This is a genomic window from uncultured Thiohalocapsa sp., from assembly GCF_913063425.1.
GTDB lineage: Bacteria > Pseudomonadota > Gammaproteobacteria > Chromatiales > Chromatiaceae > Thiohalocapsa.
Window position 1 is genome coordinate 1 of the sequence record NZ_CAJXYK010000011.1, and the last position, 57,671, is coordinate 57,671.

Sequence of the window (57,671 nt, forward strand, 5' to 3'; positions counted from 1 at the left end):
GAGCGTTTCTGGCTCGACCCCGACCGGGCGCTGGAAGACGACGCCTTCGCCGAGCAGCGCGCCGCAAGCGATTGGCGCGCCACCATCTGCGACCGCTACGGCAATTGGCTCAATGCCCGCATTGGCGGCGACCGGCTGTCCGTCGGCGCCCCGGAACACACCGAATGGCGCTCGGCCCTGGAACAGGAACTGCGCATGCTGCGCGAGGAGTTGGACCGCCATGCATGAGACCGCCGCCCTGCTGCTGTTGCCACGGATGCGCGTGCAGAACGCCAACGCCGTGTCCGGCCCCTTGAGCTGGGGCTTTCCTGCCCCGTCCGCGTTCACCGGCTTCGTGCACGCCCTGGAGCGCCGACTGCGGGCCCAACAACTCGACATCGAGTTCGGCGGTGTCGGCATCGTCTGCCATCGCTTCGAGCCCCAGGCGCACAAGCCCGGTGGGTTTTACTCGCCCAACACCTTCGCCCTGACGCGCAACCCCCTGTTCGCTGGATGGAAGGGGTTCGTCGACAAGCCCGCCGCGCTGGTGGAAGAGGGCCGCGCGCACATGGACATCAGCCTGCTGGTCGAGATCCTGACCGAGCCCGTCGAGCTGCCCCAGGACGCACTGGACCAGATCCTGGGCACGGTCGGCGGCATGCGGCTGGCCGGCGGCTCCATCCTGTCCGTGGGGCGCTCAAAACGCCACCAGCCCGAGCTGATCGAGTGGCCGGAGTCCACTGCCGAGGCAAGTGCCGAGTTCCGCCGCATCCGCCCCCGCCTGCTGCCGGGCTTCACCCTGGTGCAGCGCGACGACCGGCTGCTGGAACACCTCCAAGACCTGCAAGCCAAGGCGCCGGACAGCACCAGCCTCGACGCGCTGCTCGACCTCTGTCGCCTGAACATCGAGCCCAACGGCCCGGACCCGGACCACCCCGAAGACACCCTTTGGGAGGTCCGCCGCAGGCCCGGCTGGTTGGTTCCGCTGCCCGCGGGCTATGCCGCCCTGTCGCCGACCTATGCGCCTGGAGAGGTGCGCAATGCCCGCGATGCCGAGACGCCGTTTCGCTTCGTCGAGAGCGTCTACACCCTGGGCCAATGGCTCAGTCCGCACCGCGTCCAGTCGCTGGACGACATCCTCTGGCACCACAGGGCCGATCCCGCGGTCGGCCTCTATCGCTGTACCAATCGCTTCAGCACCCAGCAAACCCAAGCACAAGGAAACGCATAATGACTAAGAACGAGCTCAAGACCGCCTCCGTCCTCGCCTTCGAGCGCAAACTCGACCCTTCCGATGGTCTCTTCCATGCCGGGGACTGGGCACAGCGCGGTGACTCCAAATCCTGGGCATCGGTAGCACTGCGCAGCAAGTCCGTGCGCGGCACCATCTCCAACCGCCTCAAGGACTCGGAACAGAAGAACACCGCCAAGCTGGATGCGGACATCCAGCAGCCGAATCTGCAGACCGTCGATGTCGCCGCGTTGCCGCCCGACGCCGACACCCTGCGCCTGCGCTTCACATTGCGCGTGCTCGGCGGCGCCGGCACACCGTCCGCCTGCAACAACGCCCTGTATCAAGCCAAACTGCAGCAGACCGTCCAGCAGTATCGGGACAGCCTCGGCTTCGGCGAGCTCGCCCGCCGCTACGCCCACAACCTGGCTAACGGTCGCTTCCTGTGGCGCAACCGTTTGGGCGCGGAACAGGTGGAGGTGCAGGTGCGCCATCTGGTTCAAGGCAAGGAGGCCGCCGCCTGGACCTTCAATGCCCAGGACTTCTCGCTGCGTGACTTCGAGGCCCCGGAGCATGCCGGTGCGGACCTGAAGGCGCTCGCGGCGGTCATCGCAGAAGGGCTGTCCGGCACCGCCCACGTCCTGCTGGAGGTCACCGCCTACGCGCGGGTGGGGGCCGGCCAGGAGGTCTATCCGTCGCAGGAACTGATCCTGGACCAGGGCAACCGCAAGGGCGGGAAGAGCAAGACGCTCTACGCCGTCGGCGATGTCGCCGCCATGCACAGCCAGAAGATCGGCAACGCCCTGCGCACCATCGACACCTGGTACCCGGACCCGGACCATGCCCAGCTCGGCCCCATCGCCGCGGAGCCCTACGGCTCGGTCACCTCCCAGGGAAAGGCGTACCGCCAGCCCAAGGAAAAGATGGACTTCTACAACCTGCTCGATGGCTGGGTGCTCAAGGACAAGGCCCCGGCACCCGAGCAGCAGCATTACCTGATGGCCAATCTCATCCGCGGCGGCGTGTTCGGCGAGAAGGACTGACGGCAATGGACCACTACCTGGACATTCGGCTACTGCCGGACCCGGAGTTTCCGCCGAGCATGCTCATGAACGCCCTTTTCGCGAAGCTCCACCGCGCGCTGGTCGACCTTGACAGCACGGCCATCGGGGTCAGCTTCCCGGACCATGCCTTGGAGCCCCTGTCCCTTGGCGAACGGCTGCGGCTGCATGGAGAGACGAGGGCGCTGACGGAGCTTATGAGCCGCGACTGGCTGCGTGGCATGCGCGACCATGCCGAGCTCCACGGCCCCGCCGAGATCCCCGGCGGGGCGCCACACCGCGCGGTGCGGCGCGTGCAAGCCAAGAGCAGCCCCGAGCGACTGCGACGGCGCCTGATCAAGCGCAAGGGTATCGACCAGGTCGCCGCAAGCGAAGCCATCCCCGATCAGGCCGCGGAGCGTCTCCACCTGCCCTTCGTCACGCTCCAGAGCCGCAGCTCCGGCCAAACATTCCGACTCTTCATCGAGCACGGCCCACCGCAACCAGAGCCAACCCCCGGCCCCTTCGGCTACTACGGCCTGGGCCGAGGGGCAACCGTCCCCTGGTTCTGAACCAAATTTCCAGCCCTCGACACAGAGGGCTTGGAATCAGGCACTTACGACATCCCCCAGAACTTGGGGTAGACTGCGTCTGCGCGCACTCCGTTCTTTAACATCAAGGAATTAGAGCGTTTCGCGTCTAGTTCACTGCCGCATAGGCAGCTCAGAAAATCCGGGCCGTCGGCCGCTTCGGCGCCGAAGAGTTCACTGCCGCATAGGCAGCTCAGAAACACACCGCCCTCGCCGCCCTCACGGACCTCCTGTTCACTGCCGCATAGGCAGCTCAGAAATGGTCGTACTGCTCGACGGTCACATCGGGCTCGTTCACTGCCGCATAGGCAGCTCAGAAAACGCTGCAGCACCCCCTGGTGCACAATCAGGCGTTCACTGCCGCATAGGCAGCTCAGAAAATTGATCCCCTCTGGGCCTTCGAGAGCTACACGTTCACTGCCGCATAGGCAGCTCAGAAAACCAGCAGGCCGACCTGCTGCCGGCTGAGGCCGTTCACTGCCGCATAGGCAGCTCAGAAAGGCCACATCGTCCTCCAGCGCGACCATGCCGCGTTCACTGCCGCATAGGCAGCTCAGAAAAGGACGCCCACCCCGCCCCCGCCGACAGCCTGGTTCACTGCCGCATAGGCAGCTCAGAAATATCGCGACCACGCGACCTGACCCCGTGACCGGTTCACTGCCGCATAGGCAGCTCAGAAAACGACGCTGGAGGCATCCAGGAATCGCGCCGAGTTCACTGCCGCATAGGCAGCTCAGAAATGTGCCCCGACTGCGCGCAGCGGGAGCCCGACGTTCACTGCCGCATAGGCAGCTCAGAAAACGACGCGCCCGATCTGCGCGGCGTTGGCGGCGTTCACTGCCGCATAGGCAGCTCAGAAATCGAGTTTCAGCTCGCCGAAGGCCGCGCCGACGTTCACTGCCGCATAGGCAGCTCAGAAATCGTCGACGGTGACCTCGACCTCGCCGGCCAGGTTCACTGCCGCATAGGCAGCTCAGAAACGGCCGCGGCGCGCAGGCTCGCGGCGGTATCGGTTCACTGCCGCATAGGCAGCTCAGAAACTGGAGGGCGGCGGGGCGAGCGAGTATGTGCAGGTTCACTGCCGCATAGGCAGCTCAGAAATGCCGCCGAGCTGGGCCGACCCGCTGCACATCGTTCACTGCCGCATAGGCAGCTCAGAAAAGGTACACCTGGACGTCCTCGATGATGCACGGGTTCACTGCCGCATAGGCAGCTCAGAAAGCTGAGCCCAGCACCACCCGCGCCGCCAGCGCGTTCACTGCCGCATAGGCAGCTCAGAAACTGCAACTTCGTGAGCTGCTTGAACACTTCGCCGTTCACTGCCGCATAGGCAGCTCAGAAAAGTTGCAGGCAGAGCTGAGGAAGGCCGAGGAAGTTCACTGCCGCATAGGCAGCTCAGAAATCTTTCGAGGCGACGGCCAACCAAACCTTTGAGTTCACTGCCGCATAGGCAGCTCAGAAAAGGCGCGACTACCAGACGCCACTGCACACCGTGTTCACTGCCGCATAGGCAGCTCAGAAATCTACGACGGCGCCGGCGAGGCCACGCAGCAGGTTCACTGCCGCATAGGCAGCTCAGAAATGGCCGCGACCCCCGTGGGCGGCAGCCTGTCGGTTCACTGCCGCATAGGCAGCTCAGAAACTGCTGCGGCAGCAGCTCTGTGCGCCGCCAATGTTCACTGCCGCATAGGCAGCTCAGAAATTTGACGGCGAGCCGGCGGCGGGGCATCGGGTGTTCACTGCCGCATAGGCAGCTCAGAAATCGGGCGCGCCTTTGCTGCCCGGCGAGCTTGGGTTCACTGCCGCATAGGCAGCTCAGAAAAGGCTGCCGCCGGTGCCGCGGTGCGTGCTGTCGTTCACTGCCGCATAGGCAGCTCAGAAAACAGCACACTGCGCGAGCTCCTGTGCCGACAAGTTCACTGCCGCATAGGCAGCTCAGAAATTGAGGGCGGCGGCGGTGTCCTTGCTCTGCGCGTTCACTGCCGCATAGGCAGCTCAGAAACCGTCGCGCTGCTCGATCTCGCGCGGGGTAACGTTCACTGCCGCATAGGCAGCTCAGAAATTCGGGCTGCCGCCGGACGCGGTGCCATGCTCGTTCACTGCCGCATAGGCAGCTCAGAAATGCCGAGCTGGCATATTGCTGCTGCACTCGAAGTTCACTGCCGCATAGGCAGCTCAGAAATGATAGCGCGCGATGACCGGCCCACCGAAGGTGTTCACTGCCGCATAGGCAGCTCAGAAATCCTGCCGGGCGATGGACTGCTGCACGCGGTCGTTCACTGCCGCATAGGCAGCTCAGAAATCCGGGCTCTCGGTCTCGCCGCGCAAATGCACGTTCACTGCCGCATAGGCAGCTCAGAAAGTCTAGCGGGATTTTGTTACGCTGTGCGGTATGTTCACTGCCGCATAGGCAGCTCAGAAAACCCGCGCAGCAGCAGGCGCCCGTCCGGCCCCGTTCACTGCCGCATAGGCAGCTCAGAAATGGGCGCTGTACGGCACGCATATCGCCGGGCTGTTCACTGCCGCATAGGCAGCTCAGAAATGGTCGCCAGCGAGCCAGTGAGCCAGCCCCAGGTTCACTGCCGCATAGGCAGCTCAGAAAAGCATCAACCCCAGGACCCGTGCCCGAGGACCGTTCACTGCCGCATAGGCAGCTCAGAAAAACTACAACGCCGTCCTCGACCGCTTCGATACGTTCACTGCCGCATAGGCAACTCAGAAATCGCACTGCGGCTGCTGATCACGGCGCGCGATGTTCACTGCCGCATAGGCAGCTCAGAAATTTCGACGCGAGCGCGACCCCTGGGGCGAGCCGTTCACTGCCGCATAGGCAGCTCAGAAAGCGGCAAGCAGCGCGGCGAGGCTGGCGCCGATGTTCAGTGCCGCATAGGCAGCTCAGAAAACCATTTGCTCGCGTGGATAAGCAGCGGGCCGGTTCACTGCCGCATAGGCAGCTCAGAAATCGACGCCGCCGGGCAGATGCAGCGGATGGCCGTTCACTGCCGCATAGGCAGCTCAGAAATATGCGAGCAGCACCTGGGCGACACTCACTGAGTTCACTGCCGCATAGGCAGCTCAGAAAAGGTAGCCCGCGCCGCCGCCCGGCGCCGTCGCGTTCACTGCCGCATAGGCAGCTCAGAAATCCAGCGCCGGCGCAGCCAGCGCGCGAGCAGGGTTCACTGCCGCATAGGCAGCTCAGAAACTGCTGCTGCGCGCCAGCGGCGCGATCACTGGGTTCACTGCCGCATAGGCAGCTCAGAAATCAGCCCAGTCGAGCAGACCCTGCGCCGTAATGTTCACTGCCGCATAGGCAGCTCAGAAAGAGCGGCGGCCGGCCGGACAGATCCGCGTACGGTTCACTGCCGCATAGGCAGCTCAGAAATGGCTCTGCGCTGGCGCGCAGTGCCGGGGCGGGTTCACTGCCGCATAGGCAGCTCAGAAACTCGCGGCCGGCCCGGTCGAGATCACGAGCGGCGTTCACTGCCGCATAGGCAGCTCAGAAATTGCGCTGGTGGACCCGGACGCGTATGAGGTGGTTCACTGCCGCATAGGCAGCTCAGAAAAGCTCCACGGCCTGCCGGAATCCCAGCCACACGTTCACTGCCGCATAGGCAGCTCAGAAATGGTGATCCTGGAGCCCGAGGAGCCGGTGGTCGTTCACTGCCGCATAGGCAGCTCAGAAATCGGTGCCGCCGGTGTCGACCCACCCGGCCGTGTTCACTGCCGCATAGGCAGCTCAGAAAAAGCTCGGCTGGCGGCTGTTCCGCAACAACGTGTTCACTGCCGCATAGGCAGCTCAGAAAGTCCCGCCCCTCGGTGCCCAGAGTGTGGGCATGTTCACTGCCGCATAGGCAGCTCAGAAAATCACCTCGTCGGCGTCGATGCGCCGGAGCGCGTTCACTGCCGCATAGGCAGCTCAGAAATGCAGCGTGCGGTGGACGCTGGAGCGCCCGATGTTCACTGCCGCATAGGCAGCTCAGAAATCGCGCGCGTGCCCGGGGCCGCGGAGGCCGACGCTCACTGCCGCATAGGCAGCTCAGAAATCGCGCAGCAGCAGCGCGGCAGCGAACTGCCCGTTTACTGCCGCATAGGCAGCTCAGAAATGGTTGCGGTCGGCCAGCTCGCGCAGGGCGTCGTTCACTGCCGCATAGGCAGCTCAGAAACGCACAACCCCATGGCACGGCGACCGCAGCGCGTTCACTGCCGCATAGGCAGCTCAGAAAACCACCACGCGCGCGGGCGGCTCGCCGTAGACGTTCACTGCCGCATAGGCAGCTCAGAAATAAGCGCCCGGCTCGGCATCCCCCGCGCCCAGGTTCACTGCCGCATAGGCAGCTCAGAAAACCGACTACGCCACCGCCGCCCAGGGCGCCACGTTCACTGCCGCATAGGCAGCTCAGGAATCGGCGCTGTCCGGCACGACGATGCACTGGCCGTTCACTGCCGCATAGGCAGCTCAGAAAACCGGCTGACACTGCACCGTGACGGCGCTGCCGTTCACTGCCGCATAGGCAGCTCAGAAAGCTCCGGCTCGAAGGGCTCGGCTCGGAAATCCGTTCACTGCCGCATAGGCAGCTCAGAAACGCCGGATCAGGGACGACGGCGCAGGCGCCCTGTTCACTGCCGCATAGGCAGCTCAGAAAGAGTGGGCGCAGCTGGCCGCGGCCCACGCGGAGTTCACTGCCGCATAGGCAGCTCAGAAACCCCGCTCCACCCCCCAGCCACCGTGCTCACCGTTCACTGCCGCATAGGCAGCTCAGAAAACTCGCGCATCAGCGCCGCATAGCCGCCGTGCGTTCACTGCCGCATAGGCAGCTCAGAAACAACCTGCCCGCCGCCATCGTCGAGGCCGTGCGTTCACTGCCGCATAGGCAGCTCAGAAATCGGAGATGGCCAACGCCCTGGCGGAGTTGATGTTCACTGCCGCATAGGCAGCTCAGAAACAGCCGTCGCGGTCGTCGTAGCCCCTCGCGCCGTTCACTGCCGCATAGGCAGCTCAGAAATCGCCGAAGCCGCCCGCGGCTACGGCGCCGACGTTCACTGCCGCATAGGCAGCTCAGAAAAGCCAGCGGCGGGTGCGCAGGCGGTTGCGGCGGTTCACTGCCGCATAGGCAGCTCAGAAATGCCGAGCTGGCATATTGCTGCTGCACTCGAAGTTCACTGCCGCATAGGCAGCTCAGAAAACCAGGTCCACGATGCCGACCAGGTGGCCCAGGTTCACTGCCGCATAGGCAGCTCAGAAATTCCGCGAGACAACCGCAGGCTTTCGCCACCAGTTCACTGCCGCATAGGCAGCTCAGAAATGCGCCAGCCGCTTTGCGGCGCGCCCCGCGGCGTTCACTGCCGCATAGGCAGCTCAGAAAAGCACTACCGGGCCTATGCCGCACGCGACACAGTTCACTGCCGCATAGGCAGCTCAGAAAGAGCAGACCGCGCGGCCCGCATGCAAGCCGAAGTTCACTGCCGCATAGGCAGCTCAGAAATGCGCGAGCGCCAGGAGCGCGCCAACCGTGCCGTTCACTGCCGCATAGGCAGCTCAGAAATGGTCGTTGCCGCCCGGGTCGGACAGCGTGATGTTCACTGCCGCATAGGCAGCTCAGAAAGTCCGGGCCGCCCTCGATGCGCACAGGCGAGCGTTCACTGCCGCATAGGCAGCTCAGAAAACCGACGTCCGTGAGGCCATCGGCAGCGGGCTGTTCACTGCCGCATAGGCAGCTCAGAAATCGGCCATTGCCGCCGGGTAGTTCTCGGTAGCGTTCACTGCCGCATAGGCAGCTCAGAAATTTGAGGCCCGATAAATGCCGCTCTACGAAGCGTTCACTGCCGCATAGGCAGCTCAGAAAGTGCAATACAGGCCGTTACGCAGCGTGTCATCGTTCACTGCCGCATAGGCCGCTCAGAAACGCAGGCCACCGTGATCGCCTGCGCGTTCTTCGTTCACTGCCGCATAGGCAGCTCAGAAATATCGATTCGCACGGCGCCAAGCTCTTGCTCGGTTCACTGCCGCATAGGCAGCTCAGAAAAAGTGGAAGCCATCGAGATTGGCGACGACTGGGTTCACTGCCGCATAGGCAGCTCAGAAAAAGAGATGCCCGACGACACCCCCGAGCTGACCGTTCACTGCCGCATAGGCAGCTCAGAAATCCTGTCCTCGTCGCTCTCTCTCGTATCTGTAGTTCACTGCCGCATAGGCAGCTCAGAAACGCCGGCGACCGCGCGCGGCTTCACCGCCGGTGTTCACTGCCGCATAGGCAGCTCAGAAACACGACCCTGTCCGCATCCGCGGCACCCGTTACGTTCACTGCCGCATAGGCAGCTCAGAAATTTTGGTTGCCCCGGGAATCCACCCGGGGCGAGTTCACTGCCGCATAGGCAGCTCAGAAATGCCGGTCCAGGGCGGCCTCGTAGGCGTCCGCGTTCACTGCCGCATAGGCAGCTCAGAAATGCGCGAGATACGCCGCCATCCGTGCGACGCAGTTCACTGCCGCATAGGCAGCTCAGAAACACGAATCCCTGTGACCAGGTGAAGACCTCGCGTTCACTGCCGCATAGGCAGCTCAGAAAAGGCCACAGGCGGCTCGATGGGCTCGCCGCAGGTTCACTGCCGCATAGGCAGCTCAGAAAATGATCCTGTACTGCACCGAAAACCAAGGCTTGTTCACTGCCGCATAGGCAGCTCAGAAAATGTGCAATCGCACGACGAGGTCGCCGACGTATGTTCACTGCCGCATAGGCAGCTCAGAAATGAGGGCGCTCAGGGGGCCGCTGGCGGGGACGGTTCACTGCCGCATAGGCAGCTCAGAAACTCGCCCAGGCGTACAGCCTCGAGGGCTCGCGGTTCACTGCCGCATAGGCAGCTCAGAAAATGGTGAGCCGCGCTAGCTGGTATCGACACCTGTTCACTGCCGCATAGGCAGCTCAGAAATGATCGACTACGCCAGCGCGCACGCGCTGGACGTTCACTGCCGCATAGGCAGCTCAGAAAAGGGCTCCGGCATCGGCAGCGGCGGCTACGGCGTTCACTGCCGCATAGGCAGCTCAGAAATATGCCGTGGGCCAGATGGGCCGCTTCGCCGCGTTCACTGCCGCATAGGCAGCTCAGAAAAAATCCGCGCCGGAGTCCGGAATCAGCGTCGAGTTCACTGCCGCATAGGCAGCTCAGAAAAAGCTGCGCGCGGCGGTCGAGGCGATGGAGCCGTTCACTGCCGCATAGGCAGCTCAGAAAACGACGTACACCGACAGCGGCGACGGCGTGCTGTTCACTGCCGCATAGGCAGCTCAGAAAAGCGTCGTGGTCGCCGATGCCCCGGTCCACAGGTTCACTGCCGCATAGGCAGCTCAGAAAAGGCCGAGCAGGTCCACCGGTGTCGCGCTCTGGTTCACTGCCGCATAGGCAGCTCAGAAATCATCGAGCACGACAGTCGGGGTGTAGTCGCCGTTCACTGCCGCATAGGCAGCTCAGAAAACAGGTGGTAGTACGGCGGCTCGCCCAACGTCGTTCACTGCCGCATAGGCAGCTCAGAAAGTCACGGTGCGCTATCGCCCCGCCGGCGGGGAGTTCACTGCCGCATAGGCAGCTCAGAAAAACCAATGAGCCCGACCGCCAAACACCTGGACGTTCACTGCCGCATAGGCAGCTCAGAAACAACGTCGGCCCGTGCTGGCGGCTGATCTGCCGTTCACTGCCGCATAGGCAGCTCAGAAAATGCTTAGGCCGCCGGCGCTTGCCCCGCTGCCGTTCACTGCCGCATAGGCAGCTCAGAAATACACGCCAGAGTACATGCGCGCGTGTCTCGTGTTCACTGCCGGATAGGCAGCTCAGAAATTGAGGTTGCCCCAGGCCCGCACCTGCTTCCGGTTCACTGCCGCATAGGCAGCTCAGAAACTCACCCTGGTGCTGGGCTGGATCGGCGCCCTGTTCACTGCCGCATAGGCAGCTCAGTAATGCCGAGCGTAGGGCGTGCCGTCCTCGGGCGCGTTCACTGCCGCATAGGCAGCTCAGAAAATCCCGCCCACCGGCGCCACCCTCACCCTGGCGTTCACTGCCGCATAGGCAGCTCAGAAATCCATCAGGCGCTCGATTTCCTCCACCGCCCAGTTCACTGCCGCATAGGCAGCTCAGAAAGCGCGCCACTCCTGCTCCTCGGACATGTATCCGTTCACTGCCGCATAGGCAGGTCAGAAATGTTCGCCCTCGCCGGTGAGCCGCGCCAGATCGTTCACTGCCGCATAGGCAGCTCAGAAAATGTTCGTGCTGGACTACATTCGCACCAGTCCGTTCACTGCCGCATAGGCAGCGGAGAAATACGCACGCGAGCGGTCGCGACGGTACTTGGGACACGCGATGCCGAATCCCTGGCCCTGCAGGACCGTGTGGCCGGCGAGGGTGGCGGCCCCGATTCGCGCTTGAGGTTGGTCAGTATGATATCTACCGTAGTATTTCCAGCACACAGAGTGTGACAGTGGACACTGCAAAGATCTTCCAATCCGGGCGTCGCCAAGCCGTGCGCCTCCCCAAAGCGTATCGATTCGGGGGTAAGGAGGTCGCTCTCAAGCGCCTCGGCTCGGCGGTTCTACTGCCGCCGGTCGACAACCCTTGGCAACTGATGGAAGGGGGGCTTGGACGAGCTCAAGGAGGGATTCGTCCTGGAGCGCGCGCAGCCTGAGCAGGCCGCGCGAGAGGAGCTGGGCGAGTGCGGTATCTGCCCGACACCAACACCTGCATCGACATCGTCAACCGGAAGCCGCCGGCGGTCATCGACCTGGGTCGGGCCCCGCGGTTACGCCGATTGATCGGCGGTTCCCGTGCCGGCCGGGACGCGCTGACAACGCAAAACGGGGCCCGAAGGCCCCGCGTGCAAGCATGATCGCGCATCCCTGCGCGGTCGTCCGTGGGCAACAGCGTCAGGTACTGCCGCGTGCGCCCATGAACTCGGGGTAGGCCTCAAGGCCGCATTCGCCGACGTCCACGCCTTCGTACTCCTCTTCCTCGCTGACGCGGATGCCCATGATCAGCTTGATGAGCAGCCAGACGATGAAGGAGGTGATGAAGACCCAGGCGAGGATCGTGACGAGACCGATGGCCTGGGCACCGAAGCCGGCGTCGGCGTTGGTGATGGGCACGGCCATCAGGCCCCACATGCCGACCACGCCGTGCACCGAGATGGCGCCCACCGGGTCGTCGATGCGCAGCTTGTCCAGGGTGACGATGGCGAAGACCACAATGACGCCGCCGACGCCGCCGATGAGCGTCGCCGCCAGCGGGGTCGGAGTGAGCGGCTCGGCGGTGATGGCCACAAGGCCGGCGAGGGCGCCGTTCAGGGCCATGGTCAGGTCGGCCTTGCCGAACAGCAGGCGGGCGGTGATGAGCGCGAACACCAGACCGCCGGAGGCCGACATGTTGGTGTTGACGAAGATGCCGGCGACGGCGTTGGCGTCGCTGATGTTCGACACCACCAGCTGCGAGCCGCCGTTGAAGCCGAACCAGCCGAGCCAGAGGATGAAGGTACCGAGGGTCGCGAGCGGCAGGTTGGCACCGGGGATGGCGTTGATGCTGCCGTCCTTGCCGTACTTGCCTTTGCGCGCGCCGAGCAGGATGACGCCGGCCAGGGCCGCCGATGCACCCGCAAGATGCACCACGCCGGAGCCGGCGAAGTCCTGGAAGTTGAGGCCGTCCAGGAAGCCGCCGCCCCACTTCCAGTAGCCCTGGACCGGGTAGATGAAGCCGGTCATGACCACGGCGAAGAGCAGGAAGGCCCAGAGCTTCATGCGCTCGGCCACGGCGCCGGAGACGATGGACATGGCGGTGGCCACGAACACCACCTGGAAGAAGAAGTCCGAGAGACCGGCGTAGTAGATGTCACCGTCGCTCGCGAGGACAGCGTCCACGGCGTTATCGGCGCTGGCATCCATGAACATGAACGACCAGGAGATCTCCGGGATCACGCCGTTGCCGCCGGCGGGATACATGATCCCGTAGCCGATCAGCATGTACATGATGCAGGAGATGGCGAACAGGGCGACGTTTTTGGTGAGGATTTCGGCGGTGTTCTTGGCGCGGACCAGGCCGGCCTCGAGCATGGCAAACCCGGCGGCCATCCACATGACCAGGGCGCCGGACATCAGAAAGTAGAAGGTGTCGAGTGCGTATGCGAGTTGAATGCTTGGCTCTTCCATCGGATTCGGTGCCTCCGTCGGGTCGCTCAGAGCGCGTCCGGACCGGTCTCGCCGGTACGGATGCGGATGACTTGCTCGAGGTTCGAGACGAAGATCTTGCCGTCACCGATCTTGCCGGTCTGCGCGGCGCCGGTGATGGCCTCGATCACCTGGTCCACCAGGGAGTCGTCCACCGCGATCTCGATCTTGGACTTGGGCAGGAAATCGACAACGTACTCGGCGCCGCGGTACAGCTCGGTGTGGCCCTTTTGGCGGCCAAAGCCCTTGACATCGATGACGGTGATGCCGGAAACACCGATGTCGCCGAGCGCCTCGCGGACGTCGTCCAGCTTGAACGGCTTGATGATGGCTGAAATCAGCTTCATGGATTGCGCTCCTTGAACGGGGAAGCGCCGGACGCGTGTTGGTCCGGCGCACGGGGGGTGACAGGATCGGGTGCGCGGCGGCCTCAGAATTCCTTCAGCCAGCCGACCCAGAATTTGGGGTCGTCGTCGTAAGTGTCACGGCCCACCTGCTCGTAGTTGAAGCTGAAGGTGCCGAAGTCACCGGCCTCCTTGCTGATGGAGACGCCGCCATGGCCGTAGTCAACCCCGCCGATGTCCTTCGTATCGAAGTCGTAATAGCCTCCGAACAGGCTGAGACCGAAGTCGTAGGGCAGCGGGACGTCCACGGAACCGTAGTAGTACAGGTCGCCTTCGGAGAACGGCCCGTCGTCGTCTGCCTCGCCCCAGGCGGTGTAGGCCAGACCCGCGGTAAACCACCTGTAGGTGCCGCTCGCACCGATCTCCCAGAAGTCTGCATCGCGGCCGTCCGGGTAGGCGTAGTAGATGGTGCTGAAGTCGAAGCTCAGGTCGTCGTTCACCGCAAACCCGTAGCCGGCGTAGAAGTCGAGCTCGTAGTTGGGGGAGTCGTCGTCGGCGCCGGCGGTGGTGCCCTGCACGATGTAGTTACCGTCTGCATCCGTCATCGGCATGCCGGTGTCGGGGTCCACAGGCACGATGCCCATGACCTCCTCGGAGCTGCCCTCGTCCCAATCGATGTTGGACGCCCAGGTGCCGGCGTAGAAGCCGCTCTCGTGGGCTACGTCGAGCCCGCCCTGGACGGCGGCCTGGTCGCCGGTCTGGGTGACGCCGCGCCACATGTAGTTGGACACCGCCCCGATGTTGGCGCTGAAGGACCAGGGGTCCTGCGCCAGGGCCGTGCTCATGGACGCCAGCGACACGACGGCCAGGGTGCCAGCGGCGGCATTGCGAATCATTAAAGTTGTCATGCTGTCTACCTCTATGGGGTGCGTGCGGGGCATCGGACTGTCGTCGGCCCCTTTTGTCATTCGCCGCGTGGGCGGATTCCGCGGTGAGTAGAAGCACTCGCTGTGCCAGAATCGCAATGTGCCTAAAAAAACACGGTTTGAGGCATTTTGTGGTGGCAGTGCAACATTTGGGCTGCACCATGGTAGTGCAAAGCGGCCGCGCAAGACCCGAAATCGCGCACGATAATCGGGCGTCGCGCCGGTGGGACGCGCTGGAATCTGAAGCCCTATAATCCCTTCCGACCGCCATCACAGCCCCCCGGAGGATGCCTCATGTTGGACCCGAAACAGCTCGACGACCTCGCCCGCCGCCTCGCCGACGGCATGCCGGAGGGCCTCAAGGTGTTGCGCGAAGACCTAAGCCGCGGCTTCCGCTCCACACTGGAGACGGGGCTCGGCCGGCTGGACCTGGTGACCCGGGAGGAATTCGACGTCCAGGCCGCCGTGCTGGCGCGCACCCGCGCCAAGCTCGACGCACTGGCCACGCGCGTGGCAGAGCTGGAGGCGACCGCGGCCCCGACGGGCTCGCAGCAGACGCAATCGAGCGCAGCCGACGCCGCGCAGGAGCCGCCGTCGGCCTGATCGGAAGCCAGGCGGCAGGGTCGGCGACGACGCCACAGTCCCCAGCCCGCGTCCTCCGCCCTCAGCGCTCAGGCCTTGATCCCGCGCCTCACCGCAGCCCCAGCGCGCCGCGGCGCGACCACCACTCAAGCCGAAACGGACAGCCTCAACCATGGGCCTCTGCGTCCTGCACAGCCGCGCCCGCGAGGGCATCCGCGCCCCTGAGGTCTTCGTCGAGGTGCACTCGGGGGGCGGGCTGCCGGCCATGTCCATCGTCGGCCTGCCGGAGATGGCCGTGAAGGAGAGCCGGGACCGGGTGCGCGGGGCCATCCTGAACGGCCGCTTCGACTTCCCCGCCGGGCGGGTCACCATCAACCTCGCCCCCGCGGACCTGCCGAAGGAGGGCGGGCGCTTCGACCTGCCCATCGCGGTGGGCATCATCGGCGCCTCAGGCCAGGTGCGCACCGAGCAGCTGCCGCGGCTGGAGCTGCTCGGCGAGCTGGCGCTGACGGGCGCGCTGCGGCCCGTCTCCGCGGTGCTGCCGGCGGCGCTCGCCGCCCGGGACGCCGGCCGCGCGCTGGTGCTGCCGCGGGCCAATGCCGACGAGGCGGCGCTGGTGGAGGGGCTGCAGATCCTGCCCGCCGAGCACCTGCTGGAGGTCTGCGCGCACCTGAACGGGGATGCCGTCATCACACCGCATGCGGCACCGATCGGGGGCGTGCCGCGGCCGACCTATCCGGACCTGGCTGACGTGCAGGGCCAGGAGCAGGCCAAGCGGGCGCTGGAGATCGCCGCCGCCGGCGGCCACAGCCTGCTCTTCATCGGCCCGCCCGGCACCGGCAAGTCCATGCTCGCGAACCGCCTGCCGGGCATCCTGCCGACGCTGGACGACGCCGAAGCGCTGGAGGTGGCGGCGATCCGCTCCGTCAGCGGTCAGGCGGAAGTGGACCCCGCCCGGTGGCGCGAGCGGCCCTTCCGCGCCCCGCACCACACCGCCTCCGGCGTGGCGCTGGTGGGCGGCGGCGGCACGCCACGGCCGGGTGAGATCTCGCTCGCGCACATGGGTGTGCTGTTCCTGGACGAGCTGCCGGAGTTCGACCGGCGCGTGCTGGAGGTGCTGCGCGAGCCGCTGGAGTCCGGGCGCATCCACATCTCCCGCGCCGCCCGGCATGCGGAGTTCCCGGCGCGCTTCCAGCTGGTGGCGGCCATGAACCCCTGCCCCTGCGGCTATCTGGGCGATCCCCAGGGCCGCTGCCGCTGCACCGCGGAGCAGGTTGCCCGCTATCGGGCGCGCATCTCCGGACCTCTGCTGGACCGCATCGACCTGCAGCTGGAAGTGCCGCGGCTGCCGGCGGAGCGCCTCACCGCCGGCGCCACGGGCGCCGCGCCGGACGCCGAGACCAGCGCCGCGGTGCGCGCCCGCGTGGAGCAGGCCCGGGCCCGGCAGCTGACACGCGCCGGCTGCACCAATGCGGTGCTGGAAGCCGGCGCCCTGGCGCAGCACTGCACCCTGGACGAGCAGGGCCGTCAGCTGGTGACCCAGGCCATGCGGCGGCTGTCGCTCTCCGGCCGCGCCTATCACCGCATCCTCAAAGTGGCGCGGACCATTGCGGACCTCGCCGACAGCAAGGCCATCAACGTCGCCCACTTGGGCGAGGCCATCGGCTACCGCCGGCTCGACCGGGGCGGCGCCGCGCAGTCCGCGGGCGGCGGCGCCTGAGCATGCTGGAGCTCACCGGCATCACGCTGCGCCGCGGCCCCAAGCTGCTGCTGCAAGGCGCCGACCTGCGGGTGCATCCGGGGCAGAAGCTCGGCCTCACCGGCGCCAATGGCTGCGGCAAGTCGAGCCTGTTTGCGCTGCTGCGCGGGGAGCTGCAGCCGGACGCGGGTGCCGTGTCCGTGCCGCCGGACTGGACCATCGCCCACGTCGCTCAGCAGACGCCGGGCGGGGAGCGCCCGGCCATCGAGCTGGTGATGGACGGCGACACGGAGCTGCGCGAGGTCGAGCGCCGCCTCGCCGCGGCGGAAGCCGCCGGCGACGGCGTGCAGCAGGCGGCCCTGCACGGCCAGCTCGAGGCCATCGGCGGCTACACGGCAGAGTCCCGCGCCGCCCGGCTGCTGCACGGGCTCGGCTTTGCGGTGGGCGACGAGCGCCGGCCCGTCTCCAGCTACTCCGGTGGCTGGCGCATGCGGCTCGCGCTGGCGCAGGCGCTTATGTGCCGCTCGGACCTGCTGCTGCTGGACGAGCCCACCAACCACCTGGACCTGGATGCCGTCATCTGGCTGGAGGGCTGGCTCAAGGCCTACCCCGGCACGCTGCTGCTCATCTCCCACGACCGCGATTTTCTGGATGCCGTGGTGGAGCGCATCTGCCACATGGAGCGCCAGGGGCTCAAGGTCTACGCCGGCGGCTATTCGGCCTTCGAGCGCCAGCGCGCCGAGCACCTGGCCCAGCAGCAGGCGGCGCACGAGCGCCAGCAGCGCGAGGTCGCGCACATGCGCGCCTTCGTGGACCGCTTTCGCGCCAAGGCCACCAAGGCGCGGCAGGCGCAGAGCCGGCTCAAGGCCCTGGAGCGCATGGAGCTCATCGCGCCGGCGCATGTGGACTCGCCGTTTCGGTTCAGCTTCCGGGCGCCCCTGGCCAAGCCGGACCCGCTGCTGCGCCTGGAAGACATCCGCGCAGGGTATGGCGAAACCAGGGTGCTGGACGGCATCGGCATGAGCCTGCGCCCGGATGACCGCATTGCATTGCTCGGCCCCAACGGCGCCGGCAAGTCCACGCTCATCAAGCTGCTGGCGGGTCTAATCGAGCCCTGGTCCGGGCAGCGCGAGGCGGGGCAGGGGCTTGCCATCGGCTACTTCGCGCAGCATCAGGTGGACCAGCTGGACCCGGACGCCTCGGCGCTCAGGCACCTGGAGCGGCTGACCGCCGCCGCGCATGCGGGCGGCAAGCCCGCCACCGAGCAGCAGCTGCGCGACTTCCTCGGCGGCTTCGGCTTCCATGGGGACAGAGCCACCGAGCCGGTCGCCCCCTTCTCCGGTGGCGAAAAGGCCAGGCTCGCGCTGGCGCTGATCGTCTGGCAGCGGCCCAATCTGCTCCTGCTGGACGAGCCCACCAATCATCTGGACCTCGACATGCGCCTGGCGCTGAGCGAGGCCCTGCTCGGCTTCGACGGCGCGCTGGTGCTGGTCTCCCACGACCGCCACCTGCTGCGGGTCACCTGCGACACCCTGCTGCTGGTGGACGCGGGCCGGGCCGAGCCCTTCCCCGGCAGTCTCGACGACTATCCCGCCTGGCTCGCCGCCCGCAACAAGGAGCAGGCGCAGCCCGCGTCCGAAGCAGGCAGCGGTCCCGGCGGCCCGGGGCCCGGCAGCCTTTCGACAGCGAGCCAGGCGAGCGCTGCCGCGACCGGCGCCGCCGCGGCCTCCCGCAAGGACCAGCGCCGGCGCGAGGCCGAGCAGCGCGCCCGGCTGCAGCCCGCCAGGAAGCGCGTCCAGCAGCTTGAGGCCGCCGTGGAGCGACTCACCGGCGAGCGCCAGCGCCTGGAGCAGGACCTCGCCAACCCGGGCCTCTACGCCGACGACGCCAAGCCGCGGTTGCTGGCGCTCCTCGCCGACAAGCAGCGCCTGGACGCCGAGCTGGAGCAGGCCGAGGCCGACTGGCTCGACGCGGCCGCGCAGCTGGAGGCATTGGAGGAGCAGGATTGACGGACCCGGTCAGCGCCGCGCCGCACGCCAGTGCGTAGGCCCTGTGGGAGCGGCATCCCTGCGGCGACGATCAGGCCCGACCCACCTGGGCGCGCGTTTCAGCGCGGCAGTCGCATAGGAGCCCGCGACAACGCCCGCTCCGCTGCGGGGCGCAGCGCTCCGCTCGTGCGCCAAAGTCGGGCGGTGACATGCATGGCGTCAGTCCCCAAAGAAAAAATGCCGGCACGCTTGCGCACAAACGGCTTCGCGCCATGACTGCGGCGCGTTATCTTAGGCGGCAACGCCGGGAGCCGACGGCGCTTTCTGCACGAGAGTTGCTTGTCAGCCCGGCTGGGGCACCCGCGGCCCAGCCCGCGGTTGCCGCCGCCGCGGCTCGTCTCCGGCCTTATCCTGATCACGGACCCTATCCCTGGAACTCCCTTCATGTCGCCATTCAGAGACCTCAGCCAGAGCACGCCGAAAGAGGCCCTGTTCGATCTTGCCCCCCTGCCCATGGACAAGGAGGGTATCGCCCGGGACTTCAAGCGCTACTACGCCCACACCCTGGGGCGGGATCGCGACTGCAAGTCCGCCTACTATCCGTACAAGGCGCTCGCCATTGCGCTGCGGGACCGGCTCATGGAGCGCTGGAAGCGCACCCGCGCCGCCCATGACGAGGCCAACTGCAAGCGCACCTACTACCTGTCGCTGGAATTCCTGATGGGGCGCTCGCTCAGTAACGCCCTGCTCAACCTCGGCGTGGACGATGCTGCCCACAAGGCGCTGTACGAGCTCGGCCTCGTCTACGAGGAGCTGGAGGATGCCGAGATGGACGCGGGCCTCGGCAACGGCGGCCTCGGGCGGCTCGCGGCCTGCTTCCTGGACAGCTGCGCGACCCTGCAGCTGCCGGTGAAGGGCTATGGCCTGCGCTACGAATACGGCATGTTCCGCCAGCTCATCGAGAACGGCCGCCAGCTGGAGGAGCCGGACCACTGGCTGCGCGACGGCAATCCCTGGGAGCTGGAGCGCCCGGAGTACACCCAGCGCATCCCCTTCGGCGGCCACACCGAGCAGTACAAGGATGAGTCCGGGCGCCTGCACCGGCGCTGGGTGGACACCCACGACGTGCTGGCGGTGCCCTACGACATCCCCATCCCCGGCTACAAGAACGACACCATCAACACCCTGCGGCTGTGGTCCGCGGCGGCCACCGATGAGTTCGACCTCGGCGAGTTCAACGCCGGCAGCTACCCCGAGTCCGTGGCCGCCAAGAACAACGCCGAGCACATCACCATGGTGCTCTACCCCAACGATGCCAGCGAGAACGGCAAGGAGCTGCGGCTGCGCCAGCAGTTTTTCCTGGCCAGTGCCAGCATCAAGGATGTGCTGCGGGAGTGGATCCGTCTGCACGGCAAGGACTTCAGCGAGTTCGCCGACAAGAACTGCTTCCAGCTCAATGACACGCATCCGGCGGTCTCGGTGCCGGAGCTGATGCGCCAGCTCATCGACGAGCAGCACCTGGACTGGGATACGGCCTGGGACATCACCACCCGCACCATGGCCTACACCAACCACACCCTGCTGCCGGAGGCGCTGGAGCGCTGGCCGGTGCGGCTGTTCCAGCAGCTGCTGCCGCGGGTGCTGGAGATCATCTTCGAGATCAACGCCAGGTTCCTCTCCAAGGTGGCCGCGCGCTGGCCGGGCGACATGGATCGCCAGCGGCGCATGTCGCTGATCGAGGAGGGCGGCGATCCGCAGGTGCGCATGGCCTTCCTCGCCATCGTCGGCAGCTTCTCCGTCAACGGCGTCGCCGCGCTGCACTCCCAGCTGTTGAAAGAGGGCCTGTTCCGGGACTGGTTCGAGCTCTGGCCCGAGAAGTTCAACAACAAGACCAATGGGGTCACGCCCCGTCGATGGCTCGCCATGTGCAACCCGGGGCTGCGGGAGCTGCTGGACGAGACCATCGGCGAGCACTGGGTGCATGATCTGAAGCGCCTGGACCAGCTCGCGCCCTATGCCGACGAGGCCGCCTTCCGCGAGCGCTGGGACGGCATCAAGCGGCAGAACAAGGCGCGGCTTGCAAGTCTGGTGGCGGCCACCTGCCGGGTGGAGTTCCCGCTGGACTTCATGTTCGACGTGCAGGTGAAGCGCATCCACGAGTACAAGCGCCAGCTCCTGAATGTCCTGCATGTGATCCACCTCTACAACCGCATCAAGCACGGCGACACCGACATCGGCGCACCGCGCTGCGTGCTCATCGGCGGCAAGGCGGCCCCGGGCTACGAGATCGCCAAGCTCATCATCAAGCTCATCAACAACGTCGCCGGCGTGGTGAACGCGGACCCGGAGGTGAGCGACTGGCTGCGCGTGGCCTTCATCCCGGACTATCGGGTGTCGGTGATGGAGGTGCTGGCGCCGGGGACGGACCTCTCGGAGCAGATCTCCACCGCCGGCAAGGAGGCGTCCGGCACCGGCAACATGAAGTTCATGATGAACGGCGCCGTCACCATCGGCACCCTCGACGGCGCCAACATCGAGATCCGCGACCAGGTGGGCGACGACAACTTCTTCCTGTTCGGTCACACGGCGGAAGAGGTGCAGCGCATCCGCGGCCACTACGACCCAAACGGCATTATCGCCAATGACCCGGCGCTGGAAGAGGTCATGCAGCTGCTCGAATCCGGGCATTTCAGCCAGTTCGAGCAGGGCATCTTCGACCCGCTGGTGCACGGCATCCGCAGCCCGCACGACCCCTGGCTCACGGCGGCGGATTTCGACAGCTACCGCCGCGCCCAGCTCCTTGCCGCCGAGACCTACCAGGACCGCGAGCGCTGGCTGCGCATGAGCATCCTCAACACCGCCCACAGCGGCTTCTTCTCCTCCGACCGCACCATCGCCGGGTACAACAACGACATCTGGCGCCTGGAGGCGGTGCCGCCGGTGCCCTGGGGCGGCACCTGAGGCGCGGGGCGTGCCGGCCTCCGGGCCGGCGCAGCTCACTTGCGAGGGTTGGGGCAGCGCAGTCCGTAGGTCCGGTCAGCGCCGGTAAACGAGCGCCGGTCGCAGATTTTCCACGGCTTTGCACTAGGCTTGAAGTTGCAGCGCAGCAACCGCAGCCAGCCGATGAACGACATTGCCACACCCACGCCGGACCCGACCATCGCCGCCACCGACGAGCTCGCCCCCGCCCACATCCTCCGCGAGCAATTTGCCCGCGCCCGCCGCCACCTCGATGACGTGGAGCCGGGCCTTGTGGATTTTCTGCGCCTGCCGCGGCGCACCATCACCGTCAATGTGCCGGTGGAGATGGACGACGGCCGGGTGCAGAACTTCGTCGGCTACCGGGTCATGCACAACAGCCTGCTCGGCCCCGGCAAGGGCGGCATCCGCTTCCACCCCGAGGTGTCCCTGGACGAGGTCGCGGCGCTGGCCGCGCTCATGACCTGGAAGTGTGCTCTGGTGCGCATCCCCTTCGGCGGCGCCAAGGGCGGCGTCACCTGCGACCCCAAGCAGCTGAGCCGCGGCGAGCAGCGGCGCATCACCCGGCGCTTCATCGCCGGTCTCGGCGACAACATCGGCCCCTATACGGACATCCCGGCGCCGGACATGTACACCGACGCCCAGACCATGGCCTGGATCTACGATACCTACGACAACCTGCATCCCGGCGAGAACAACCTGCCCGTGGTCACCGGCAAGCCCCTGGAGCTGGGCGGCTCCGAGGGCCGGGACGAGGCCACCGGCCGCGGCTGCGTCTTCGCCGCCGAGCGGGCCATCGCGCTGGGCGTCGTGCCCGAGCTTACGGGTGTGGACGGCGCTAGAGTCGCCATCCAGGGTTACGGCGAGGTGGGCCGGGTCGCCGCGCGCCTGCTCGCCGAGCGCGGCGCCCACATCATTGCGGTCAGCGACTCCCGCGGCGGCGTGCTCGCGGAGAACGGCGACAAGCTGGACCTCGCCGCCGTCGCCGCCTACAAGGCCGAGGCGGGTACCGTCGTCGGCCTGCCGGAGACCCGCAGCATCACCAACGCCGACCTGCTGGCACTCCCCTGCGACATCCTGATCCCCGCCGCCCTGGGCGGGCAGATCCACGCCGCCAACGCGCACCAGGTGCAGGCCCGCCTCGTTGTTGAGGGCGCCAACCGCCCCATCACGCCCGAGGCCGACGACATCCTCAGCGCCCGCGGCATTCACGTCCTGCCGGACATCCTCGCCAACGCCGGCGGCGTCACCGTCAGCTACTACGAATGGGTGCAGAACATCGAGCACCACAGCTGGCCGCTGGAGGACATCAACGGGCGCCTGCGCTCACGCATCAACAGCGCCACCGACCGCGTCGTCAACCGCTGGCGCGCCTTCCCCCCCAACTGCCCCGACGGCACCGGCCCCTGGTGCACCGACCTGCGCACCGCCGCCCTGGTGGAAGCCCTGGAGCGCCTCGCCCTGGTGGTCAATCAGCGCGGCATCTGGCCCTAACGCGCCCCCTGGGGCCGCCGACTTCCAGTCGGCGCGCACGCACGGCCCCTGGGGGCGCCGACTTCCAGTCGGCGCGCACGCGCAATCCGCAACCGAGTCGTTGCCCTCCCACCCTTCATCAGATAGAGACAGCGCCACCTTGTGTCAGGCTCGCCGTGCCGGAGCCCCTCAACGCCCGCTGTCCGTGAAACCCACCGCGGCTCCTTCACGGATGCCGACAAGTCGACCGACACAGGGGGCTATCGAACTGCCCCATTATCGCCGGCAGCTGAGGTTGACCGAGGACGCCGCGAGCGGCAGGCTGCGTACCCTGGTCGACGGTTGCGCCGACCGGGCTCAGCGTCAACTCTGCGACAGAAAGCGGACTCTCGGCGGCAAGGGGACGGCTGGCGGGGACCGGCCAAATCCGGACATTGACGGGCGAAGCCCCGAAGGGCAGCATTCGGCCATTAACGGAAATTTACCGGCCGCAGCTTTGGATGCAGGATTCGGCCAAGGACAGAAATGCGGCGTACCTAGAGCGTCGCAGCCAATCGGGCGGAAGCAGCCACCAAAACGACCAGGTACCCGCGACACCCAGGCGCATGTCCACGACTGGGGCACCGCCCGCGCCGCCGCCAGCGAGCGGCGCGCCCACCACAGGTGCAGCGTGCTCGGGTGCCCATGGCGGATGGACTTCTCCCGCGCCGCCGCGGCATTAATGTAGTCCAGCGGCAGGGCGACCTCCATGAGCTTCTTCGGGCACTGATCAGCATAGGGTCATATTTCTGCCGACCTCTGCTCGGGGATCTTACTAGCCCTCGGTCTTCTTCTCCGCGAGCGCGATCAGATCCTTGACCAGCTCATGCAAGTCCGTCGTGGGGTTGTCGGTGCCCACGGCTTGCGCGGCCTTAACAGCCTTCTCGGCGTTCTCGCTGGCCTGTTGCAGCTTGGGCTTGGTTCGTTCGTAGACGCCACGCAACCCTTTCTCATAGTCGTGTAGCGGACCTTTCTTTAGCTTGGCGATGACCGCCGCACATGGTGAGCGGGACTGCGTTGGATGGAACGGTGCGGTGTGGAAGCTGTAGTGCAGCAGCAGCCAGTACTCGAAACAAGGAATGGAAGTGACGGCTCTGAATAGCGCCTGATGTCCGTTGCGCTTACGGAGCTTCTTCTCCCGAATACGGTTGAGCGCTTTCTGGTAATCGTTGTGCTGGTCGCGGTCGAAGACGCAGTAGACGCGATCAAAATCTGGTTCCTGCTCGAACCGACGAATCGCTTCCTGGGCAACGGAATCCGGGCTGGAACCGCAGTTTCCGGTGATGACCACGTTGTTCGGGTTGAGGCCGAGGTCGTCCCGGAGATCGATCAAGTAGCTCGGTGCGGCCTTTTCATCCTCGCAGACGATCAGCACGACCTCCAAAGGGTCGCGACGGGCCTTCTTGCGTCGGAGCGCCGCCTTGTTGCGTTCCTTGCGTCTGCGGAACAGATCCTCGGAGCCCACTGGTCGCTACTCGGTGTCGCTGGCATCGGACCTGCGCCTTCTGGCCTGGCTGACACGACTGCGAGGTGGCTCTTTCTCGGGGTGCCGGGGGTGTTCCGGGTCTGGCCTGACGACTCGAATGCGCCGTGGCTGCGGACTCGGCAGGGCACCGTAGCGACCGCGCAGGTAGCCCCGCCCGACCGCCTCCTGCTTGCGCGGGCGAAAATCGGACAGGGGATACAGGTGTGTTTGTTGCTGCCGCTTCTCGACGAACCAAACCTGATCCCTGCGAAGCTCGCCTTCCAACTGGGTGACGTCGTGCGTGGTACAGATCAGCTGCGCTCCGTACGGATTGGTGTCCGTGCTGTGAAAGAGATTCACCAGGAAGCGGACGAGGGTGGGATGTAGGCTGGTGTCGAGCTCGTCGATGACCAGCACCAGCCCGTGATCGAGCACATCGAGCCAGGGGCCAGCCCAGCTGAAGAGGTTGCGGGTTCCGTCGGATTCGTCGCCGAAATCGAAATTGATCGCTTCTCCGGATTGTAGATCCCGATGCTGTGAGTAGACTTCCAGGCGCTCCTTGCCGACGAGCTGCTTGGCGAGGTCATCGGGGAAGTCTTCGGGTAGGTCCTCGGCCGTCCACTTGGCGACTTCGACCGACAGACCCTCGATACCCAGGTCCGCGGCCTTGAGGAACTCCAGCACGCGCGCGCGGTCGTCTTTCTTCCTGCAACGCGTGGCGGTGTAGGAATCGAAGTGCATTGTAAAGTCTCTGCCCGCGGGCACAGCCCGCAGTCGGTCCACGAACCAGTCAAACACCGGCTGAAGCTGCTGGTTGTTCAACTGGACCGCCGTAGATAAGAACAGGGCATTGGGACGGGTGGCTTCGCTTAACGTCTTCTTCGGCCCCTTGAACGCGGGTCCGAAGTACCAGTCAGTCTTCTCGCTGGCCGGGTCTACAGTGCGCGCGAACCAGCGCTGGGAGCGTCCCTCCGGGAACGCGATGAGCCACTCTTCCCGGATGCCCTCTGCGGTGGCCGAGAACCCGTACTGGTAGCGGACCGAGGATTGCTCGAAGACGATCTCGAACTCACTTGGCGCCTGCGCGGCTTTTGCCGCAAGCCGGAACGGCTGAAGATCCAAGCGGTCACCGCGCTGCTTGCCGCTGGCGGAGTGCTCCACCAGGTGGGCCACGGAGTAGAGGGCCTTGACCAGGTTGCTCTTGCCTGACGCGTTGGGTCCCAACACCATCGCGGAGTGAAGGAGCCTGGGTGTGCTCGGGGAGTTGGGAGCAAAGGTGTTGGCCTCCCAGCGCTCCTTGCTGCTGGACGCCACCATCGAGAGGACCTGCGTGTCCTTGATCGAGCGGAAATTGGTGACACTGAATTCGATGAGCATGGGATGTCCTCATCCTATCGCTGCCGTGGATGGTCGCTGTGTAAGACCGCAGGGAGGCGGAAAATCGCCCGCTGTTCTCATCTTAGGGGGACATCTGCAGATATTCTGCACGAAACAGGGCGGAGTCGCGAATTTTTCGCGTTGGGTGCATGCGTTCCACTGACAGGACGGTCGCTCCCCAGTCAGGTCAACCGCATGGCAGGCGCACATCAGCAAGGCGTCGAGCCGGCCGCGGCGAGGTCTTGCCAATTGTAGTTGATGCTGCTGACCACCCCACCCAGGCTCACTGTCGAACGGCCGGCGGATATAGACGGGCTCGGCCTCGGCGCCGTCCTAGCCGAGCGCGACCAGCGCCCGCATCCAGTGGTCCGGCTTGTTGAAGCCGGTGAGGATCTCGTCGCGGGTGATGGTGACGGTCTGGGCACCGGCGGCGCGGCCCTTCCGCTTGACCTCGATGAAGCGAAGCTGATGGCTGGGGGTGCGGAACGTGATGGTCCGGTCCAGGTTTTCCTTGGACACGTCCTGCGATAGTTGCGTTACGCCTCCTCTGGGTCGGTAACTGCCTCGCCGGGTTCCCAGGCGAGCGTCTGCTCACGGTGGCCAAGCGGCCGCCGGACCTTAAGCGCTGCCTGGGTTCACCCGTTGCCTCTTGCTCTCAGGGAAGCCTCCACCAACGAGGGAGGCAAGACAGGATTCCTTACCCTGCTCCGTGCGCAACAAGAGCCGCGAGATCTTCGCCTGGTCTCGCCTGGCGTTGACCGCAGCACGCGGCCAGGTCCTACCGGTGCGGGGTCCCTGAGGAAGACAGTCGACGAGGGGCTGCCAGTGCGGAATCCAGCATGCCTGGATCACGCGCTCCCGAACGCCCACCGTGCCCGGCAGGCTGTCGCTGCTGACGCAGAAACCATGTCATTGATCCGGACCTGACGTGGCGGGCGCTCGGGCTGCCTGTTTACACGGGCTGGCGAGCACGGCGTGCCTGCCACAGAAATCCCCCAATCACGCAGATTGCGCAGACGATCCCAGCAAGGCACGCTGGACAGCCGGCCACACCGGGGGCTCACCGCAGGTCCCCGCATCGCGCTCTCACGCCGGCGGGGCTGACTGCCCAACGACAACCAAAGCGGGTTTGGAGGAGATCACAATGTCTGACATTCGAGAAGTGGTGGTTTTGAGCGGCGTGCGCACGGCCATCGGCGACTACGGCGGCTCGCTCAAGGATATGCCGACCGTCGAGCTGGCCGCGTCGGTGGTGCGGGAGTCGGTGGCCCGCTCCGGGCTGGAGCCGGCGGAGATCGGCCATGTCGCCATCGGCAATGTCATCCACGGCGAGGTCCGTGACATGTACATCAGCCGCTATGCGGTGCTGAACGGCGGTTTGCCCATCGAGACGCCGGCCTTCACCGTCAACCGTCTGTGCGGCAGCGGGCTCCAGTCCATCGTGCTGGCGAGCCAGGCCATCATGGTGGGCGACTGCGACTCCGCCGTTGCCGGCGGTGCGGAGAACATGAGCCGCTCCGCCTACTGGGTGCCGGGCGCCCGCTGGGGTCAGCGCATGGGCGACGGCAAGCTCATCGACCCCATGACCGGCGCCCTGTCCGACCCCTTCGATGCCTGCCACATGGGCGTCACCGCCGAGAACATCGCCGAGCAATGGGGCATCACGCGGGCGGAGCAGGACGCCCTGGCCGTGGAAAGCCACAAGCGGGCCGCCGCCGCCATTGCCGATGGGCGCTTCAAGGATCAGATCCTGCCCGTGGAGCTGAAGACGCGCAAAGGCGTGACCGTCTTCGACACCGACGAGCACGTGCGCGCCGACGCCACGGTGGAGGGCATGGCCAAGCTGCGCACGGTGTTCAAGAAGGACGGCACGGTCACCGCCGGCAATGCCTCGGGCATCAACGACGCCGCCGCCGCGGTGGTGCTGATGGAGCGCAAGGCCGCCGAGGCCAAGGGTCTGAAACCGGCCATGCGGCTGGTGGCCTACGCCCACTCCGGCGTGGACCCGAAGGTCATGGGCATCGGCCCGACGCCGGCGATCCGCAAGGTACTGGACCGCGCCGGTCTGGGCATCGCCGACATGGACCTGATCGAGCTGAACGAAGCCTTCGCGGCCCAGGCACTGGGGGTGATCAAGGACCTGGACCTGCCCATGGACCGCACCAACCCCAACGGCAGCGGCATCTCGCTGGGCCATCCCATCGGCGCCACCGGCGCCATCCTCACCGTCAAGGCCCTGCACGAGCTCACGCGCTCCGGCGGCCGCTACGGGCTGGTCTCCATGTGCATCGGCGGCGGCCAGGGCATCGCCGCCATCTTCGAGCGGCTCTGACCGTGGCGGCACGGCCGGGTGCGGACTGATGCGGCGCCCCTCGGGCCTGCCCGGCTTGCCGGGCAGGTCTGTGGCGTCGATCACGGTGGCCGCCGCGAGGAGACTGGGCCAGTCTTCGTATCCCACTCCGAAACGACGGCTGCCGTAGGTCGGTTCAGCGGTGTCGTATCCAGACAATCAACGGGTTACGCGAGCACCGTGTCGGGTTAAGCTGCGCTGACCCGTCCTGCGCCGGGGTCTTGCCGGTCTCCGCGGCATGGGTGGGCGCCGCTGACCGGCGTCACCGGCGCTCGCCGTTCAGTCTGACATCCGCGGTGAGAGGCCCCCGGTGTCAGGCTCCTGGGATGAGGTGCGTTGTCCCGCCCGCCATCTGCGGCCGTTGTCCGCGGCCATCGCCTTGTGTAGTGTCCAGCCTGCCGGCGGCCCGACGTGGAAGGACAGCCTCCGCGTCGCATCCGGTCCCGCAAACCCGGGCCGACGAGCGCCCGCAGCGCCGCTTCAGCGTCGGCTCGGCAGTTCAATCGACGCGACAACGCACACCAACCCAGAAGCACTCGATGATCTTCCAACTCTGCTACCTCAGCAACGCCACCCGGGACATGCAGCGCGAGGACCTGGTGGACCTGCTCAGTGTCTCCCGCCGCAAGAACGAAGCGCTCGGCATTACCGGCCTGCTGCTCTACAGCGGCGATCGGTTCATCCAGCTGCTGGAGGGCGAGGAGGCCGCAGTGCGCGAGCTGTACGCGCTGATCAGCAAGGATGAGCGCCACCGCGACGTGACCCTGGTCTACGAGGAGCATGTCCAAGCACGCACCTGTCCGGACTGGACCATGGGCTTCCAGGCCATGCCCGAGAGCGAGTGGCTGGAGTTCCCGAGCCCCGACGGGTCGGAACGGGGGCTGCGCCCGATGCTGGAGTCCATGAGCCGCGCGAAGGCGGTGCTGCGCAGTGTGGCGGAGCGGGGGCTGGACCCGGCGCGGGGGCTCTAGTCCCTGACTCCAAACGAGACTGCGATTGCGGATGACGGGTTTCGCTGCGCTCTACCCATCCTACGCCCCGGCAGCTCTGCTTGAGATGCGGTGCTGGCGCACCGACGCGGCCGCCAAGAGGCGCTGGCGGGTACGCCGGCTCCAGTCGGCATCCCGGGGCACGCGGACTTCAGTCCGCCGACAGCAGATAATCGCCCGGCCTTGTGTCGTCGCGGGCTCAGGGCAGCAGCTCGTCCACCCGCACGACGCAATCCGGCGCCGCCAGCGGGCTGGTCTGCTGCCCCGGACCGAGGGTGTCTCTGCGCCGATAGGCATCCCCCTGTGGCGCCCGGTGAATCTCCAGCACCTGATCCCGCAGGTTCAGAATCCAATAGTCGGCGATGCCGTTGCGGGCGTAGACGCGGGCCTTGCGCTCGCGGTCGTAGCCGGGGCTGCTGTCGGCCACCTCGATGACCAGCAGCGCGGTGCTGGGATGGGCGTGCACGTAGTCCCGCGGCGCGCCCGGGACGACAGCGATGTCCGGCTCGGGCTCGGACATGTCGTCGATGGCCAGCGGCTTGTGTGTGCGGATATAGGCGTTTGGGAAGGTACAGGCCCGCAGCACAGCCTCTGTCAGGTCCGCTGTACTGGCATGAGCGCTTTTCTGGGGGCTCATATCGACGATGTCTCCATCCAGCAGCTCCAGGCGTGCCTCTGCGCCGAAGCCGCCGACCTCGACGATGCGCTCGTACTCGGCCCGGGTCCAGCGATGGGCGTGCGGGCTGACGGGCTCTCGAAAGGCGTCGGTCATGGTCTGCTGTCTCCGTACGTGGCGATGGGCGTGCGGCTGGCTTGGGGGCCTGTCGGCAGGATCTGTGGTACGAGCATCCGCCTTCAGCAGCGTAGCGCATGCGCCAGGATCATGGCGACTCGCCGCGGCGTGCCGAAGTCGGTCAGCGCCGCCGCCATCTGCCGGACGCGCTATCTTATGCCCAGTGCCCCCCCGCGAGCCCCTGCCCAGGACCGAGATGCCGCATCGCCGCAGCCGCCGTGAGCCGAGACCCTGCCCCATGCGCAATCGCCTTCGCGCCGGCATGGCCTTGCTGGTTGCGGGCTGCTGCCTGCCGTCGGCGCAGGCGGACTCGGACGCCGACCGCGCCCGCCGGCTGGTGCAGCAGGGGGTCATCCTGCCGCTGGAAGAGATTTTGCCCCTGGTGCGCGCCGTCAAGCCCGGCACCCTCATCGAGCTGGAGCTGCACTACGAGCGCGAGCACGACGCCCACGTCTACGAAATGGAGGTGCTGGACTCCCAGGGCCGCCTCTGGGAGGTGGAGCTGGACGCCACCACCGGTGAGCTGATCGAAGTCGAGCCGGATGACGACTGAGCCGTCGCGGCCCATTCCGCCATGCCCGACCCCGCCATGTCCGACCCCGCCGCTATGCTGTCGCAGCCCAGCGCGCCCGAAGACCCCGCCGCACCTGCCCGTCACACCTGTCTGCCATGCGTCTGCTGCTGATCGAGGATGACCCGGAGCTGGCCCGCGGCCTGCGCCGCGACCTGGCCGACGCCGGCTATGCCGTGGACTGGGCCAAGGACGGGGTGGACGGCGCCTTTCTGGGCACAGAGCAGCCCTACGACGTGATTGTGCTCGACCTGGGGCTGCCGGGTAAGCCCGGGCTCGAAGTGCTGGCCGAGTGGCGCGCGGCGGATGTGCAGACGCCGGTGCTCATCCTCACCGCCCGGGATGCCTGGCACGAGCGCGTGGACGGCCTGCGCGCCGGCGCCGATGATTACCTGGGCAAGCCCTTTCACGTGCAGGAGCTGCTCGCCCGATTGCAGGCCTTGACCCGCCGCAGCGGCGGCCAGGCGACCCCGCAGCTGCGCAGCGCCGGGCTGACGCTGGACGAGGACCGCCAATGCGTGCTGCTGGCAGACGGCAGCGAGTGCGGCCTCACGGGCACTGAGTTCCGGCTGCTGCGCGCCTTCATGCGCAACCCGGACAAGGTGCTCTCCAAGGCCTGGCTCGCGGAGCACGTCTACGACCAGCACGCCGAGCCCGGGGCCAACACCATCGAGGTCTATGTGCGCCGGCTGCGGGCCAAGCTCGGCCAGCAGCACCTGCGCACCCAGCGCGGCCAGGGCTATGTCTTCCCATCCAACCCCTGACCGCCCCGCGTCGGCGCCTGCGCCGGCCGGGGACGCCGCCGGCTGCGCCCCGGCCGCGGGCAAGGGCCTCGCGGCGCTGCGCCGCCGGCTTGCCTTCACCCCCCGGGATTCGCTGGAGAACCGCCTCGGCCTGGGGCTCGGGCTCAGCCTGGCGCTCCTCATCGGCGCCGCCTGGTGGCTCGGCCATGTTGCCCTGCACCGCACCACGGATGCCTATGTGCTCTCCCGGCTGGAGCACGACACCCAGGCCCTGCTCGGGCGCCTGGAGCACATCGGCGACCTGGAGCGTGCCGCCCACCACCTGCTGCCCGTCTACCGCCAGCCCTTCTCCGGCCACTACTTCAAGGTGCTGACGGCGGCGGGCGCCGTGCGCTCGCGCTCGCTGTGGGACCAGGACCTTGCGCTGGACCCGGTGCCCGTCGGCGCGGTGCGCAACTGGTATACCGACGGGCCGGCGGAGCAGCCGCTGCTGGTGCGCGCGGCGGGCTACCGGATGGGGGAGGGACCCGTCACCATTGCCGTGGCCGAGGATCTGTCGCCGGTGCTCGGCACGCTCAGGCGCTACGAGCAGCTCTTCGGCGTGCTGGCGGTTGCCGGGCTCCTGGCCATGCTGCTGTTGCAGCGCGTCATCCTGCGCCGCTCCTTCCGCCGGCTGGCGCCCGTGTACCGCGACATCGACGCCCTGGAGCGCGGCGCCACCAGCCGCCTCACGGAGCATGTGCCGGCGGAGATCCTGCCCCTGGTGCGCAAGCTGAACGGCCTGCTCGCGGTCTACGAGCAGCGGCTCACCCGCTCGCGCAACGCCGCCGGCAACCTGGCGCATGCGCTGAAGGGGCCGCTCAGCCTCATGCGCCAGCAGCTGCGGGCGCCCACGGAGCCTGAAGCCGGCGCACCGGGCCACGACTCCGCCGCGCCCGCCGGCGACGGCACGCGGCGGGTCTGCGCGGCGGAGGTGGAGCGCATCACGGCCCTGGTGGAGCGCGAGCTCAAGCGCGCGCGCATCGCCGGGCGCGCCCGGGCGGGCTCCGTGTTCGACCCGGGCCTGGAGCTGCCGGACCTGAAGCGGCTCCTGCTCGCCATGTACCGCGACAAGGCCCTGGACCTCGACTGCCGCAACCGGTTGCCCGGTGCCATTGCCCTTGACCGCGAGGATCTGCTGGAAATCCTCGGCACCCTGCTGGACAACGCCTGCAAATGGGCTGTGAGCCGCGTCCGCTGCACCCTGGCGCCGGCCGACGGCGGTGCCGGCCTGCGGCTGCTGGTGGAGGACGACGGCCCCGGCTGCGACGCCGCCGAGCTCGCACGCATCGCCCGCCGCGGCGAGCGCCTGGACGAGCAGGTGGACGGCCACGGCCTGGGTCTCGCCATCGCCCGGGAGATCGCCGAGTCCTACGGCGGCACCCTTCAGCTCGGCCGCTCAGCGGACCTGGGCGGCTTCCTCGCGCGCGTGGACCTGCCGTTGCCGGCGTCCGCCTGAGCCGGTTGCGCCCGCAGTCAGCTTGTGTCGGTTGCGTTGGAGGTCGGGGCAGCACGCCAAGGCGTAACCCGACAACGCCGGTTGGCTCAGACGCTGCGAGCGTCGGGTCAGGCTCTCGCCGGCCCGATCCACGCGGTTCATGGTCCCGATCCCGATCCCGATCCCGATCCCGATCCCGATCCCGATCCCGATCCCGAACTGGGCGCCGCCCGTGTTCAGCTCGGTTTCAGATTGGTCGTGCAGTCTGTGCACCAAGTCGGCGGCGGGCGGCAGCCCCAGGGCGATCAGCCACGTGCCGCCGACGCACCTTGATCCAACCGCACAGGAGCACTGACATGCACACCGCAATCCGTCTCACCGCCGCCGCCCTCGCCCTCGCCGTGGGCGCCGGCACGCTGTTCGCCGCCGGCGACGGCGCCGCCGCTCCGCTCACCATGCAGCAGGCCGTGGACAAGGCCCTGGCACAGCGCCCGGGCGAGGTCATCGGCACCGACCGCGACCGCAAGCACGGCCGCGACGCCTGGGAGGTAGAGATCCGCGACGACCAGGGCCAGGAGTGGGAGCTCTACTACGCCATCGACGACGGCAGCCTGCTGTACGAGGACCGGGACTGACGCTCGGGTCATTGCGGACAGTGCAAGGCTGCAGAACTGAGGCCAGGCCATCGCTCGCCGCCGGCGGACTGAAGTCCGCCTGCCCCGGGTGTGCCGACTGAAGTCGGCGTACCAGGGCGCCAGGGCAGATCTCGGCACAGCGTCGCGGTATTCCGCACTGCGCAACGCGTCCCTCCCGGCTTCGCGGCTCGGAACAGACCAGCTATGCACATGCACCAGCCACATCCGAGCGGCGGCGGATCTCACGCGCCGCCGTCCGCAGGCATCGCCGGGTCGCGACGCGGCCTGAGGCTGTCGACGCTGTGCCTGCTCTCTCTGCTGATCCTGCCCGTTTCGCACGCCGCCACGGCGGCGACCCTGGGCGAGGCGGTGGATGCCGCGCTGACGCTCGCTGAGCAGGGCCAGCGCGCGGACGCCCAGCAGGCCGTCGGCGACGCCGTGCGCGCCAAGGCCCGGGGTCTGCTTGCCGACAACCCGGCGCTGCGGGTCAAGCTGCTGTCAGATCAGTTCACCGGCGACGACGGCGCCTACGAGGTGGAGGCCATGGTGGACCTGCCGCTGCTGCTGCCGGGCCAGCGCAGCGCACGCTTCGCCCTGGCGGATGCAACCGGGGCGGCGGCGGACGCGCTGTGCACGCGCCTGCGCTGGGAAATGGCGGGCGTGGTGCGGGAGCTGGTGTGGGAAGCGGCGCTCGCCGAGGGGCGGCTGCGCCAGGCCGAAGCCGCGCTCGCCGCCGCCGAGGCCCTGGAGGCCACGGTGGCCAAGCGCGAGGCCGCCGGCGAGCTGGCACGGCTCGACTTGCTGCTGGCCCGTCAGGACACCCTTGCACGCCAGAGCGAGCTCGCCGCCGCCCGCGCCGAGCAGACCGAGGCCATGGCCGCTTATCAGGCCCTCACCGGCTTGGCGGAGCTGCCGGTACCCCTCGCGGAGTCGCCGGCGGCCCTGTCCGGCGCCGGCGCCGCCGATGACCCGTCGGACGCGCACAACGCCGCTGGCGCAGCACAGCTGCCCGCGGCCATTGCGGGCACCCATCCGCTGCTGGCGAGCCTGCGCCAAGGCCTCGCCCGCGCCCGCGCCGAGCGGGGCCGGGTGCGCGCGGACCGCAGCGGTACTCCGCTGCTGAGCCTGGGCGTCAAGCACGCCCGCGCCGCGCGCTCCGCGCCGGAAGACGACGCCCTGCAGCTGGAGGTGAGTATGCCCTTTGGCGTGCGCAGCGCCTCCGCGCCGGCCATGGCCGAGGCGGAGCAGGGTGTCACCGATCAGCTCGCCGAGCTTCAGCAGGCCCGCCGGGAGCTGCTGCGTGGCATTGCCGCCGCCCGGGCCGCCGTCAGCGGCGCGCAGCTGCAGCTCGCCGCCGCCCGTGCGCGGGTGGAGGTCACCGAGGGGGCCCTGGCGCTCGCCCGGCGCGCCTTCGACCTGGGCGAGGGCGATCTCACCGCCCTGCTGCGCGCCCAGGAGCGTGCCCGCGAGGCCCGCCTGGACCTGGCCCTGCGCCAGCTCGCTCAGGGACGGGCGATCTCCCGACTCAATCAAGCCCTTGGAGTGCTTCCCCAATGATGGTCCCAGCAAGACAAGGCCGTCCTATCCCTGACGCCCGCCGGCCGCTGCTCGCGGCGCTGGCGTGGCTGTCCGCGCTGGTGGCGCTGCCGGGGCCGGCCGCGGACCTGGTCCCCCTGAGCGCCGACGAGCAGGCCGCCTTCGGCATCGAGCTGGCGGCGCCCGAGCCTGCCGGCACCGCGCTGAGCCGCCGCTACCCCGGCAAGGTGGCGGTACCCAACCGCCAGCTGCGGGTGGTGGCGGCGCCCCAGGCCGGTGTCATCGAGGTCCTGCTGGTGGCCGAGGGCGAGCGCGTCGAGGCCGGGCAGGTGCTGGCGCGGCTCGCAAGCCCCGAGCTGGTGGCGGTGCAGGGCGACTACCTGGAGGCGCTGACCCGGCTCGGCCTCGCCGACAGCGAGCTGGCGCGGGAGCAGATGCTGCACCGCGAGGGCATCACCGCCGAGCGCCGGGTCATCGAGGCGCAGGCCAGACGCCGGGAGCTGGCCACCCTGGTGGACCAACACCGCCAGCGCCTCACGCTGGCCGGGCTCGAGCCGGCGGCCATCGCGGCGCTCGCCGAGAGCCGGCGCCTGTCCAGCACCCTGCCGGTGCGCACCCCCATCGGCGGCGTGGTGCTGGAGCAGATGGCGGACACGGGCGAGTCCGTGGCCGCGTCGGCGCCGCTCTACCGCGTCGGCGAGCTGTCGCCGCTGTGGGTGGAGGTGCATGTGCCGGTGGATGCACTCGCGGGCGTCGCGGTGGGCGGCGGCGTGCGGCTGCCGGCCCTGGGTGTGGACGGGCGCATCATCACCGTGGGCCGCATGGTGCACGGCGAGGATCAGGGCGTGCTGGTGCGCGCCGAGGTCACGGCAGGCACCGAGGACCTGCGCCCGGGCCAGTTCACGGAGGTCCAGCTTCTCACCGGTGCCATGGGCGAGACCGACGGCCCCGGGCGCTGGCGCCTGCCCCGGGCCGCCGTGGTGCGGGACGCGGGCGACGCCTATGTGTTCGCCGCGGCCCAGGGCGGCTTCCGGGCGGTGCCGGTGACGGTGCTGGCCGAAGAAGACCGGACGCTGGTGGTGCGGGGTGATTTGTCGGCTTCTGATCAGGTGGCGGTGAGCGGCGTGGTGGCCCTGAAGGCGGCCTGGCTCGCGGGGGAAGGCAGCTGATGCTGGCCCGGCTGATCCAATTCGCGCTCACCCAGCGCCTGCTGATGCTGCTGGCGGTGCTGCTGCTTGCGGGCGCCGGCTGGCGGGCCTTCCAAGAGACGCCCATCGACGCCTTTCCGGACGTCTCCACCACGCAGGTGAAGGTGATCGTCAAGGCGCCGGGCATGACGCCGGAGGAGGTGGAGTCGCGTATCACGGCCCTCATCGAGGTGGAAATGCTCGGCATCCCGCGGCAGACCATGCTGCGCTCCATCGCCAAATACGCGCTCACGGACATCACCGTGGACTTCGCGGAGGGCACAGACATCTACTGGGCCCGTCAGCAGGTCTCCGAGCGCCTCGCCGCCGTCTGGCCGGACCTGCCGGACGGTGTGACCGGCGGCATCGCGCCCATGACCACGCCCCTCGGCGAGATGCTGATGTTCAGCATCGAGGGCGGCGACCTGACCCTGGCGGAGAAGCGCGACCTGCTGGACTGGACTATCCGGCCGGCGCTGCGCTCGGTGCCCGGCGTGGCGGACGTGAACGCCCTGGGCGGCTTCGTGACCACCTTCGAGGTGGTGCCGGATCATGCCCGCATGGCCGCCTTCGGCGTGTCCCTGGCGGACCTGCGCGATGCCGTCGAGCGCAACAACCGCAACGACGGCGCCGGGCGGCTGGACGAGGGCGAGGAAGCGCTGCTGGTGCGAAGCGAGGGCGCCATCGTCACGCTGGACGACCTCGCCGGCATCGTCGTCGGCGGCAGCGCGGGGCAGCCCGTGCGTGTGGCCGACATCGCCGCCGTGCGCCGCGCCGCGCTCACCCGCTACGGCGCCGTCACCCGCGACGGCGCCGGCGAGACCGTGGAGGGCCTGGTGCTTGGCCTGCGCGGGGCCAATGCCCGCGCGGTCGTCGACGCCGTCAAGGCCAAGCTCGCGGAGCTCAAGGCCGGGCTGCCGGAGGGCGTGGAGATCCAGGTCTTCTATGATCGCGGGGACCTGGTGGACAAGGCGGTGCACACGGTGAGCAAGGCCCTGGTTGAGGCCACGCTGCTGGTGCTGGTGCTGCTGGTGCTATTTCTCGGCGACCTGCGCGCGGCGCTGACGGTCGCGCTGATCCTGCCGCTGGCGGCGCTCGGCACCTTCATTCTCATGCGCCAGTTCGGGTTGTCGGCGAACCTGATGTCGCTCGGCGGTCTGGCCATCGCCATCGGCATGCTGGTGGACGCGGCCGTGGTGGTGGTGGAGAACATCGTGAGCCAGCTCTCGCGCCACGGCGGCGGCGACGAGGCAGACGGCGGGGGGCTCCAAGAAGGCCATCAGGGGCGCCGCCGCCTGCCGCGACTGCACCTGATCTTCCGCGCGACGCGGGAGGTCTCGGTGCCCGTGGCTTCCGGTATCCTGATCATCATCATCGTCTTCCTGCCGCTCATGACGCTGCAGGGGCTGGAGGGCAAGCTGTTCGTGCCGGTGGCGCTGACCATCGTCTTTGCGCTCGCCAGCTCACTGCTGCTGTCGCTGACGGTCATCCCGACACTCGCGTCCTTCCTGCTCGGCAAGGGCGGCCATGGCGACCCCTGGGTGGTGCGCCAGCTGCTGCGGTTCTACACGCCGGTGCTGAACTGGTCCCTGCGCAACCAGTGGCTGGTGATCATCGTCGCCCTGGCGCTGCTCGTGGGCACCGGTGCCCTCTACACCCGCATCGGCAAGGCCTTCATGCCCACCATGGACGAGGGCGATCTGGTGGTGCAGCTGGAGAAGCTGCCGTCCATCAACCTGGACGAGTCCATCGCCATCGACCAGCGGGTGCAGCGGGCCATCATGGACGCGGTGCCGGAGATGCGCGCCATCATCGCCCGCACCGGGTCCGACGAGCTGGGGCTCGACCCCATGGGCCTGAACCAGACCGACAGCTTCCTGGTGCTGGCGCCGCGGGAGGAGTGGCGGTTCGAGACCAAAGATGAGTTGATCGACGCCATCCGCGCCGTGCTGGAGCGCTTCCCGGGGCTCGACTACGCCTTCACCCAGCCCATCGAGATGCGCGTCTCGGAAATGCTCACCGGCGTGCGCGGCGACTTGGCCGTCAAGGTCTTCGGCGGCGATCAGGCCGAGCTGAACCGCGTCACCGAGGAGATCGTCGGGGTGCTCGCGGGCATCGACGGCGCCCAGGACGTCTATACCCCGCGCAACGAGGGCGCCCAGTACCTGAACCTGGTGGTGGACCGCATGGCGGCGGGGCGCCTCGGCATCGACGCCGATGCGCTTGCGGCGCTGCTGCGAGCGCAGGTGGAGGGACTCGACGTCGGCACCGTCTACCGCGAGGGCAAGCGCCGGCCCCTGGTGCTGCGCGGGGACGAGGCCCTGCGCACCTCGCCGGCGCGCTTCAAGGGCCTGCAGGTGGCGACACCGGACGGACGCTCGGTGCCGCTCAGCAACCTGGTGACCATGGAGCGGGTCGAGGGCCCGGTGGCCCTGTCACGGGAGCTCGGCAACCGGCTCGCGGTGGCCATCGCCAACGTGGACGGGCGCGACCTGGTGGGCTTCGTGGAGGAGGCGAAGGCCGCCGTGGCCGAGCAGGTGGACCTGCCCGCCGGCTACTGGCTGGCCTGGGGCGGTGAGTTCGAGAACCAGCAGCGCGCCGCCGCGCGCCTGGCGCTCGTGGTGCCGGTGGCGCTGGGGCTGATCTTTCTGGTGCTCTTCTCCACCTTCGGCTCGGTGCGGCAGGCGCTGCTGGTGCTCTCTAACATCCCCTTTGCGCTCATCGGCGGCGTGGTGGGGCTCTACATCACCGGCGAGTACCTGTCGGTGCCGGCGTCCGTCGGTTTCATCGCCCTGCTCGGCATCGCGGTGCTGAACGGGGTGGTCATGGTGACCTGGTTCAAGCAGCTCCAGGCCCTCGGCCGGCCCATCGGCGAGGTCGTTGTGGAGGGCGCGAAGCGTCGCCTGCGGCCGGTGCTGATGACCGCGAGCATCGCCGCCTTCGGCCTGGTGCCGCTGCTGTTCGCCACCGGCCCGGGCTCGGAGATCCAGCGCCCGCTCGCCATCGTCGTCATCGGCGGGCTGGTGTCATCCACGGCGCTGACGCTGATCCTGCTGCCGATTCTGTACCGCCGCTTCGGCTGAGGCCGACGCGGAATACCGACCCCGGGGAGCTGCCCTCGGGTCCGACCCCGAGGACCGATGATGACCGATTGCCTGCTGCATCTCATCGTGCCCGCGGCGCTGGAGGACGCGCTGGCGGAGTGGCTGTTGGAGCGCGACGACGTGCCGGGCTTCTCCAGCCTGCCGGTGGCGGGCCACGGCTCCTCTGAGCACTCCATGACCCTGGCCGAGCAGGTGGCTGGGCGCAGCCGGCGGGTGCTGTTCATGGTGGAGCTGCCGCAGCCGGTGGCGGAGCGGCTGCTGGCGGACCTCGCCGGCGCCTTCGCCGGCACCGGCCTGCATTGGTGGCTGGTGCCGGTGCTGAGCGCCGGGCGGCTGGATTGAGGGGGATGGTCGTGGCGCGGGGTGGACAGGATGCGCAGCGCGCTCGGTGGTCACGCTGCGCTTTGCTGACCCCGCGCAGATGCCGGATCAGCGACCTGGTGATGCAGCGATGTGGAGTGGCTAAGCGCAGCGCATCCAGCGCCAGCCAAGGGACGTCGGGCGGACAAGCGAAGCCCATCCACCGCAAGCCAAGGCGGCGGATGCGCTTCGCCAAATACCTGAGCAAGGTCCGCCCGACCGTGCTCAGGTTGTTTTCCGAACCGTCGCTAACCGATCTTGTGGGCGATCTCCACCCGGCTGCCCGCCGGCGCCGCCACCGGGAGCCGGATGTAGAAATGCGCAGAGCGGGCCTGGCGGTTGCGCTTCATAGGGTCGGTGCTGTCCGTGGCAAGGATGGTGCCGTCCGGGCCGATGACCTGCACTTCCACCCGGCCCGGGATCATGCCACGGAGCGGCAGCTGGTTGGCGATGTCGCCGCTGACGCTCATGGCGTCCGCGTCCTGCTGCACCCGCACGCGTGTGATCTCGAAGTGGCTTGTCGCGGAGGTCTGTACGGCGAGGTCGTCGCCGCCCGCAGCGGTGGGCTGGCCGGCGCAGGCGGCGCCGCTGAGGCTCATGGCGCCGGCGAGCATGGCGGCGATGGCGGTGTTCTGTCGATTGGATTTCATGGGCTTGCGCTCCTGCCGGGTCGGCACCTGGTGTCTGCCTGCGAGCGGTTGCAGGCAGCCTTACCCAAAGCTTAGTGCGGCAAGCTGAAACCAGGCTGAACGCGGCTGCGGGCAGGCGACAAACGCCGCCCCCCGGACAGATGCGCCGAGCTCGGGGCAGGTCTGGGCCGGTATTGGTGGGTCGGGTCAGCGCAGCGTAACCCGACACCGCAAGGACAGAGCAGGGTAGGTCGGGTCAGCGCAGCGTAACCCGACACCGCGAGCCCGTATCCAGCTGATGCTCAGGTGACGCTGTCGCTGCCTCGACCTACGCCCAAGCGCTGCCCGGTCCCGCATGCCAGGGAATGTGGCGTGCAATGCGCCACCTGGGCAGGCCCACGCACAGCCCCTTCCAGCAGCCCCCCGTGTGACCCGCCGGCACCCCTCAGCCCACCGGCAAGGTGGTCCGCTCCACCACCCGCCGCAGCACGAAGCTGGAGTGCACGCCGCTGACCCCTTCGATGCGGGTGAGCTTGTTCAGCAACAGGTCCTGGTAGGCGTCCATGTCGCGCACGATGACCTTCAGCTGGTAGTCCGCATCGCGCCCGGTGATCAGGAAGCACTCCAGCACCTCCGGCATGGCCGCCACTTGGGCGTCGAAGTTGGCGAAGCGCTCCGGCGTGTGCCGGTCCATAGCAATGCTGAGAAAGGCGATGAGGTTCAGCCCCAGCGCCTTGGCGCTCAGCAGCGCCCGGTAGCCCTCGATGATTCCGGCCTCCTCCAGCGCCCGCACGCGCCGCAGGCAGGGCGACGGCGACAGCCCGATGCGGTCGGCCAGGTCCTGGTTGCTGATGCGGCCGTCCTGCTGGAGGATGTCGAGGATGCGTTTGTCGTAGGTGTCGAGCATGCTGTGGCTCCGGCCATCGTGGAGGAGTTGGCGGTTGTCGGCGAGAGCGAGACCGATGCCCACAAGACTGCAAACCCATGTCCCGATGCCATCGGCGCCCGGGGGCGCCGACTTCCAGTCGGCTGCCACCTGCACGGGCTCGATGCCCGCGCGGGTGGCTGCGCGACGACCGTGCGCCATTGGTGGGACGCGTTGGATTGACAGCAACCGAGCGGCCGTTGCGTGGGGCGCGCCGGATCAACTCTCCGGTGGCAGCCTGTAGCCCGGATGCAGCGAGGCGGAATCCGGGTCTGCCGTCAGCCACCGCGTGCGCGTATGCACTACCGCCTGGCGTCGGGTTCCGTCTTCGGTTGATCCGAGTCCTGTTTGGACGGAGCGGTGAGGCATCGAGGCCGTACCCCACGCGGATCACCAGCATCCGAACCTGTCGGTCCTGGATTTCGGCAATGACGCGACAGTTGCCGATGCGGTACTTCCACCAGCTGCCGAGGTCTGAGCCTTGCAGGGCTTCGCCCACGGCGCGGGGGTCGGCGGCCTCGTCGATGTGACGGCTCAGATAGGCCGCGATGCTTGCGGCGACGGGCTTATCGAGCTTCGCCGGCTCCTTCTTGGCGCGGTCGGCAAATCTAGTAGTCCAGGCCAAGCTCCCGCTCCACTCCGTCCAGCGAATTGGTCCGCTCGCCGCTCGCCAGAAACGCCGCGTGCCGCTGCCTGGCGATGGCGAGGTCCTCGAGATCGCCCAGGTACTCGGCCAGGGCCTCGGCGATCATGTCCGCCTCGCTGCGGCCGGTCTCGGCGCTGAGGCTGGTGAGCCGCTCGGCGAGCTCCCCGGGGATGTCGATGGAGAGGTTGGTCATGGGGTGGCGAGCGCGAGGGTGAGCCGATGGCCCGAGTGTAGCGCAGGGCGTTCCCGCCCGCGTTCAGCGGCATGCTCAGTGATCCGCCTGCCTGCGGCGCTGCGCGCCGCGTGGCAGCAAGGCCCCGGTCCGCTCGCGCTGCCGGCAACGTCCGCAGAGCGCAGAGCGCCGGGAGCGGCGTGACACTGCGCAGAGATTGGTCAAGCATTCGTCGATGGCATCGGATTTGGTCTCTGGACGCCCTTGGGCCGATCGCGGATTGGCTGAGCGATCAATGCGTTATGGCGCGCCAAGCGGCGGATGCGCTGCGCTCATCTGGCCTTAGCCCTCGGGGCTGGTGGCTGGTGGCTGGTGGCTGGGGCCGATCTCCTGACGTTCGTACTCCGTACTTCGTACTCCGCGCATCTTCCGGGTGCCGCTCAAATTGCGCATGAAGCGCTGAAGGCGACAGGGTATTGCTAAGTAAGCGCATCCATTCGGCATATTCGCAATCATCTGCCCGGCCGGTGCGCGCAGACTATCCATCGTCGGCCACAAGCCGGCACGGGGCCAGACCCACAAGGCAAAGGCCCGCTCCAGTGGCTTCAATCCCGCGACCGCAACCCGGCGCGGGCCGGAGCCGCCAACCCCGAATTCTCCAACCCCTTAGGCCGAAGCATGTTCGACCACCGCAAGTACCGCCCCGCACCCGCCGTCCAGCTCGCAGACCGCAGCTGGCCGGACCGCACCATCACGCACGCGCCCCGCTGGGCCAGCGTGGACCTGCGCGACGGCAACCAGGCGCTGCTGGCGCCCATGAGCGTCGCGCAGAAGCGCGAGCTGTGGCAGCTGCTGGTGGACATCGGCGTGAAAGAGATCGAGGTGGGCTTCCCGTCCGCGAGCCAGCCGGACCATGACTTCGTGCGCTGGCTCATCGAGGAGCGGCAGATCCCGGAGGACGTCACCATCCAGGTGCTCACCCAGGCCCGGGAGGACCTCATCCAGCGCACCTTCGCGGCGCTGGACGGTGTCCACCAGGCCATCGTGCACGTCTACAACAGCACCTCGCCGGTGCAGCGTGAGTGGGTCTTCGGCGCCGACCGCGAAGGCGTGAAGGCCATCGCCGTGCGCGGTGCCGAGCTGGTGCAGCGCGAGGCCGCCAAGTACCCGGGCACCCACTGGACCTTCCAGTATTCGCCGGAGAGCTTTTCGCAGACCGAGCCCGAGTATGCCGTCGAGGTGGTCAATGCCGTCCTGGATGTCTGGCGCCCGTCGCGCGAGCACCCCTGCATCGTCAACCTGCCGGCGACGGTGGAGTCTGCGAGCCCGAATGTCTTTGCCGATCAGGTGGAGTGGTTCTGCCGGCATCTGGACCGGCGCGAGGCCGTCATCGTGTCCCTGCACACGCACAACGACCGGGGTGGGGCCGCGGCGGCGGCTGAGCTCGGCCTGCTCGCGGGCGCCGACCGGCTGGAGGGCACGCTGCTCGGCAACGGCGAGCGCACCGGCAATATGGACCTGGTCACGGTGGCCATGAACCTCTACAGCCAGGGCGTGGACCCGAAGCTCGACCTCTCGGACCCGGACCGGATCATCGCGGTCACCGAGCGCTGCACCGGCATCGCCTGCAGTCCGCGCCACCCCTGGGTCGGGGAGCTGGTGTACACCGCCTTCTCCGGCAGCCATCAGGACGCCATCGGCAAGTCTCTGCGCCACCAGCGCGCCGCCGACGACCTGCCCTGGCAGGTGGCCTATCTGCCCATCGACCCGGCGGACATCGGTCGCAGCTACGAGGCCGTGATTCGCGTCAACAGCCAGTCCGGCAAGGGCGGCATCGCCTTCGTGCTGGAGCGCGACTACGGCCTCAATCTGCCGCGCTGGCTGCAGCAGGCGCTGGCGCCCATCGTGCAGCGCGAGAGCGAGCAGCGCAGCGGCGTCATCGACGCCGAGCGCATCCACGCGCTGTTCCGGGAGCACTTCGTCCACGACGGCGCCGATGCACCGGTGCGGCTCGCCGGCTACCGGCTGAGTCGCAACGGCCATGACCGCATCGAGGCGCGCATCGTCGCCAATGGCGCTGAGCAGGCCATTGCCGGGACGGGCGACGGGGCCATCGCCGCCTTCGCCGATGCCTGGCAGCGGGCCTTCGGGGTGGAGGTGAAGATCGCCGACTACCAGGAGCACGCCATCGGCGCCGGCACCGATGCCGAGGCCGCGGCCTATGTGCTGCTGGACATCGACGGCCGGCAGGTGCCCGGTGCTGCCATTGACCGCGACACCGTGGGTGCGTCGCTGCGGGCGGTGTTGTCGGCGCTGAACGGTGCCGCAGCAGCGGCTGAGCCCGCGGACGCGCTCGCCGGTGCGCCGATGGCCGCGGCCTGACGCGCCGGCCGCCAGCGAGCGGCGGGCGGCGCCGAGGCGCTGAAGATGCCATTGCGCCAGGCCCCGCTGGCGCAGCAGGTATCCGACCAGGTTCGCGAACCGGGGCTCGTCCGGACAGCGGGCAAGCAGCGCCTGCGCTGTTTCGAGCCCGCTGTCGAAGGCGGTCAGCGCGGCGGCGTGCTGGCCGAGCCGCAGCTGCGCCCGCCCGACGCGCTCGTGCGCCCAACCCAGCGCGAAGCTGACTTCCGGGTCGTCGGGGAGTGCCGCGTGTCGTCGCTCGGCAATGGCCAGCTCTTCGCGATAGGACACGAGCGCCATGGGGGGCGTCGTCCAGCAGATGATCTCCGATGTCGTCCCGCGGCGCGCCGGTGTCGGCGAGCCGGCTCAGGGACACGGCGAGCGCTTGCTGGTGCTCGACGTCGCCGGGCGCGGCATCCGCCAGTGCGCGGCGCAGGGTCAGCGCCTCGTCGTCATGCGCCCGCGCCGCGTCCTGACGGCTGCGCCCGTCGGCCTTCGACTCGGGCAGGCTCGCGATGCGCGGTATGCCGCCGAAGGCCAGCGCGACGAAGACTGCCCAGCTCAGCCAGGACCAATCGGCGAGCACCTTGGTGTCGCGCAGCCAGACATGGCGGGCGATGAACAGCGCCACGGCCGCGCCGACGGCGATGGCCACCGCCACGCCGACCCGCTCGGGCCTTGGCGCGTGGGTCATCCCGCGGGCGCCGCTTCCGGCTGAGGCTGTCGCAGCAGGGCAACCAGGGCGTCGAGCCCATGCCCGGCGGCAAGTCGGTCCAGCACCGGCCGCTTGAGTCCGATGAGGCCGACGCCGAACAGCGAGGCGTCGTAGAGCCGCCAGACGCCGTCGCGTCGGCGCAGGTGCAGCTCCATGCGCAGCCCCGGCAGGCCGTCGGCGGCAACGAGCACGGGCACGCGCGCCCGCGGGTACGTCCCCCGTGACAGCCGGACCTGGTCCGGCAGCGCACGCAGTCGCCAACCCCGCAGATCCCGCAATGCCGGGGCATGGCGCGCGATGAAATACTCCACCAGCGTGCCTTGCAGGACCAGGCGCTGCCCCGGGTCGGCGCAGCCCCAGTGGCGCCCGAGCAGCAGTGATGTGATGTACGGCAGGTCGAGGTGGCGGAGCAGTGGCTCGGTGACGGCGCGCAGTGCGGCGGGATTGGCAGCGTTACCCGCGGCGGTGACGGCGCGGGCGACATCGGCCGCCGCCCGCTCCGCCGCCGCAAGGGGGGCGGCGGGATCGATCTCCGTTGTGGTCGCGTTGCCTGCGGTTGCAGACGCCGGTGCTGCTGGGGGAGACGGGAGGGTCGGTTCCAGCGCGGCGGCAATCAGCAGGATGACCGCCGCGCCCGTGAGCAGCCATAAAGCCGGGGAGGGCAGGGCGCGCGGTCGGGAGGATTCTGCGGCCGACGGCATCAGGTGCAGGCTCAGCCGGTGCCTATCGCAGGCTTCGAGGCGTTCTGACGGCTTACCAGCCCCGAGCGGCGACGGTGCCCCTCAGGCGGCGGCACCTCCACAGCACCCGGCGTCGAGATGCGCCACCAGCCACTCGCGCACCTGATGGCTCGAGCGCGAGCCGCTGAAGCGCCCGCATTCCTTGCCGTCCTGGAACAGGATCACCGTCGGGAAGCCGCGCAGCCGGAAATGGCCCGCGAGCTTCATGTTCTCGCCCTCGTCCACTTCCACCTTGGCCAGGCGCACGGCGCCGTCGAGCTCGTCGATGACGCGGTTCAGGTGCGGTGTGAGCTGGTGGCAGGGCGCGCACCACTCGGCCCAGAAGTCCACGAGGATGGGCTGCTCCCGGGAGGCCGCGACCACCTCCTGCTCGAAGTGCGCATGGTCGACATCGAAGGCATAAGGACTGGCGGCGGGGGTGTTGAAGAGCATGACGGCAACATCCGGAGTGTGTGGCGTGGCCCGCGATGGTGAGGCTCTTTGCCTGATTTTCAGCAGCCGCGGTGCAGGCGCCGCAGCGTCTGTCAGAATATTACGCGATTGTCTAAGGGAATCACCTATATAACAGTCAGGATTATCGGCGTAGCTGCGCAGTTCGTCGCGCGCCGCCGAGGGTGGAGGCTCCGGCGTCCGATGCGCTATGGTTGGCGGCTCGCCACAGCCCAGAACCACGCGGGGGCACCATGACCGACGTTCTCACCCAACGCGCCGCCTACCCCACCACGCGCATGCGCCGCATGCGCCGGGACGACTTCTCGCGCCGCCTGATGCGCGAGACGACGCTGACGCCTGACGACTTCATCTATCCGGTCTTCGTGCTGGAGGGCAGCGGCCAGCGCGAGCCGGTGCCGTCCATGCCCGGCATCGAGCGGCTCAGCATCGACCTGCTGGTGGAGGAGGCGCAGACCGTCGCCAAGCTTGGCGTGCCGGCCATGGCGCTGTTCCCGGTGACGCCGATTCAGGCCAAGTCCGAGGACGCCCGCGAGGCCTACAACGCGGATGGCCTCGCACAGCGGGCGGTGCGCGCACTCAAGGACGCGGTGCCCGGGCTCGGCGTCATGACCGATGTGGCGCTGGACCCTTTCACCACCCACGGCCAGGACGGGCTCATCGATGCCGCCGGCTATGTGATGAACGACGCCACCGTGGAGGTGCTGGTGCAGCAGGCGGTCTCCCATGCCGAGGCGGGCGCGGACATCGTCGCGCCGTCGGACATGATGGACGGGCGCATCGGTATGGTGCGCGCCGCGCTGGAGGCGGCCGGCGCCGTCAACACCCGCATCATGGCCTACTCCGCAAAGTACGCCTCCAGCTTCTACGGGCCCTTCCGCGACGCCGTGGGCTCGGCCGCCAACCTGGGCGGCGGCAACAAGTACACCTATCAGATGGACCCGGCCAACGCCGACGAGGCCCTGCACGAGGTGGCGCTGGACCTCGCCGAGGGCGCGGATATGGTGATGGTCAAGCCCGGCATGCCCTACCTGGACATCGTGCGGCGGGTCAAGGACCGCTTCGGCGCGCCGACCTTCGTCTACCATGTGAGCGGCGAGTACGCGATGCTCAAGGCCGCGAGCCAGAACGGCTGGCTGGACGAGCGCCCGGTGGTGCTGGAGGCGCTGACCGGCTGCAAGCGCGCCGGCGCCGACGGCATCCTGACTTACTATGCCAAGCAGGCGGCGGAGTGGTTGAATGGTGAATGAGTTTCGCGTTGCGAGGGGCGAGGAGCGAGGCGCCCAGCGCGCGGACGACTCGCCGTAAGACCCGGCCCCTCGCCCCTCGAAACTCGCCCGCCGACACTCGATACCACGATGACTGATCACTACGCCGTCATCGGCAACCCCATCGCCCACAGCAAGTCGCCGGCGATCCACGCGGCCTTCGCCCGGCAGACCGGGCAGCGCATGGACTACGGGCGCATCCTCGGCAGCCTGGAGGACTTCCCGGGCGATGTGCGCGCCTTCGTCGCCGACGGCGGTCGCGGGCTCAATGTCACCGTGCCCTTCAAGCAGGAGGCCTGGGCGCTGCTCGCCGATCGCAGCGAGCGCGCCGAAGCGGCGGGTGCCGTGAACACCATCATCGTGCTGGACGACGGGCGCCTGCGCGGCGACAACACCGACGGCGTCGGGCTGGTGCGCGATCTCACCGTCAACCAGGGGTTTGACTTTGAGGGTAAGCGGGTGCTGCTGCTCGGCGCCGGCGGGGCGGCCCGTGGTGTGCTGGGGGCGCTGCTGGAGGCCGATCCTGGATCACTGACCATTGCCAACCGCACCGTGGCCAAGGCGCAGGAGCTCGCCGCGACCGCCGCGGGGGAAGTGCAGAGCTGCGGCTTCGATCAGCTCACGGGGCGCCGCTTCGACCTCACCGTCAATGCCACATCGAGCGGCCTCCATGGCGAGGTGCCGCCGCTGCCGGAGGGGCTCCTGGCCGCCGGCGGCTGGGTCTACGACATGGTCTACGGCGATGCGCCCACGCCTTTCTGCCGCTGGGGCGAGGCCCAGGGTGCCGCGCGTTGTCTGGATGGCCTCGGCATGCTGGTGGAGCAGGCCGCTGAGTCCTTCCGGCTCTGGCGCGGTGTGCGGCCGGACACGCAGGCCGTCATCGCGATGCTCCGCCCGGGCAGCGCGCCGTCCGGCAGCGGTTGAGCCCTACCGCGCGCCGCACCACGTAGAATAGACGCGAGAGAGCGGGCTCTTCCAGAACAGGTTTCCCATGCAGATCAGCGTCCTCGGCACCGGGCTGCTCGGCAGCGAGATTGCCATCCGGCTCAAGGAGCAGGGCTTCACGGTGAGCGCCTGGAACCGCACCGCAGGCAAAGCCGCCCCGCTCGCCACAGTCGGCATCCGCTTGCCGGACACCGCCGCCGCGGCCTTGGCGGACGCTGACCTCGTGCTGCTGCTGCTCGCCGATGCGCCGGCCATCGAGGCGACGCTCTTCGCTGCGGACACCGAGCCCGCCCTCGCCGGGCGCACCATCGTGCAGATGGGCACCATCGCCCCGACGGAGAGCCAGGCCCTGGCGGCGCGCGTGGCCGACGCCGGCGCGGCCTACCTGGAGGCACCCGTCCTCGGCAGTCTGCCCGAGGCGCGCGCCGGCAAGCTGCTGGTGATGGCGGGCGGTGACGCGGTGCTGTACCGGCGCTGCCTGCCCGTCTTCGAGGCGCTGTCGCATGAGCCGCGCCACATCGGCGTAATCGGCCAGGCGGCGGCGCTCAAGCTCGCCATGAACCAGCTCATCGCCGGGCTTACCGCCACCTTCTCCCTGAGCCTCGGGCTGGTTCGCCGGGCCGGGCTGGACGTGGAGCAGTTCATGGGCGTGCTGCGGGGCAGCGCGCTCTATGCGCCCACCTTCGACAAAAAGCTCGACAAGTACCTCCAGCACGACTATGCCGGCGCCAACTTCCCACTCAAGCATCTGCTCAAGGACGTGCGGCTGATGCAGGGCGTCATGGGCGAGGCGGGACTCGACACCGGGCTGCTCGATGCCGTGGTCACGGCGGCCGACAGGGCCATTGAAAGCGGATACGGCGACGCCGACTATTCGGCGCTGTACGAAGCCCTGACTCAGGCACCGGGCGCCGGGAGCTGACTGCGCGGCCTCTGCGTTGCCACGAGTCACGCTCTCCTCAGCCCTCAGCCCTCAACCCTCAGCCCTCAGCCCTTCCCCATGGACCTCCCCTTCACGCATCACCCTGGCCGCCGGGAGCGCCATCTGCGCCGCCGGCACCTGAATCCGCTGTTTGCCTGGCCGCCGGAGGAGGTGGCACCGGAGCAGTTGCTGGAGGCGCAGCGGCTGGACCACGAGGAGCTGGAGGCCTTTACGGCGTCCTTTCGCGAGCTGGTGCAGCGCGCGGTGGACCTGTCGCCTGACGCCGGCAGCGACCCGGTGCTGGCGCTGAAGGCAGACCTGGAGCGCCACTACGAGCAGGCCTGCGGCCTACCCGAGGACCAGTCCGAGCTGAAACAGGCGCTGGCGAAGCTCATCGACGTCATCATGCGCACCCTGCTGCGCCACGTGGGCGACGACCCCACCGCGCAGCAGGAGCTCGCCGACGAGGCCGCCGCCCGGCAGATCCATTTCCGCCTGCTGGAGCAGCCCCTGGTGGTGGACCTGCTGCACCCGGACAGCCCCATCCGCCCGCAGGATCTGACGCCTGCCCTGCTCAGCGCGGACGAGGCCGAGCTTGCCGCGGCCTGCGAGCTCTTCGCCGCGCAGCAGCTCGCGGTGATCGTGGACGAGGCGGATGCGCTGCACCGGCGCCTGAGCGAGCGCGGTGTGGCCGTTGGCGACCTCAGGCACCGGCTTGAGCACCTGCGCCGGAGAGCTGAAGGGGCCAACGCGGCCGGGCGTGCGCATTGACGCCGCAGGGCCGATGACCGCGGCGCCGCGCATGCCATGCTGCGCCCCGCCGCGCCGTCTCCCGCGCCCTTCGGTCGCGGGCGGCGCTCTGCTCGTCACGCTGATCATCGCCTGCATCGTCGCGGTGCCTGGGGCCGTTGCACAGCCGCCCGCCACTGATGCGGTGATTTTGCCCCCGCGCGTGAGCGACTGGCTGCCGAGCGACTGGTGGACGCCGGTGCGCGTGGTGAGCGGGCGACTTGACGACGACCCCTATGACGATTTGGCCGTGTTGGTGGAGCGTCGGCAGGCGGCGCCGGACGACCCGGCCTATCCGCGCGGCGCCCGCGGCATTTTCGTTGTCTTCGGCAGACCGGACGGCGGCTGGCGGCGGGGTCCGCTGGCGCCGGGCCTGCTGCCCTGCGTGGAGTGCACCAGCAGCTTGAGCGGCAACATCGGCGCCGCCGTGGTGGACATGGCCATCACCGCCGACGGGCTCCTGGAGCTGAGCTGGGTGGAGCGTCGTCGCGTCACCAAGGCGGTGCGCGTCGTCATCGGCTGGGACCCAACCTTTGGCGCCCTCGGCCTGCAGACCGACGACATCACCATCATCCGCCCGCGCGGCGGGCGCAGCCATGTGCGCCGCGACTACCGCGCCGGGCGCATGTGGGTGGACGGGGTGCCCGAGGACATGCCGGCGCGGTTCATCCCCATCGAAGAGATTTCCGCCGGTCAGTTTTGACGCCTGCCGGCACTGCCGGGCCGGGGTCAGATGCCACGCGCGCGGCGACACGGTGCTGCGCGGCGGGTCCAGTGGTCGCTGCCGGGTGACCGCTCGTCACCATGCTGTGCTTGCAATATTAGGGATGTTCCTCATAACGCTCGGGAGTCGGGGCCTGCGGGCGCTCGCCCGCCCGGCAGAGCCGCAGGCTGCTGCTGCGACGGACGCCCCATGCAGTTTCCCATCTGAGTGCAGGATTGATCCCATGCGAAGACCGCAGCCCCCCTCCGCGGTCGGTGCAGCAGCCGACCCGGTGTCCCCTGTTGCCGTCGGTGTGCCCGTCCGCCGCCGTCGCCAAATGTTTCTGCTGTTGGTCTCGGCAACCCTGCTGGTGGCCGTTGGGCTCATGATCTGGACCCTGTCCGCCGGCGGCTTCGGCGGCCTGGATTTGGCCATTACGGCCCTGTTCGCATTGACGGTGCCCTTCAACGCCATCGCCTTCTGGAACGCGGTCATCGGTCTGGTGCTGGCGCGCAGCAGCCCTGACCTGGCGCGCGCCCTGTGCCCGCCGCTGGTGGAGGCCACGGACCGCAGCCCCATCACCACCAGCACCGCGCTGCTCGCCTGTGTGCGCAACGAGGACGCGGCCATCGTCGGCCGCAACCTGGACGTGATGATCGAGGGGCTGGTGGCTTCCGGCGTGGCCGGGCACTTCCACGTCTATGTGCTGAGCGACTCCCACTGGCCGGAGGTCATTGCCGCAGAGGAGGCGCGCATCGCCGAGCTCGCCGAGCGCTGGCACGACCGCATGGCCGTCACCTACCGGCGGCGTGCCGACAACCCCGGCTTCAAGGCCGGCAACATCCGGGACTTCTGCGAGCGCTGGGGCCACCGGCACGACTTCATGCTGGTGCTTGACGCCGACAGCCTGATGGAGGCGGACGTCATCCTGCGCATGGTGCGCACCCTGCAGCAGGCCCCGCAGCTGGGCATCCTGCAGTCTTTGATGGCGGGGCTGCCCACCACCAGCGCCTTCGCGCGGCCGCTGCAGTTCGGCATGCGCATGCTGATGAACGGTTTCACCGCCGGCAACGCCTGGTGGCAGCAGGACGTGGGGCCCTACTGGGGCCACAACGCGCTGATTCGCCTGCGGCCCTTCATCGAGCATTGCCATCTGCCGCCGCTGCCGGGCCGGGGACCCCTGTCCGGCTGGGTGCTGAGCCACGACCAGGTGGAGGCAGCGCTCATGCGCCGGGCCGGCTACGAGGTGCGGGTGATGCTGCTGGAGAGCGGCAGCTGGGAGGAGACGCCGACGACGCTCACCGAGTACCTGCGCCGGGACCTGCGCTGGTGCCACGGCAACATGCAGTACTTCAAGCTGCTGCGCTGGCCCGGTCTGCATCCGGTGAGCCGGATGAATCTGCTGCTCGCCACCGGCGGCTTCATCGGCTCCACCGCCTGGGTGCTGCTGATGCTGCTGTTCGCGCTGCCGCTTGCCTTGGACAACGGGCCGACGTTCCATCCAGGGCCCGGCCTCGCGGTGTTTCTGCTGAGCATGGGGATGGCCTTTGCACCCAAGGTCGCAGCACTGCTGGAGGTGGCACTGGAGCGCGACCAGCGCCTGCGCTTCGGCGGTGCCCCGCGGCTGCTGGCGGGCGCCCTCGGGGATATGGCCTTCTCCGTGGTCATGGCGCCCATCCTGGCGGTGGGGCATGCGGCCTTCATCGGCGGCCTCGCCTTCGGCCGCGCGGCGGTCTGGGGCGCGCAGCGGCGCGCCGTACACTGGGTCCGGCCGCTGGCGGCGCTGCGCCGGCTGTGGCCGCAGACACTGTTCGGTGCCGTCGGTGTCGGCTGGTTTGCCTGGCTCAGCCCGCCCGGCGCGCTGTTCTTCTCGCCCTTCTTCGGCATTGCGCTCATTGCCGTGCCGGTGGCCGTGCTGACGTCGGTGCCCGCGCTGGGTCGCTTCCTGGCCCATATCGGTCTGTGGCGTATCCCGGAAGAGACGGTACCCGCGCCCGCGGTGGCAGCACTGCATCTGCCGGCGGTGCCCATGCCCCCGCGCCGGAGCCCGAAGCGGCTCGGCGACGCCGCTGTCGAGCCCGCAGACTGAGCATGCCGCCGTCCATCCGTTTCCCGAGCGGGGCCGCCCGCCCCCGGCTGCCGGCGGCCTTGCGCGGCCTGCTCGGTGTGCTGCGCTCCATCGGCATCTATCACCGGCCGCACCGCCGCGGTGCCCTCGACCGCATGCATGCGCGCTTCGCCGGACGCGGCGACCTGGTGTTCGACATCGGCGCCCATGTGGGCGACCGGGTGGCGAGCTTCCGCCGGCTCGGCATGCGCGTGGTGGCGGTGGAGCCGCAGCCGCTGCTGGCGCAGCTGCTGCGGCTCCTGTACGCGCGGGACCGCAGGGTGAGCGTCGTTCAGGCGGCGGTCGGTGCCGCGCCCGGCAGCATTGACCTGCACCTGAACCTGGACAATCCCACCGTCAGCACGGCATCCAGCGACTTCATCCATGCCGCCGCCGTCGACAGCGCCTGGCAGGGCCAGCATTGGGAGCGCCAGGTGCGGGTGCCCGTCACCACCCTCGATGCCCTGATTGCCCGTTTCGGTGAGCCACGCTTCATCAAAATCGATGTGGAAGGCTACGAGGATCAGGTGCTGAAGGGGCTCAGCCTGGCACCGACGGCCTTCTCCTTCGAGTTCACCACCATCCAGCGGCCCGTGGCCCGCGCGGCGCTCGCGGAGTGCCGGCGGCTCGGCGCCTCCAGGTTCAACGCCGCGCTCGGCGAGAGTCAGCGCCTGCTGCACGCCGGCTGGACCGATGCGGCCAGCATGCGGGCCTGGCTGGATGCACTGCCGGCGCATGCCAACTCGGGCGACATCTATGCCATGCGGGGTTGAGAAAACACCTCGGGTGGAGATGGCTCGGAGATCGGGCAGAGCGCATCCGCCGTCGCGGCCGCTGGTGGATGCGCTTCTCCTCTCCACCCGACGCGCCGTCCGACGGCTGCACAGCTAAGCACCATGACGGAGACGACACGGGCAAGGGCCTTCTGGGTCACGGGACCGAACCGGGGCGAGATCCAGAGCGAAGACCTGCCGCCGCTGCCGGCGGACTGGGTCCGGGTGGTGACGCGCTTCTCCGGCATCAGCCGCGGCACCGAGGGCCTGGTGCTCCGGGGTGAGGTGCCGCCGAGCGAATACCAGCGCATGCGCGCGCCCTTCCAGGCGGGGGACTTCCCGGCGCCGGTGAAGTACGGCTACATCAGCGTCGGCGAGGTGGTGGCGGGGCCTTCGCACCTGCACGGGCGCCTGGTCTACTGCCTGTATCCGCACCAGGACATCTACCAGGTGCCCGCGGCGGCGGTGACACCCCTGCCGGCCGCGCTGCCGCCCGGGCGCGCCGTGCTCGCCGCCAATCTGGAGACGGCGTTGAACGGGCTCTGGGACGCCGCCCCCCGGATCGGCGACCGCATTGCGGTGGTCGGTGCCGGCACCCTCGGCTGCCTGGTGGCCTGGCTCGCTGCCCGTATGCCGGGCTGCGCCGTGGAGCTCATCGACACCGATCCGGCCCGGGCGGCGATTGCCGAAGCCCTGGGGGCGGCGTTCCGGATGCCGCAGGGGGCGAGTGCGGATGCGGACCTGGTGATCCATGCGAGCGGCAACCCGGCGGGCCTCGCCACGGCGCTCGGTCTCGCCGGCTTCGAGGCGACGGTGCTGGAGCTCAGCTGGTTCGGCGCCAAGCCGGTCACCCTGTCGCTGGGGGAGGCCTTTCATCAGCGCCGGCTGCGGCTGGTGTCCTCGCAGGTGGGCAGCGTCGCAGCAGCCCAGCGCCCGCGCTGGGACCACAGCCGGCGGCTGGCGCTGGCGCTGTCGCTGCTGGCGGAGTCCGCGGCCGCGGTCCTGGATGCATTGATTACCGACGAGGCCGGGTTCGGGGAATTGCCCGCGGTGCAGGCGCGGCTCGCCGCGCAGCCCGGCGGGACCCTGACCCAGCGCATTCGGTACGGGTGATCCTGGCCCGTGTCCGCCTGGGGTGGGGCTGCGGTGCGCTGACGCGGGAGCCGTGGGGCGTTGGGTGACCCTGTCGCAGCCGATCCCGATCCCGATCCCCATCCCGATGCCATGCTGGCGCGCTTGGGTGTCGCGCGTTGCTGGTGCTCGCCATGGACCTGCTGTTGCCGGTAGGCTGAGGGCCTGATTCTGTCTGGAGTGACGCATGTACAGCCTGACCGTCCGCGACCACATCATGATCGCCCACAGCTTCCGGGGCGAGATCTTCGGCCCGGCGCAGCGCCTGCACGGCGCCACCTATGTGGTGGATTGCGAGCTGAAGCGCCCGGCGCTGGACGCCGACGGCCTGGTGGTGGATATCGGCAAGGCCGCGGCCGTGCTCGGCGAGGTGTTGGGCGCGCTCAACTACCGCAACCTGGACGACGAGCCGGACTTCGCCGGGCAGAACACCACCACGGAGTACCTCGCCCGGGCCATCTTCGAGCGCATGGCCGCGCGTATCGCCGCCGGCGACCTGGGGCCGGGCGCCACCGGGCTCAGTGCGATGCGTATCACGCTGGCCGAGTCGCATGTCGCCTGGGCCAGCTACGAGGGCGCCCTCGGCGGCTGACGCGCCGGCCGCCCGCGCCTGATGTCCCCGCCCGGCCCAATGTCCCACCGGCCCACTGCCCAGAGCCAGCCCGACGCCCTGCACCTGCTGCTGCCGGGCAGTCTGGATGCCGTCACCGGCGGTACGCTGTACGACAGGCGCATGTGCGAAGCGCTGCGCGTCCAGGGCCGGTTGATCCGCGTGCACAACCTGGATGCGAGCTTCCCGCAGCCGTCGGCAGCGGCGCTCACGGCCGCGGATGTGCTGCTGGCGGGCCTCCCGAAGGGGGCGCTGGTGGTGGTGGACGGGCTCGCGTTCGGTGCCATGCCGGACCTCGCCGCCCGCCACGCGGCGCGGCTCCGCCTGGTGGCGCTGGTGCACCATCCGCTGGCGCTGGAGACGGGCTTGGACGCTGCGACCGCGGAGCGACTGCACGCCAGCGAAGCCCGCGCCCTGCGCCATGCCAGCCGCGTGCTGGTCACCAGCGCCCACACCGCCCGCCTGCTGGCGGACTATGCGGTCCCGCCGGAGCGGGTGCGCGTGGTGGAGCCGGGCACGGACCCGGCGCCGTCCGCCGCGGGCAGCGCCGTCGGCGGCGGCCCGGTGCAGCTGCTCTGTGTCGGCAGTGTAACGCCGCGCAAGGGGCACCAGCTGCTGGTGGAGGCCCTGGGGCAGCTCCGCGCGCTCGACTGGCGACTCGACTGCGTGGGCAGCCTGACCCGCGATCCGCAGACGGTGGCGGCGCTGGCAGGTCGCATCGAGACCCTTGGGCTTGTCGGGCGGGTGCGCCTGCTGGGGGAGCTCGGCGCCGCGGACCTCGCCGGCTGCTACCGCAGTGCGGATGTCTTCGTGCTCGCGAGCCTGTTCGAGGGCTACGGCATGGCCTTCGCCGAGGCCCTGGCCCACGGCCTGCCGGTGCTGGGCACCACCGGCGGCGCCATCCCGGACACTGTGTCTGCTGATGCCGGGGTCCTGGTGCCGCCCGGCGATGTGGCGCCGCTGCGCGAGGCACTGCACCGGCTGCTCACCGACGCCGGGCTGCGCCACCGCCTTGCCGCCGGCGCTGCCCGGGCGCGGGCACGGCTGCCGGACTGGCCTGCGGCGGCGGCACGCTTTGCAGCGGCCTTGGCCGATGCCTGAGCTCAAATTCAGCGACGACTGGCTCGCGCTGCGGGCGCCGGCGGATGCCGCGGCCCGGGCGGATCGGCTGGTGCAGCACCTCCGGGCCCTGCCGACGGCAGCCGATGCTGTGCTGGAGGTGCTGGACCTCGGCTGCGGCACCGGGGCAAACCTGCGCCATCTGGCGCCCCTGCTGGCCCGCACCGGACACCTGCGCCAGCATTGGTGCTGTGTGGACCAGGACGCGGCGCTGCTGGCGCGGCTGCCGGCGCGCACCGCCCGCTGGGCCGAGACGACCGACCTGTGCTGCACGCCGCGAGCCCATGGGCTCTGTCTCGAGGGTGCCGGCTGGCGCGCGGAGGTGGACGTGCAGCGCCTGGATCTGCACGCGGCCCTCGCCGACCTGCCGCTGCCGGCGGCGGGGCTGGTGACCGCCTCGGCGCTGCTGGACCTGGTGTCCGGTCCCTGGCTGCAAGGGCTGCTGGCGCGCTGCCGGCACGCGGGCTGCGGCCTGTTGTTCGCGCTGAGCTATGACGGCCGTTGCTCGCTGTCACCGGCGCATGCGCTGGATGCCGCCGTCATCGATCTGGTGAACCGTCATCAGCGCACCGACAAGGGTTTCGGCCCGGCCCTCGGGCCGAGGGCGGCGGACGATGCCGCAGCGCGTTGCCGGGCGCTCGGCTGGCGGGTGGAGGTGGCACCGAGCGACTGGGTGCTCGGGCCCACGGACGCCCCGATGCAGCGCGCGCTGCTGACGGGTTGGCATCAGGCGGCGGCGGAGCTGGCAGCCGGGGAGGGCGCTGGTCCGGCGGCGGGGCTGGACGCCTGGCTGACGGCGCGGCTCGCCTGGGTGGACGCCGGCACCTCGGTGCTGCGCATCGGCCACCTGGATCTGGTGGCGCTGCCCTGAGGCGCCGAGCCCATGCGTGAGTACGTGCCCATCGCCTGCGCCCGGCACGAGGCGCTGGAGCTCGCGATCCTGAAGCGCCGGCGGCTGCGCATCGCGCTGAGCGAT

Annotated in this window: 46 protein-coding genes, 1 pseudogene and 1 CRISPR repeat array (1 of these 48 running past the window's edge); of the genes and pseudogenes, 33 read left to right on the forward strand and 14 right to left on the reverse strand. The window is 68.7% G+C overall.

The annotated features are described in order from the left end of the window. The 4 genes from QZ607_RS08025 to cas6f form a co-directional block, all read left to right on the forward strand. Positions 1 to 228, forward strand: a 228-nt coding sequence (locus tag QZ607_RS08025) for a type I-F CRISPR-associated protein Csy1 (RefSeq protein ID WP_295881659.1), incomplete at its 5' end; no start/stop codon positions are given. Then, the gene (gene csy2, locus QZ607_RS08030; RefSeq protein ID WP_295881662.1) at positions 221 to 1,210 is read left to right on the forward strand and encodes a type I-F CRISPR-associated protein Csy2; all 990 of its coding nucleotides are present in this window, start codon (positions 221 to 223) and stop codon (positions 1,208 to 1,210) included. The genes QZ607_RS08025 and csy2, both read left to right, overlap by 8 nt. Further along, the gene (gene csy3, locus QZ607_RS08035; RefSeq protein ID WP_295881664.1) at positions 1,210 to 2,253 is read left to right on the forward strand and encodes a type I-F CRISPR-associated protein Csy3; all 1,044 of its coding nucleotides are present in this window, start codon (positions 1,210 to 1,212) and stop codon (positions 2,251 to 2,253) included. Before csy2 ends, csy3 begins: the two co-directional genes overlap by 1 nt. 5 nt (positions 2,254 to 2,258) lie before the next feature. After that, the gene (cas6f, locus tag QZ607_RS08040) at positions 2,259 to 2,822 is read left to right on the forward strand and encodes a type I-F CRISPR-associated endoribonuclease Cas6/Csy4 (protein WP_295881666.1); all 564 of its coding nucleotides are present in this window, start codon (positions 2,259 to 2,261) and stop codon (positions 2,820 to 2,822) included. Positions 2,823 to 2,952: 130 nt separating this feature from the next. After that, positions 2,953 to 11,145: direct repeats of the CRISPR family, unit length 28 nt; unit sequence GTTCACTGCCGCATAGGCAGCTCAGAAA. Between the two features lie 599 nt (positions 11,146 to 11,744). On the opposite strand, the gene QZ607_RS08045 is transcribed toward cas6f, so the two are convergent. From QZ607_RS08045 to QZ607_RS08055, 3 genes are all read right to left on the reverse strand, one after another. Continuing rightward, entirely contained in the window at positions 11,745 to 13,016 is a 1,272-nt protein-coding gene (locus QZ607_RS08045; RefSeq protein WP_295881668.1) for an ammonium transporter, read from the reverse strand. Between the two features lie 26 nt (positions 13,017 to 13,042). Then, a complete protein-coding gene (locus QZ607_RS08050) occupies positions 13,043 to 13,381 on the reverse strand; it encodes a P-II family nitrogen regulator (RefSeq protein ID WP_295881671.1) in 339 nt (112 codons plus the stop codon). An 83-nt stretch (positions 13,382 to 13,464) separates the two neighbouring features. Beyond that, a complete protein-coding gene (locus tag QZ607_RS08055) occupies positions 13,465 to 14,286 on the reverse strand; it encodes a TorF family putative porin (RefSeq protein ID WP_295881673.1) in 822 nt (273 codons plus the stop codon). Positions 14,287 to 14,598: 312 nt separating this feature from the next. Between QZ607_RS08055 and QZ607_RS08060 the strand changes: the two genes are divergently transcribed. The 5 genes from QZ607_RS08060 to QZ607_RS08080 all read left to right on the forward strand — a co-directional run bounded on the left by QZ607_RS08060 (position 14,599) and on the right by QZ607_RS08080 (position 23,046). Continuing rightward, positions 14,599 to 14,907, forward strand: coding sequence for an accessory factor UbiK family protein (locus tag QZ607_RS08060; RefSeq protein WP_295881676.1), 309 nt, complete (start codon positions 14,599 to 14,601; stop codon positions 14,905 to 14,907). A gap of 151 nt (positions 14,908 to 15,058) precedes the next feature. After that, positions 15,059 to 16,606: a YifB family Mg chelatase-like AAA ATPase gene (locus tag QZ607_RS08065; protein ID WP_295881679.1), complete on the forward strand. Its 1,548-nt coding sequence runs from the start codon at positions 15,059 to 15,061 to the stop codon at positions 16,604 to 16,606. A gap of 2 nt (positions 16,607 to 16,608) precedes the next feature. Then, positions 16,609 to 18,594, forward strand: a complete 1,986-nt coding sequence (locus QZ607_RS08070) for an ATP-binding cassette domain-containing protein (protein WP_295881681.1) — start codon at positions 16,609 to 16,611, stop codon at positions 18,592 to 18,594. Positions 18,595 to 19,017: 423 nt separating this feature from the next. Next, a complete protein-coding gene (locus tag QZ607_RS08075; RefSeq protein WP_295881683.1) occupies positions 19,018 to 21,534 on the forward strand; it encodes a glycogen/starch/alpha-glucan phosphorylase in 2,517 nt (838 codons plus the stop codon). 162 nt (positions 21,535 to 21,696) lie between these two features. Next, entirely contained in the window at positions 21,697 to 23,046 is a 1,350-nt protein-coding gene (locus QZ607_RS08080; RefSeq protein WP_295881685.1) for a Glu/Leu/Phe/Val dehydrogenase, read from the forward strand. A gap of 342 nt (positions 23,047 to 23,388) precedes the next feature. Here the strand turns inward: QZ607_RS08080 and QZ607_RS08085 are convergent, their stop codons facing one another. From QZ607_RS08085 to QZ607_RS08100, 4 genes are all read right to left on the reverse strand, one after another. Beyond that, positions 23,389 to 23,775, reverse strand: coding sequence for a DUF1156 domain-containing protein (locus tag QZ607_RS08085; RefSeq protein WP_295881686.1), 387 nt, complete (start codon positions 23,773 to 23,775; stop codon positions 23,389 to 23,391). Positions 23,776 to 23,839: 64 nt separating this feature from the next. Then, positions 23,840 to 24,529, reverse strand: coding sequence for an RloB family protein (locus tag QZ607_RS08090; RefSeq protein ID WP_295881688.1), 690 nt, complete (start codon positions 24,527 to 24,529; stop codon positions 23,840 to 23,842). Positions 24,530 to 24,535: 6 nt separating this feature from the next. Next, positions 24,536 to 25,906, reverse strand: a complete 1,371-nt coding sequence (locus QZ607_RS08095; RefSeq protein WP_295881690.1) for an ATP/GTP-binding protein — start codon at positions 25,904 to 25,906, stop codon at positions 24,536 to 24,538. Between the two features lie 333 nt (positions 25,907 to 26,239). Continuing rightward, positions 26,240 to 26,485, reverse strand: coding sequence for a DUF3883 domain-containing protein (locus tag QZ607_RS08100; RefSeq protein ID WP_295881878.1), 246 nt, complete (start codon positions 26,483 to 26,485; stop codon positions 26,240 to 26,242). 565 nt (positions 26,486 to 27,050) lie between these two features. Between QZ607_RS08100 and QZ607_RS08105 the strand changes: the two genes are divergently transcribed. Together QZ607_RS08105 and QZ607_RS08110 are read left to right on the forward strand one after the other, a co-directional pair. Then, complete coding sequence (locus tag QZ607_RS08105; RefSeq protein WP_295881692.1) at positions 27,051 to 28,238, forward strand: acetyl-CoA C-acyltransferase family protein; 1,188 nt, start codon at positions 27,051 to 27,053, stop codon at positions 28,236 to 28,238. 557 nt (positions 28,239 to 28,795) lie between these two features. After that, complete coding sequence (locus tag QZ607_RS08110) at positions 28,796 to 29,227, forward strand: BLUF domain-containing protein (RefSeq protein ID WP_295881696.1); 432 nt, start codon at positions 28,796 to 28,798, stop codon at positions 29,225 to 29,227. A gap of 217 nt (positions 29,228 to 29,444) precedes the next feature. Here the strand turns inward: QZ607_RS08110 and QZ607_RS08115 are convergent, their stop codons facing one another. Further along, positions 29,445 to 30,017, reverse strand: coding sequence for a Uma2 family endonuclease (locus QZ607_RS08115; RefSeq protein WP_295881698.1), 573 nt, complete (start codon positions 30,015 to 30,017; stop codon positions 29,445 to 29,447). 259 nt (positions 30,018 to 30,276) lie between these two features. Here QZ607_RS08115 and QZ607_RS08120 point away from each other — a divergent pair, with 259 nt between their 5' ends. From QZ607_RS08120 to QZ607_RS08155, 8 genes are all read left to right on the forward strand, one after another. After that, positions 30,277 to 30,591, forward strand: a complete 315-nt coding sequence (locus QZ607_RS08120) for a PepSY domain-containing protein (protein WP_295881700.1) — start codon at positions 30,277 to 30,279, stop codon at positions 30,589 to 30,591. 116 nt (positions 30,592 to 30,707) lie between these two features. Beyond that, entirely contained in the window at positions 30,708 to 31,373 is a 666-nt protein-coding gene (locus QZ607_RS08125; protein WP_295881702.1) for a response regulator transcription factor, read from the forward strand. Then, positions 31,351 to 32,850, forward strand: a complete 1,500-nt coding sequence (locus QZ607_RS08130; protein WP_295881704.1) for a sensor histidine kinase — start codon at positions 31,351 to 31,353, stop codon at positions 32,848 to 32,850. Before QZ607_RS08125 ends, QZ607_RS08130 begins: the two co-directional genes overlap by 23 nt. 335 nt (positions 32,851 to 33,185) lie before the next feature. Beyond that, positions 33,186 to 33,464, forward strand: coding sequence for a PepSY domain-containing protein (locus QZ607_RS08135; protein ID WP_295881706.1), 279 nt, complete (start codon positions 33,186 to 33,188; stop codon positions 33,462 to 33,464). Between the two features lie 210 nt (positions 33,465 to 33,674). Next, the gene (locus QZ607_RS08140) at positions 33,675 to 35,021 is read left to right on the forward strand and encodes a TolC family protein (RefSeq protein ID WP_295881708.1); all 1,347 of its coding nucleotides are present in this window, start codon (positions 33,675 to 33,677) and stop codon (positions 35,019 to 35,021) included. Next, a complete protein-coding gene (locus tag QZ607_RS08145) occupies positions 35,018 to 36,169 on the forward strand; it encodes an efflux RND transporter periplasmic adaptor subunit (protein ID WP_295881709.1) in 1,152 nt (383 codons plus the stop codon). Before QZ607_RS08140 ends, QZ607_RS08145 begins: the two co-directional genes overlap by 4 nt. Next, entirely contained in the window at positions 36,169 to 39,270 is a 3,102-nt protein-coding gene (locus QZ607_RS08150) for a CusA/CzcA family heavy metal efflux RND transporter (protein WP_295881712.1), read from the forward strand. Before QZ607_RS08145 ends, QZ607_RS08150 begins: the two co-directional genes overlap by 1 nt. A 60-nt stretch (positions 39,271 to 39,330) precedes the next feature. Then, positions 39,331 to 39,633 carry a DUF3240 family protein gene (locus QZ607_RS08155; RefSeq protein ID WP_295881714.1) on the forward strand — a complete coding sequence of 101 codons (303 nt, stop codon included), beginning with the start codon at positions 39,331 to 39,333 and terminating at the stop codon, positions 39,631 to 39,633. Between the two features lie 266 nt (positions 39,634 to 39,899). Here QZ607_RS08155 and QZ607_RS08160 read toward each other — a convergent pair whose 3' ends face one another. The 4 genes and pseudogenes from QZ607_RS08160 to QZ607_RS08175 form a co-directional block, all read right to left on the reverse strand. Next, complete coding sequence (locus tag QZ607_RS08160) at positions 39,900 to 40,301, reverse strand: hypothetical protein (RefSeq protein ID WP_295881716.1); 402 nt, start codon at positions 40,299 to 40,301, stop codon at positions 39,900 to 39,902. 424 nt (positions 40,302 to 40,725) lie between these two features. Further along, positions 40,726 to 41,187 (reverse strand): Lrp/AsnC family transcriptional regulator, encoded by a 462-nt coding sequence (locus QZ607_RS08165; RefSeq protein ID WP_295881718.1) that lies wholly within the window; start codon positions 41,185 to 41,187, stop codon positions 40,726 to 40,728. 403 nt (positions 41,188 to 41,590) lie between these two features. Then, positions 41,591 to 41,830 (reverse strand): annotated as a pseudogene (locus tag QZ607_RS08170) (type II toxin-antitoxin system RelE/ParE family toxin); the annotation flags it as partial. Next, positions 41,814 to 42,044 (reverse strand): ribbon-helix-helix protein, CopG family, encoded by a 231-nt coding sequence (locus QZ607_RS08175; protein WP_295881720.1) that lies wholly within the window; start codon positions 42,042 to 42,044, stop codon positions 41,814 to 41,816. The pseudogene QZ607_RS08170 and the gene QZ607_RS08175, both read right to left, overlap by 17 nt. Before the next feature lie 657 nt (positions 42,045 to 42,701). Between QZ607_RS08175 and leuA the strand changes: the two genes are divergently transcribed. Continuing rightward, a complete protein-coding gene (leuA, locus tag QZ607_RS08180) occupies positions 42,702 to 44,405 on the forward strand; it encodes a 2-isopropylmalate synthase (protein ID WP_295881723.1) in 1,704 nt (567 codons plus the stop codon). Between the two features lie 316 nt (positions 44,406 to 44,721). Beyond that, positions 44,722 to 45,141, forward strand: coding sequence for a hypothetical protein (locus QZ607_RS08185; protein WP_295881724.1), 420 nt, complete (start codon positions 44,722 to 44,724; stop codon positions 45,139 to 45,141). Here the strand turns inward: QZ607_RS08185 and QZ607_RS08190 are convergent. Continuing rightward, on the reverse strand, positions 45,114 to 45,839 hold the full coding sequence (locus QZ607_RS08190) for an ABC transporter substrate-binding protein (RefSeq protein ID WP_295881727.1): 726 nt from the start codon (positions 45,837 to 45,839) through the stop codon (positions 45,114 to 45,116). The two genes, QZ607_RS08185 and QZ607_RS08190, sit on opposite strands and share 28 nt — an antisense overlap. A gap of 81 nt (positions 45,840 to 45,920) precedes the next feature. Beyond that, positions 45,921 to 46,310, reverse strand: a complete 390-nt coding sequence (locus QZ607_RS08195; protein WP_295881730.1) for a thioredoxin domain-containing protein — start codon at positions 46,308 to 46,310, stop codon at positions 45,921 to 45,923. A gap of 251 nt (positions 46,311 to 46,561) precedes the next feature. On the opposite strand from QZ607_RS08195, the gene hemB reads away from it, so the two are divergent. The 12 genes from hemB to QZ607_RS08255 form a co-directional block, all read left to right on the forward strand. Continuing rightward, positions 46,562 to 47,578 (forward strand): porphobilinogen synthase, encoded by a 1,017-nt coding sequence (hemB, locus tag QZ607_RS08200; RefSeq protein ID WP_295881732.1) that lies wholly within the window; start codon positions 46,562 to 46,564, stop codon positions 47,576 to 47,578. A 108-nt stretch (positions 47,579 to 47,686) separates the two neighbouring features. Beyond that, positions 47,687 to 48,520, forward strand: coding sequence for a shikimate dehydrogenase (gene aroE / locus QZ607_RS08205; protein WP_295881735.1), 834 nt, complete (start codon positions 47,687 to 47,689; stop codon positions 48,518 to 48,520). A gap of 67 nt (positions 48,521 to 48,587) precedes the next feature. Continuing rightward, positions 48,588 to 49,463: an NAD(P)-dependent oxidoreductase gene (locus QZ607_RS08210; protein ID WP_295881738.1), complete on the forward strand. Its 876-nt coding sequence runs from the start codon at positions 48,588 to 48,590 to the stop codon at positions 49,461 to 49,463. Positions 49,464 to 49,541: 78 nt separating this feature from the next. Continuing rightward, positions 49,542 to 50,234 carry a hypothetical protein gene (locus QZ607_RS08215; RefSeq protein ID WP_295881740.1) on the forward strand — a complete coding sequence of 231 codons (693 nt, stop codon included), beginning with the start codon at positions 49,542 to 49,544 and terminating at the stop codon, positions 50,232 to 50,234. Between the two features lie 181 nt (positions 50,235 to 50,415). Then, positions 50,416 to 50,955, forward strand: coding sequence for a hypothetical protein (locus QZ607_RS08220; protein ID WP_295881742.1), 540 nt, complete (start codon positions 50,416 to 50,418; stop codon positions 50,953 to 50,955). A 244-nt stretch (positions 50,956 to 51,199) separates the two neighbouring features. After that, positions 51,200 to 53,044, forward strand: a complete 1,845-nt coding sequence (gene mdoH, locus QZ607_RS08225; protein ID WP_295881743.1) for a glucans biosynthesis glucosyltransferase MdoH — start codon at positions 51,200 to 51,202, stop codon at positions 53,042 to 53,044. Between the two features lie 2 nt (positions 53,045 to 53,046). Beyond that, positions 53,047 to 53,835, forward strand: coding sequence for an FkbM family methyltransferase (locus QZ607_RS08230; RefSeq protein WP_295881745.1), 789 nt, complete (start codon positions 53,047 to 53,049; stop codon positions 53,833 to 53,835). A 123-nt stretch (positions 53,836 to 53,958) separates the two neighbouring features. Beyond that, positions 53,959 to 54,948 (forward strand): zinc-binding alcohol dehydrogenase, encoded by a 990-nt coding sequence (locus QZ607_RS08235; RefSeq protein WP_295881747.1) that lies wholly within the window; start codon positions 53,959 to 53,961, stop codon positions 54,946 to 54,948. Between the two features lie 205 nt (positions 54,949 to 55,153). After that, on the forward strand, positions 55,154 to 55,558 hold the full coding sequence (locus QZ607_RS08240) for a 6-carboxytetrahydropterin synthase (RefSeq protein ID WP_295881749.1): 405 nt from the start codon (positions 55,154 to 55,156) through the stop codon (positions 55,556 to 55,558). A gap of 39 nt (positions 55,559 to 55,597) precedes the next feature. Further along, a complete protein-coding gene (locus tag QZ607_RS08245) occupies positions 55,598 to 56,677 on the forward strand; it encodes a glycosyltransferase family 4 protein (RefSeq protein ID WP_295881750.1) in 1,080 nt (359 codons plus the stop codon). After that, positions 56,670 to 57,566 (forward strand): class I SAM-dependent methyltransferase, encoded by an 897-nt coding sequence (locus QZ607_RS08250; protein ID WP_295881752.1) that lies wholly within the window; start codon positions 56,670 to 56,672, stop codon positions 57,564 to 57,566. The genes QZ607_RS08245 and QZ607_RS08250 overlap by 8 nt, the downstream gene beginning before the upstream one ends. A gap of 12 nt (positions 57,567 to 57,578) precedes the next feature. Continuing rightward, a protein-coding gene (locus tag QZ607_RS08255) for a transcriptional antiterminator, Rof (RefSeq protein WP_295881754.1) crosses the window boundary here: on the forward strand, positions 57,579 to 57,671 show its start. 171 nt of this gene lie beyond the right edge of the window; only the first 93 of its 264 coding nucleotides appear in the window; the start codon lies at positions 57,579 to 57,581; the stop codon falls past the right edge of the window.

Bases quoted from the DNA above. Each gene is read 5' to 3' on its own strand.
- csy2 (WP_295881662.1), top strand. From the start codon at position 221: ATGCATGAGACCGCCGCCCTGCTGCTGTTGCCACGGATGCGCGTGCAG.
- csy3 (WP_295881664.1), top strand. From the start codon at position 1,210: ATGACTAAGAACGAGCTCAAGACCGCCTCCGTCCTCGCCTTCGAGCGC.
- cas6f (WP_295881666.1), top strand. From the start codon at position 2,259: ATGGACCACTACCTGGACATTCGGCTACTGCCGGACCCGGAGTTTCCG.
- QZ607_RS08045 (WP_295881668.1), bottom strand. From the start codon at position 13,016: ATGGAAGAGCCAAGCATTCAACTCGCATACGCACTCGACACCTTCTAC.
- QZ607_RS08050 (WP_295881671.1), bottom strand. From the start codon at position 13,381: ATGAAGCTGATTTCAGCCATCATCAAGCCGTTCAAGCTGGACGACGTC.
- QZ607_RS08055 (WP_295881673.1), bottom strand. From the start codon at position 14,286: ATGACAACTTTAATGATTCGCAATGCCGCCGCTGGCACCCTGGCCGTC.
- QZ607_RS08060 (WP_295881676.1), top strand. From the start codon at position 14,599: ATGTTGGACCCGAAACAGCTCGACGACCTCGCCCGCCGCCTCGCCGAC.
- QZ607_RS08065 (WP_295881679.1), top strand. From the start codon at position 15,059: ATGGGCCTCTGCGTCCTGCACAGCCGCGCCCGCGAGGGCATCCGCGCC.
- QZ607_RS08070 (WP_295881681.1), top strand. From the start codon at position 16,609: ATGCTGGAGCTCACCGGCATCACGCTGCGCCGCGGCCCCAAGCTGCTG.
- QZ607_RS08075 (WP_295881683.1), top strand. From the start codon at position 19,018: ATGTCGCCATTCAGAGACCTCAGCCAGAGCACGCCGAAAGAGGCCCTG.
- QZ607_RS08080 (WP_295881685.1), top strand. From the start codon at position 21,697: ATGAACGACATTGCCACACCCACGCCGGACCCGACCATCGCCGCCACC.
- QZ607_RS08085 (WP_295881686.1), bottom strand. From the start codon at position 23,775: ATGGAGGTCGCCCTGCCGCTGGACTACATTAATGCCGCGGCGGCGCGG.
- QZ607_RS08095 (WP_295881690.1), bottom strand. From the start codon at position 25,906: ATGCTCATCGAATTCAGTGTCACCAATTTCCGCTCGATCAAGGACACG.
- QZ607_RS08105 (WP_295881692.1), top strand. From the start codon at position 27,051: ATGTCTGACATTCGAGAAGTGGTGGTTTTGAGCGGCGTGCGCACGGCC.
- QZ607_RS08110 (WP_295881696.1), top strand. From the start codon at position 28,796: ATGATCTTCCAACTCTGCTACCTCAGCAACGCCACCCGGGACATGCAG.
- QZ607_RS08115 (WP_295881698.1), bottom strand. From the start codon at position 30,017: ATGACCGACGCCTTTCGAGAGCCCGTCAGCCCGCACGCCCATCGCTGG.
- QZ607_RS08120 (WP_295881700.1), top strand. From the start codon at position 30,277: ATGCGCAATCGCCTTCGCGCCGGCATGGCCTTGCTGGTTGCGGGCTGC.
- QZ607_RS08125 (WP_295881702.1), top strand. From the start codon at position 30,708: ATGCGTCTGCTGCTGATCGAGGATGACCCGGAGCTGGCCCGCGGCCTG.
- QZ607_RS08130 (WP_295881704.1), top strand. From the start codon at position 31,351: ATGTCTTCCCATCCAACCCCTGACCGCCCCGCGTCGGCGCCTGCGCCG.
- QZ607_RS08135 (WP_295881706.1), top strand. From the start codon at position 33,186: ATGCACACCGCAATCCGTCTCACCGCCGCCGCCCTCGCCCTCGCCGTG.
- QZ607_RS08140 (WP_295881708.1), top strand. From the start codon at position 33,675: ATGCACCAGCCACATCCGAGCGGCGGCGGATCTCACGCGCCGCCGTCC.
- QZ607_RS08145 (WP_295881709.1), top strand. From the start codon at position 35,018: ATGATGGTCCCAGCAAGACAAGGCCGTCCTATCCCTGACGCCCGCCGG.
- QZ607_RS08150 (WP_295881712.1), top strand. From the start codon at position 36,169: ATGCTGGCCCGGCTGATCCAATTCGCGCTCACCCAGCGCCTGCTGATG.
- QZ607_RS08155 (WP_295881714.1), top strand. From the start codon at position 39,331: ATGACCGATTGCCTGCTGCATCTCATCGTGCCCGCGGCGCTGGAGGAC.
- QZ607_RS08160 (WP_295881716.1), bottom strand. From the start codon at position 40,301: ATGAAATCCAATCGACAGAACACCGCCATCGCCGCCATGCTCGCCGGC.
- QZ607_RS08165 (WP_295881718.1), bottom strand. From the start codon at position 41,187: ATGCTCGACACCTACGACAAACGCATCCTCGACATCCTCCAGCAGGAC.
- QZ607_RS08175 (WP_295881720.1), bottom strand. From the start codon at position 42,044: ATGACCAACCTCTCCATCGACATCCCCGGGGAGCTCGCCGAGCGGCTC.
- leuA (WP_295881723.1), top strand. From the start codon at position 42,702: ATGTTCGACCACCGCAAGTACCGCCCCGCACCCGCCGTCCAGCTCGCA.
- QZ607_RS08185 (WP_295881724.1), top strand. From the start codon at position 44,722: ATGGGGGGCGTCGTCCAGCAGATGATCTCCGATGTCGTCCCGCGGCGC.
- QZ607_RS08190 (WP_295881727.1), bottom strand. From the start codon at position 45,839: ATGCCGTCGGCCGCAGAATCCTCCCGACCGCGCGCCCTGCCCTCCCCG.
- QZ607_RS08195 (WP_295881730.1), bottom strand. From the start codon at position 46,310: ATGCTCTTCAACACCCCCGCCGCCAGTCCTTATGCCTTCGATGTCGAC.
- hemB (WP_295881732.1), top strand. From the start codon at position 46,562: ATGACCGACGTTCTCACCCAACGCGCCGCCTACCCCACCACGCGCATG.
- aroE (WP_295881735.1), top strand. From the start codon at position 47,687: ATGACTGATCACTACGCCGTCATCGGCAACCCCATCGCCCACAGCAAG.
- QZ607_RS08210 (WP_295881738.1), top strand. From the start codon at position 48,588: ATGCAGATCAGCGTCCTCGGCACCGGGCTGCTCGGCAGCGAGATTGCC.
- QZ607_RS08215 (WP_295881740.1), top strand. From the start codon at position 49,542: ATGGACCTCCCCTTCACGCATCACCCTGGCCGCCGGGAGCGCCATCTG.
- mdoH (WP_295881743.1), top strand. From the start codon at position 51,200: ATGCGAAGACCGCAGCCCCCCTCCGCGGTCGGTGCAGCAGCCGACCCG.
- QZ607_RS08230 (WP_295881745.1), top strand. From the start codon at position 53,047: ATGCCGCCGTCCATCCGTTTCCCGAGCGGGGCCGCCCGCCCCCGGCTG.
- QZ607_RS08235 (WP_295881747.1), top strand. From the start codon at position 53,959: ATGACGGAGACGACACGGGCAAGGGCCTTCTGGGTCACGGGACCGAAC.
- QZ607_RS08240 (WP_295881749.1), top strand. From the start codon at position 55,154: ATGTACAGCCTGACCGTCCGCGACCACATCATGATCGCCCACAGCTTC.
- QZ607_RS08245 (WP_295881750.1), top strand. From the start codon at position 55,598: ATGTCCCACCGGCCCACTGCCCAGAGCCAGCCCGACGCCCTGCACCTG.
- QZ607_RS08250 (WP_295881752.1), top strand. From the start codon at position 56,670: ATGCCTGAGCTCAAATTCAGCGACGACTGGCTCGCGCTGCGGGCGCCG.